At 43.2% G+C, this 56,943-nt stretch carries 55 protein-coding genes and 1 pseudogene (1 of these 56 only partly in view); 30 read left to right on the top strand and 26 right to left on the bottom strand.

Annotation, left to right across the window (positions count from 1 at the left end):
• The first annotated feature begins 115 nt into the window (after positions 1–115).
• The 3 genes and pseudogenes from MNR06_RS02895 to MNR06_RS16760 all read left to right on the top strand — a co-directional run bounded on the left by MNR06_RS02895 (position 116) and on the right by MNR06_RS16760 (position 2,814).
• Positions 116–1,099 carry a lipase family protein gene (locus MNR06_RS02895; RefSeq protein WP_243538521.1) on the top strand — a complete coding sequence of 328 codons (984 nt, stop codon included), beginning with the start codon at positions 116–118 and terminating at the stop codon, positions 1,097–1,099.
• Between the two features lie 185 nt (positions 1,100–1,284).
• A pseudogene (locus MNR06_RS16765) lies at positions 1,285–1,884 on the top strand (Tll0287-like domain-containing protein); the annotation flags it as partial.
• Between the two features lie 96 nt (positions 1,885–1,980).
• Complete coding sequence (locus MNR06_RS16760; RefSeq protein ID WP_456237216.1) at positions 1,981–2,814, top strand: methyl-accepting chemotaxis protein; 834 nt, start codon at positions 1,981–1,983, stop codon at positions 2,812–2,814.
• Here the strand turns inward: MNR06_RS16760 and MNR06_RS02885 are convergent.
• The gene (locus MNR06_RS02885) at positions 2,811–3,719 is read right to left on the bottom strand and encodes a hypothetical protein (protein WP_243538519.1); all 909 of its coding nucleotides are present in this window, start codon (positions 3,717–3,719) and stop codon (positions 2,811–2,813) included. The genes MNR06_RS16760 and MNR06_RS02885 overlap by 4 nt on opposite strands.
• Before the next feature lie 148 nt (positions 3,720–3,867).
• Between MNR06_RS02885 and MNR06_RS02880 the strand changes: the two genes are divergently transcribed.
• On the top strand, positions 3,868–4,173 hold the full coding sequence (locus tag MNR06_RS02880) for a hypothetical protein (protein ID WP_243538518.1): 306 nt from the start codon (positions 3,868–3,870) through the stop codon (positions 4,171–4,173).
• A gap of 76 nt (positions 4,174–4,249) precedes the next feature.
• Here the strand turns inward: MNR06_RS02880 and MNR06_RS02875 are convergent, their stop codons facing one another.
• From MNR06_RS02875 to MNR06_RS02860, 4 genes are all read right to left on the bottom strand, one after another.
• Positions 4,250–4,432: a hypothetical protein gene (locus tag MNR06_RS02875; RefSeq protein WP_243538517.1), complete on the bottom strand. Its 183-nt coding sequence runs from the start codon at positions 4,430–4,432 to the stop codon at positions 4,250–4,252.
• Between the two features lie 234 nt (positions 4,433–4,666).
• The gene (locus tag MNR06_RS02870) at positions 4,667–4,879 is read right to left on the bottom strand and encodes a hypothetical protein (protein WP_243538516.1); all 213 of its coding nucleotides are present in this window, start codon (positions 4,877–4,879) and stop codon (positions 4,667–4,669) included.
• Positions 4,880–4,968: 89 nt separating this feature from the next.
• Positions 4,969–5,226, bottom strand: coding sequence for a YheU family protein (locus tag MNR06_RS02865; protein ID WP_243538515.1), 258 nt, complete (start codon positions 5,224–5,226; stop codon positions 4,969–4,971).
• A 258-nt stretch (positions 5,227–5,484) separates the two neighbouring features.
• The gene (locus MNR06_RS02860) at positions 5,485–6,225 is read right to left on the bottom strand and encodes a response regulator transcription factor (RefSeq protein WP_243538514.1); all 741 of its coding nucleotides are present in this window, start codon (positions 6,223–6,225) and stop codon (positions 5,485–5,487) included.
• Positions 6,226–7,005: 780 nt separating this feature from the next.
• Here MNR06_RS02860 and MNR06_RS02855 point away from each other — a divergent pair.
• From MNR06_RS02855 to MNR06_RS02845, 3 genes are all read left to right on the top strand, one after another.
• Positions 7,006–7,800 carry a M48 family metallopeptidase gene (locus MNR06_RS02855; protein WP_243538513.1) on the top strand — a complete coding sequence of 265 codons (795 nt, stop codon included), beginning with the start codon at positions 7,006–7,008 and terminating at the stop codon, positions 7,798–7,800.
• Positions 7,801–7,853: 53 nt separating this feature from the next.
• Positions 7,854–8,060, top strand: coding sequence for a SlyX family protein (locus tag MNR06_RS02850; RefSeq protein ID WP_243538512.1), 207 nt, complete (start codon positions 7,854–7,856; stop codon positions 8,058–8,060).
• Between the two features lie 113 nt (positions 8,061–8,173).
• On the top strand, positions 8,174–8,521 hold the full coding sequence (locus MNR06_RS02845) for a hypothetical protein (RefSeq protein WP_243538511.1): 348 nt from the start codon (positions 8,174–8,176) through the stop codon (positions 8,519–8,521).
• On the opposite strand, the gene MNR06_RS02840 is transcribed toward MNR06_RS02845, so the two are convergent.
• Together MNR06_RS02840 and MNR06_RS02835 are read right to left on the bottom strand one after the other, a co-directional pair.
• Positions 8,518–9,156, bottom strand: coding sequence for an SOS response-associated peptidase (locus MNR06_RS02840; protein WP_243538510.1), 639 nt, complete (start codon positions 9,154–9,156; stop codon positions 8,518–8,520). The genes MNR06_RS02845 and MNR06_RS02840 overlap by 4 nt on opposite strands.
• Before the next feature lie 39 nt (positions 9,157–9,195).
• Positions 9,196–11,640, bottom strand: a complete 2,445-nt coding sequence (locus MNR06_RS02835) for a PAS domain S-box protein (RefSeq protein WP_243538509.1) — start codon at positions 11,638–11,640, stop codon at positions 9,196–9,198.
• Between the two features lie 190 nt (positions 11,641–11,830).
• Between MNR06_RS02835 and MNR06_RS02830 the strand changes: the two genes are divergently transcribed.
• On the top strand, positions 11,831–12,715 hold the full coding sequence (locus MNR06_RS02830) for an MEDS domain-containing protein (RefSeq protein ID WP_243538508.1): 885 nt from the start codon (positions 11,831–11,833) through the stop codon (positions 12,713–12,715).
• A 32-nt stretch (positions 12,716–12,747) separates the two neighbouring features.
• On the opposite strand, the gene MNR06_RS02825 is transcribed toward MNR06_RS02830, so the two are convergent.
• Together MNR06_RS02825 and MNR06_RS02820 are read right to left on the bottom strand one after the other, a co-directional pair.
• Positions 12,748–13,053: a hypothetical protein gene (locus MNR06_RS02825; RefSeq protein WP_243538507.1), complete on the bottom strand. Its 306-nt coding sequence runs from the start codon at positions 13,051–13,053 to the stop codon at positions 12,748–12,750.
• A gap of 10 nt (positions 13,054–13,063) precedes the next feature.
• Complete coding sequence (locus tag MNR06_RS02820; protein WP_243538506.1) at positions 13,064–13,408, bottom strand: hypothetical protein; 345 nt, start codon at positions 13,406–13,408, stop codon at positions 13,064–13,066.
• A gap of 150 nt (positions 13,409–13,558) precedes the next feature.
• Here MNR06_RS02820 and MNR06_RS02815 point away from each other — a divergent pair, with 150 nt between their 5' ends.
• From MNR06_RS02815 to MNR06_RS02795, 5 genes are all read left to right on the top strand, one after another.
• Complete coding sequence (locus tag MNR06_RS02815) at positions 13,559–14,443, top strand: 3'-5' exonuclease (RefSeq protein ID WP_243538505.1); 885 nt, start codon at positions 13,559–13,561, stop codon at positions 14,441–14,443.
• Positions 14,444–14,614: 171 nt separating this feature from the next.
• Positions 14,615–16,999, top strand: coding sequence for an endopeptidase La (gene lon, locus MNR06_RS02810; RefSeq protein WP_243538504.1), 2,385 nt, complete (start codon positions 14,615–14,617; stop codon positions 16,997–16,999).
• 156 nt (positions 17,000–17,155) lie between these two features.
• Positions 17,156–17,818 (top strand): PilZ domain-containing protein, encoded by a 663-nt coding sequence (locus MNR06_RS02805; RefSeq protein ID WP_243538503.1) that lies wholly within the window; start codon positions 17,156–17,158, stop codon positions 17,816–17,818.
• A 57-nt stretch (positions 17,819–17,875) separates the two neighbouring features.
• Positions 17,876–18,205: a hypothetical protein gene (locus tag MNR06_RS02800; RefSeq protein ID WP_243538502.1), complete on the top strand. Its 330-nt coding sequence runs from the start codon at positions 17,876–17,878 to the stop codon at positions 18,203–18,205.
• A gap of 2 nt (positions 18,206–18,207) precedes the next feature.
• Positions 18,208–19,251, top strand: a complete 1,044-nt coding sequence (locus MNR06_RS02795; RefSeq protein WP_243538501.1) for an AI-2E family transporter — start codon at positions 18,208–18,210, stop codon at positions 19,249–19,251.
• On the opposite strand, the gene MNR06_RS02790 is transcribed toward MNR06_RS02795, so the two are convergent.
• Entirely contained in the window at positions 19,248–20,864 is a 1,617-nt protein-coding gene (locus tag MNR06_RS02790; RefSeq protein WP_243538500.1) for a fumarate hydratase, read from the bottom strand. The genes MNR06_RS02795 and MNR06_RS02790 overlap by 4 nt on opposite strands.
• 521 nt (positions 20,865–21,385) lie before the next feature.
• Here MNR06_RS02790 and MNR06_RS02785 point away from each other — a divergent pair.
• From MNR06_RS02785 to MNR06_RS02775, 3 genes are all read left to right on the top strand, one after another.
• The gene (locus MNR06_RS02785; protein ID WP_243538499.1) at positions 21,386–22,933 is read left to right on the top strand and encodes an MFS transporter; all 1,548 of its coding nucleotides are present in this window, start codon (positions 21,386–21,388) and stop codon (positions 22,931–22,933) included.
• Between the two features lie 75 nt (positions 22,934–23,008).
• On the top strand, positions 23,009–24,862 hold the full coding sequence (locus MNR06_RS02780) for an LTA synthase family protein (protein WP_243538498.1): 1,854 nt from the start codon (positions 23,009–23,011) through the stop codon (positions 24,860–24,862).
• A 97-nt stretch (positions 24,863–24,959) separates the two neighbouring features.
• Positions 24,960–25,940 carry a universal stress protein gene (locus tag MNR06_RS02775; protein WP_243538497.1) on the top strand — a complete coding sequence of 327 codons (981 nt, stop codon included), beginning with the start codon at positions 24,960–24,962 and terminating at the stop codon, positions 25,938–25,940.
• 2 nt (positions 25,941–25,942) lie between these two features.
• Here MNR06_RS02775 and MNR06_RS02770 read toward each other — a convergent pair whose 3' ends face one another.
• Complete coding sequence (locus MNR06_RS02770; RefSeq protein WP_243538496.1) at positions 25,943–26,461, bottom strand: response regulator transcription factor; 519 nt, start codon at positions 26,459–26,461, stop codon at positions 25,943–25,945.
• A gap of 353 nt (positions 26,462–26,814) precedes the next feature.
• Here MNR06_RS02770 and MNR06_RS02765 point away from each other — a divergent pair, with 353 nt between their 5' ends.
• Together MNR06_RS02765 and MNR06_RS02760 are read left to right on the top strand one after the other, a co-directional pair.
• Positions 26,815–27,441 carry a TetR/AcrR family transcriptional regulator gene (locus tag MNR06_RS02765; protein WP_243538495.1) on the top strand — a complete coding sequence of 209 codons (627 nt, stop codon included), beginning with the start codon at positions 26,815–26,817 and terminating at the stop codon, positions 27,439–27,441.
• Between the two features lie 54 nt (positions 27,442–27,495).
• A complete protein-coding gene (locus MNR06_RS02760; protein ID WP_243538494.1) occupies positions 27,496–28,494 on the top strand; it encodes an NAD(P)H-dependent flavin oxidoreductase in 999 nt (332 codons plus the stop codon).
• On the opposite strand, the gene MNR06_RS02755 is transcribed toward MNR06_RS02760, so the two are convergent.
• The 4 genes from MNR06_RS02755 to MNR06_RS02740 all read right to left on the bottom strand — a co-directional run bounded on the left by MNR06_RS02755 (position 28,480) and on the right by MNR06_RS02740 (position 30,794).
• Positions 28,480–28,959: a DUF4442 domain-containing protein gene (locus tag MNR06_RS02755; RefSeq protein WP_243538493.1), complete on the bottom strand. Its 480-nt coding sequence runs from the start codon at positions 28,957–28,959 to the stop codon at positions 28,480–28,482. The genes MNR06_RS02760 and MNR06_RS02755 overlap by 15 nt on opposite strands.
• Before the next feature lie 245 nt (positions 28,960–29,204).
• Positions 29,205–29,588 carry a DUF1634 domain-containing protein gene (locus tag MNR06_RS02750; protein ID WP_243538492.1) on the bottom strand — a complete coding sequence of 128 codons (384 nt, stop codon included), beginning with the start codon at positions 29,586–29,588 and terminating at the stop codon, positions 29,205–29,207.
• On the bottom strand, positions 29,585–30,397 hold the full coding sequence (locus MNR06_RS02745) for a sulfite exporter TauE/SafE family protein (protein WP_243538491.1): 813 nt from the start codon (positions 30,395–30,397) through the stop codon (positions 29,585–29,587). Before MNR06_RS02745 ends, MNR06_RS02750 begins: the two co-directional genes overlap by 4 nt.
• A gap of 7 nt (positions 30,398–30,404) precedes the next feature.
• Positions 30,405–30,794: a hypothetical protein gene (locus tag MNR06_RS02740; protein WP_243538490.1), complete on the bottom strand. Its 390-nt coding sequence runs from the start codon at positions 30,792–30,794 to the stop codon at positions 30,405–30,407.
• Between the two features lie 52 nt (positions 30,795–30,846).
• Here MNR06_RS02740 and MNR06_RS02735 point away from each other — a divergent pair, with 52 nt between their 5' ends.
• Positions 30,847–32,091 (top strand): MFS transporter, encoded by a 1,245-nt coding sequence (locus MNR06_RS02735; protein ID WP_243538489.1) that lies wholly within the window; start codon positions 30,847–30,849, stop codon positions 32,089–32,091.
• A 3-nt stretch (positions 32,092–32,094) separates the two neighbouring features.
• Here MNR06_RS02735 and arfB read toward each other — a convergent pair whose 3' ends face one another.
• Together arfB and MNR06_RS02725 are read right to left on the bottom strand one after the other, a co-directional pair.
• On the bottom strand, positions 32,095–32,499 hold the full coding sequence (gene arfB, locus MNR06_RS02730; protein ID WP_243538488.1) for an alternative ribosome rescue aminoacyl-tRNA hydrolase ArfB: 405 nt from the start codon (positions 32,497–32,499) through the stop codon (positions 32,095–32,097).
• Positions 32,496–32,972 (bottom strand): OsmC family protein, encoded by a 477-nt coding sequence (locus MNR06_RS02725; RefSeq protein WP_243538487.1) that lies wholly within the window; start codon positions 32,970–32,972, stop codon positions 32,496–32,498. Before MNR06_RS02725 ends, arfB begins: the two co-directional genes overlap by 4 nt.
• A 129-nt stretch (positions 32,973–33,101) precedes the next feature.
• Here MNR06_RS02725 and MNR06_RS02720 point away from each other — a divergent pair, with 129 nt between their 5' ends.
• On the top strand, positions 33,102–34,685 hold the full coding sequence (locus MNR06_RS02720) for an Rnase Y domain-containing protein (protein ID WP_243538486.1): 1,584 nt from the start codon (positions 33,102–33,104) through the stop codon (positions 34,683–34,685).
• A 192-nt stretch (positions 34,686–34,877) separates the two neighbouring features.
• Positions 34,878–35,303, top strand: a complete 426-nt coding sequence (locus MNR06_RS02715; RefSeq protein WP_243538485.1) for a response regulator — start codon at positions 34,878–34,880, stop codon at positions 35,301–35,303.
• Positions 35,304–35,381: 78 nt separating this feature from the next.
• Here MNR06_RS02715 and MNR06_RS02710 read toward each other — a convergent pair whose 3' ends face one another.
• Positions 35,382–35,963 (bottom strand): hypothetical protein, encoded by a 582-nt coding sequence (locus MNR06_RS02710; RefSeq protein ID WP_243538484.1) that lies wholly within the window; start codon positions 35,961–35,963, stop codon positions 35,382–35,384.
• Positions 35,964–36,117: 154 nt separating this feature from the next.
• Here MNR06_RS02710 and MNR06_RS02705 point away from each other — a divergent pair, with 154 nt between their 5' ends.
• Positions 36,118–37,179: a hemolysin family protein gene (locus tag MNR06_RS02705; protein ID WP_407933193.1), complete on the top strand. Its 1,062-nt coding sequence runs from the start codon at positions 36,118–36,120 to the stop codon at positions 37,177–37,179.
• 11 nt (positions 37,180–37,190) lie between these two features.
• On the top strand, positions 37,191–38,222 hold the full coding sequence (locus tag MNR06_RS02700) for a hemolysin family protein (protein WP_243538482.1): 1,032 nt from the start codon (positions 37,191–37,193) through the stop codon (positions 38,220–38,222).
• A gap of 263 nt (positions 38,223–38,485) precedes the next feature.
• Here MNR06_RS02700 and MNR06_RS02695 read toward each other — a convergent pair whose 3' ends face one another.
• The 5 genes from MNR06_RS02695 to MNR06_RS02675 form a co-directional block, all read right to left on the bottom strand.
• Positions 38,486–38,995, bottom strand: a complete 510-nt coding sequence (locus MNR06_RS02695) for a hypothetical protein (RefSeq protein ID WP_243538481.1) — start codon at positions 38,993–38,995, stop codon at positions 38,486–38,488.
• Positions 38,996–39,156: 161 nt separating this feature from the next.
• The gene (locus MNR06_RS02690; protein ID WP_407933235.1) at positions 39,157–41,472 is read right to left on the bottom strand and encodes an acyl-CoA dehydrogenase; all 2,316 of its coding nucleotides are present in this window, start codon (positions 41,470–41,472) and stop codon (positions 39,157–39,159) included.
• Positions 41,473–42,208: 736 nt separating this feature from the next.
• On the bottom strand, positions 42,209–42,424 hold the full coding sequence (locus MNR06_RS02685) for an acylneuraminate cytidylyltransferase (protein WP_243538479.1): 216 nt from the start codon (positions 42,422–42,424) through the stop codon (positions 42,209–42,211).
• A gap of 139 nt (positions 42,425–42,563) precedes the next feature.
• Positions 42,564–43,376: a bifunctional DNA-formamidopyrimidine glycosylase/DNA-(apurinic or apyrimidinic site) lyase gene (gene mutM / locus MNR06_RS02680; protein WP_243538478.1), complete on the bottom strand. Its 813-nt coding sequence runs from the start codon at positions 43,374–43,376 to the stop codon at positions 42,564–42,566.
• 91 nt (positions 43,377–43,467) lie between these two features.
• Positions 43,468–46,998, bottom strand: coding sequence for a CHASE domain-containing protein (locus MNR06_RS02675; RefSeq protein ID WP_243538477.1), 3,531 nt, complete (start codon positions 46,996–46,998; stop codon positions 43,468–43,470).
• 225 nt (positions 46,999–47,223) lie between these two features.
• Here MNR06_RS02675 and MNR06_RS02670 point away from each other — a divergent pair, with 225 nt between their 5' ends.
• Complete coding sequence (locus MNR06_RS02670; RefSeq protein ID WP_243538476.1) at positions 47,224–47,940, top strand: VC0807 family protein; 717 nt, start codon at positions 47,224–47,226, stop codon at positions 47,938–47,940.
• Here the strand turns inward: MNR06_RS02670 and MNR06_RS02665 are convergent.
• Positions 47,937–48,686 (bottom strand): hypothetical protein, encoded by a 750-nt coding sequence (locus MNR06_RS02665; protein WP_243538475.1) that lies wholly within the window; start codon positions 48,684–48,686, stop codon positions 47,937–47,939. The genes MNR06_RS02670 and MNR06_RS02665 overlap by 4 nt on opposite strands.
• Positions 48,687–48,797: 111 nt before the next feature.
• Between MNR06_RS02665 and sohB the strand changes: the two genes are divergently transcribed.
• From sohB to MNR06_RS02635, 6 genes are read left to right on the top strand one after another with little or no spacing between them, the layout of a single operon-like run.
• Positions 48,798–49,817: a protease SohB gene (gene sohB / locus MNR06_RS02660; RefSeq protein ID WP_243538474.1), complete on the top strand. Its 1,020-nt coding sequence runs from the start codon at positions 48,798–48,800 to the stop codon at positions 49,815–49,817.
• A gap of 13 nt (positions 49,818–49,830) precedes the next feature.
• Positions 49,831–50,796 (top strand): ABC transporter ATP-binding protein, encoded by a 966-nt coding sequence (locus MNR06_RS02655; protein WP_243538473.1) that lies wholly within the window; start codon positions 49,831–49,833, stop codon positions 50,794–50,796.
• A gap of 17 nt (positions 50,797–50,813) precedes the next feature.
• The gene (locus MNR06_RS02650) at positions 50,814–51,806 is read left to right on the top strand and encodes an ABC transporter ATP-binding protein (RefSeq protein ID WP_243538472.1); all 993 of its coding nucleotides are present in this window, start codon (positions 50,814–50,816) and stop codon (positions 51,804–51,806) included.
• 24 nt (positions 51,807–51,830) lie between these two features.
• Positions 51,831–53,525, top strand: a complete 1,695-nt coding sequence (locus MNR06_RS02645) for a peptide ABC transporter substrate-binding protein (RefSeq protein WP_243538471.1) — start codon at positions 51,831–51,833, stop codon at positions 53,523–53,525.
• A 60-nt stretch (positions 53,526–53,585) separates the two neighbouring features.
• Positions 53,586–54,557 (top strand): ABC transporter permease, encoded by a 972-nt coding sequence (locus tag MNR06_RS02640; protein WP_243538470.1) that lies wholly within the window; start codon positions 53,586–53,588, stop codon positions 54,555–54,557.
• Between the two features lie 15 nt (positions 54,558–54,572).
• Positions 54,573–55,793 carry an ABC transporter permease gene (locus MNR06_RS02635; protein ID WP_243538469.1) on the top strand — a complete coding sequence of 407 codons (1,221 nt, stop codon included), beginning with the start codon at positions 54,573–54,575 and terminating at the stop codon, positions 55,791–55,793.
• Here the strand turns inward: MNR06_RS02635 and MNR06_RS02630 are convergent.
• Together MNR06_RS02630 and MNR06_RS02625 are read right to left on the bottom strand one after the other, a co-directional pair.
• Positions 55,780–56,673, bottom strand: a complete 894-nt coding sequence (locus MNR06_RS02630; protein ID WP_243538468.1) for a TIGR02285 family protein — start codon at positions 56,671–56,673, stop codon at positions 55,780–55,782. The genes MNR06_RS02635 and MNR06_RS02630 overlap by 14 nt on opposite strands.
• A 74-nt stretch (positions 56,674–56,747) precedes the next feature.
• Positions 56,748–56,943 carry the final stretch of a glycosyltransferase gene (locus MNR06_RS02625; RefSeq protein ID WP_243538467.1) on the bottom strand. Its footprint extends 965 nt past the window's final position, so the window shows 196 of its 1,161 coding nt (coding positions 966–1,161); the start codon falls outside the window, past its right edge; it ends in the stop codon at positions 56,748–56,750.

Below are 56,943 nucleotides of genomic sequence, written 5' to 3'. Positions count from 1 at the left end.
CCTCAAATCTTATTCTCGAATATAATACTGCGTATCATTTGCCGTGCAATAAGGCACATTGACCCAATGAAAGGACGCTTTTGTACTTAGATTAGAACATCTTAGGAGGTTTCTGATGCGATACCTAACCGTGTTGCTCGCTTTCCTACTGTTTTCTGTTCTAACGCAAGCTCAGTCCTTATCAGCCTTTAAAGGGCAAAACCCGAAGGCGCTGGTGGTGTTAATCCCTGGAACGTGGAATTCCCTGATACCGGGAAATATTCGCAGAAACCCCATCAGCAAACAGTTGGAAGTGAATTCTTACTTTAGCTTAGATGTTGTGAATACTTGGGTCAGAAATGGTTATGCTGTCATTATCGTAAACGGATTACTTCCCTTCGGCGATTTTTCTGTGAATGCATCCATCGTTCAGCAGAAGGTTCATAACTGGTATTTCAAAAATTTTCCTAAGGCAGATATTCCAATTACTTTTCTAGGACACAGTGCCGGGGGCTTTTACGCTTTAAAAGCTGCAGAAAAGTCGCGCCACCTTCCGATTCGCAATATCATACTGTTAGCAACACCCCTTCATGGCAGCCCCGTGGCAGACGTGCTTTTTGAATCTGGGCCTTTTAGTCAAAGACTGCGAAGAGCTTTAGAAAAAGCCTCTGACTGCATCGATTTTCAAGGGGCCCTTCATCTGACCAGCCTGTCTGTACGAAGATTTTTAAAAGCTTTGCGAATTCCAGATGGAATAAAAATCTTTGCTACGGCAGGATCCCAACGCCCCCTTCGCTTTCCTGATTACTGGTTAGATGCACGCAGATTGAGTCCCCTCTTTTCTATTACGTCAAAGGTCATCCCTGAAGCTAATGATGGCGTGGTTCCCCTTTCATCCGCCTATGGAGTGGGTCTGCGACTGCGATACACCAGCGGCGAAACGGTTCCAATCAAAAGACTTACAAAGATCCAATGCCATCTTGATCATTCAGAACAATTCTTGGACTACCGTATTTTTAAATTGATGGGGTTCACCCGGATGAATGACATTCGCCAAGAGCAGATTTGGTTTTATGAAAGCTTGATTCAGCAACTCCCAACTCAGGTACATAGCAATTAAAGTTCACTTTAGGACAGTCGTGCTTTGTGCTAAATGTGAAACTTCATCAAAACATTGTTTCTAAAAGATTAAGTTTTTCCTGAACCATCTAGTCCCTCTACAAGAGCTTATTTGTATTCCGATGTATCGATGTAAAGTTACGGTCAAGGTAAGTTTCGCGAATCATTCGATGTGAAAGAGGAAGTATGAAGTTCAGCCGCAAAGTTCTTTTAAGTATAGCAATGGCCTGTATTATCTGCACAACAGCTGCCGTTCTAGTTTCTGCCAATCGTGTGAAACATTTTGGTGAACAAGAATTAGAAGAAAAATCACAAGCAATCCTTTCTCGCTTAGTTGTGGTGCAAGACTACATTGCTTCCCAAGGCGGACTTAATATCTCTATTGATCACGCGCTTAAGAATTTTCCAGACGGTCATTTATCCAAAGATGCCAAGCTTACTATTTTAAAGCAGGTACCGATCTTCGCAGCCATGCAAGTAGGTTCTGTAGGTGCTGAAGAAGAAGGATATAAGTTCCGCATTTTTTCAGATGAACCTCGTAATAAGGACAATGCAGCTACCGCTTCGGAGTTAGAAATTTTAAAACGTTTCGAAGCAGACAAGACCCTTAAAGATATCGTTGAAGTGAACGACAGTGAGGTGATTGTCTATCACCCGGTTCGTTTGGTTGAAAGCCAAGGTTGTCTTTCATGTCATGGTGACCCGAAGACATCCCCGTGGGGTAATGGCAAAGATATTTTAGGCCATCAAATGGAAAACTGGAAAGACGGAAAGCTTCATGGTGCATTTGCCATTATCTCTAGCAAAGCCGAAATCGAGGCTGCTGTCGCTAAGAGCACTTGGTATATTTTAGGCTGGTCTGCTGCTTTGGCTGTCGTTGCTATGATCTTAGGATATTTGACACTGAAAAGACCGATGCAAGCTTTATCAGGTATCGCGGAAAAGTTAGAAGAAGCCGGCACCGGCGTTTCTGATGCAAGTACGAATATTAACAGCGCCTCACAAAGCTTAAGTGAATCGTCTATGAGTGCGGCTTCATCGATCGAAGAAACCACCGCCGCCACGGAACAAATGTCGAGCATGATCAAACTAAACGCCGAACACACCGTAGAAGCAAAAAACTTAGCAGAAATCGCACAAACGAAAGTTCGTGACGGTCGCACAGAAGTCGAAAATTTGATTCAGTCCATGAACGAAATAACGAAGAGCTCTAAGAAAATTGAAGAGATCATTACTGTTATTGACGATATCGCATTCCAAACGAACCTTTTGGCATTGAATGCCGCTGTTGAAGCCGCCCGTGCTGGAGAGCAGGGTAAAGGATTCGCCGTAGTCGCTGATGCCGTTCGCAGTCTTGCGCAAAGAAGTGCGACTTCGGCAAAAGAGATTTCAGGTTTAATTTCTGAAAGCGTTGTTAAAATTGAAGAAGGTCACAAAGCTGTAAAATCAAGTGAATCAATGTTAACTGAAATCGTTGGCCAGATTGAAAAGCTAACGGCTTTAAATATTGAAATCAGCAACGCCAGCACCGAGCAATCTCAAGGTGTCAGCTCCATCAACGCGGCCATCAATGAACTAGATGGCGTCACCCAGAATAATGCTCTTTCGGCCCAAAAATGTGCTGAGGCGGCAGGTATGCTGACAGAACGATCTAATGAAATGCATTCGATGATGCAGGAACTTGTAGGTATCGTTGAAGGCAAAAAAGCCTCTTAAAGTCCGAAAAAATTGAGGACGTGCTGGGCAATAACAAACTCTTCATCCAAATCTAAGGGATCTTCTGGCAAGTACAGAGGGTCCTGATCAGAGCCCTTGTGAAGAGCCGAAAGTTTTTTGCTAGCTTGCTGCCAGTACAGACTTTGCCATTGCCGGTTTGTGTTTTGGGTAAACAGCTCACTTAACTGCAATCCCCTTTTAACTGCAGCACGGACCATTTTTTTCTTTCCAGGGAAATAGTAATCAACGGCTTTAGGAATATCCTCCGGCACTATTAATTCCAATAATAAATAAGTCGTGGCTAGCAACGCTAACAAGTATTCACGATACTGAGCTTTACTTTCCTGGGCCCATGGATGCTCCCCACCTGGGCGATAAATACTTCGGACATTTTCGAAGCACTGGGAATGCTCTTTACCTAATTCATCACCTAAAGCCAGATCCAAAACAACCACTAAGCTTTCTGCGAAATTTAAATATCTTCTTAGGTCAGCTTGCGAGTCAGGAGCTGGCGGAAGCAACTGCCACACAATTCGATGATTTTGCTCGTGATAAAGAGAAATTTCGCTGAACCTTAAAATCGCCGCCATAGCCTGATCGGGATCAGCGACCTGGTGATGATGATCTTTGAACCAACGAATTTCAGAAAGGAGCGGACTGTATTCTATATGGTTTGCGAATAAATCATGGGTACTAAGGGATCTCATCGTAGAGCATACTTTCGGATGAAACTCGCCTTTCATTTGAAAAAAGGTTTTTCTGCTATGACGATAAAGTGAACTTAAGGAAAGAAGTTGAGCATCAAAAGCACATTCTTTTAAAGTTAAGGATGAAAGATTTTTTTTCACCGGCAAAGCCATAATGTGATTCACTGAATTCAAATATTTTTTCAAAGCACTGTTCATGGGCTCAATATTACAGAGAATATAAATAGAGTCGACACTTAACCAAAATTTTTTGGATTTTTTGATGGCCCTCTCTTAATTCTACTTTCGTTGACGGCGTTAGTGAAATTATCTCACTCTATCGAAACAAAATTATAGGAGGTTTCTGATGAAAATGTTTCTTTTTCTTCTGCTTTCAGTTTCTGCCGCTACCGCAGGAGCAAAGTTCTTGGAAAGCCATTACGGTTCTTTGCGCACTCGTGGTTTTGAGCATCACTGTGCCTTTAAGAACAATACTGGTGGGACTTTGGATATGAAGTATGTGGTATTTACGTTTAGACCACTTTCTCCTGACAACAACGATTACGATGTTCAAGAACGTATCGATCAAGTTGTCCGCTCAGGTGAAACGGCTTACGCGAAAATCCACGAATCTCGCGATACGGCGGTTTATTGCCGCTTCTTAGCGCGCTAGTTTTCCAAAAAAAGAAGAGGCTTTTCTTTTGGAAAAGCCTCTTTAACTTTATTAGAAGGTCACTTCTAATTGTCTTTTAGCGGTTGCTACCAGAAGACGAAGAAGAAGATGATGAACGGTTTTGCCCCATCCCTTGACCAGATTGACCTTGTCCACCTTGGCGATTTTGGCCTTGGTTTTGATTTTGGTTTTGGCCTTGATTTTGATTTTGGTTAGATGAAGATTTTCCACCCGTATTTTGGTTCTGATTATTAGGCATTAGATCCCCCTTTTTTGAAAATCCTATCCCGCTTTCAGAAAATGAGAAGCATGATTATAAGCAGTAAAAAGAAATCCGTGCGAAGGAGCATGGAACGCAATCGTTTTTTATCGTTTAGCATTTAAAGTGAATTGAATCAGAAAAATAACAAAAACGATAAAGCAATTTCGACATAAAAAAGACCGTCCCCTTGGACGGTCTTTCACTCGACTCATAAATGAGCTTCTTGGCTAACTATGAGGTTGGAACATTGAAGTCATCATCTTCATCATCCCAATTTTCACTTTCATCGAAATCATCGTCCATATTCGAACCTGCTTTATTTGATGATTGCGATTCTTTATTAGCGAACTGAGAAGAAGATTCTTCTTTGTTTTTGCCTCCAGCTTGCATACCTTGAGGAGCCATTCCTTGAGTTGTTCTAGGTGTTACTTCTTTGTTAGGCATAACTACCTCCTAGTAACTTGCTTTAATTCTACAGCAAATTTCACAGAGGGAATGGAAAGGTCGAGAATTTTCAGTCTAATGGGCAGCCGTTATAGGGCTTTCTTGTAGGCCTTAGCTGCCCTTACCAAATGAACTGTGTCATCCGAAAGATCAAAATAAATACGCAACTCAAGGTTCTGAAGATCAGCTCGAACTTCTATAGCTTTTTGTATAAGGATGGATTCAGGGACCGAAGGGTATTGGTGACGAACGAAGTTTTCAATGAAACCAGTAAGTATAGAATCACTTAGCGCGGACATTGGAATTTCAACGAAATTGGATACACCGATTTTTTTATCACTGGCCATAAATACCCATGTTTAGATGTTAACCCAAATCAGTTTACAGGTAAATATGTGTTTATTTACTAAAGCCTAAAGATGCGAAATAAGTTCTTTCGCCAGACCTACGCCCATGAAAATAAGCGTGGTCACAATAGCCATGGCAGGATAATACCAACCGGGAGTGTCTTGTAGATTATTTGGGCGCGACATGACACTCCAAGTTCACACATTGCTTAGCAGCCATAATACTATCGGTATTTTCCCGCCTTGCTGAAGACCATCTTAAAAATTTAAAAGATTTTTTCCATCATCTTTTATTTCTCTAGGAATCGAAATTTGAGAATTGAAGTTGTGACCCTTTAAAATATATCCAACGCCTCTTACCGTTTGAATAAGTGGACTTTGAAAGCCACTGTTTAATTTTGAGCGCAGTCGACAGATCAAAACATCGACAATATTTGTTTGCGGATCAAAATCGTAATTCCAAATCTCTTTTAGAATCACTTTTTTAGAAACGATCTGATTGGGGTGACGCAAAAAAAGACATAACAAATCATATTCGACACCATGTAAATCTAGAGGCTTCCCTTCCCGAGACACTTTTCTTGAAAGTCGATTCAGCTTCAAATCTTGAAATTCCAAAGTCGTTACTTCCACGCTTTTTTGCGTGCGTTTAAGAAGATTCTTAATGCGAATTTGTAATTCCAAAACCGAAAATGGTTTCAAAAGATAGTCGTCCCCACCCAAGGTCAATCCTTGCACACGATCATCAACATTATTTAATGCACTTAAGATTAAAACAGGAAGTTGAGGCTTACTTTCACGAAGGGTTTTTAAAATTGCAAAACCATTTACTTTCGGAAGCATAAGATCTAGGACAATGAGATCATAACTTCCGGTTTGCAATTCTTCTAATCCCTGTTGCCCGCAATGAGCGACATGGCTTTCGAAACCAAGTTCACTGACTGCTTTTTTAGTTATTGCCGCAATTTCAATATCATCTTCCAAAATCAGACAATGCATTTCATCCCCCGCTGTCGTCTTAGAGAAATCTAATCACGAAGTTAAAAAACAAAAAAGTGTGAATATATGGGATTTCTTACACTTAAAAAGGCGCTCGTCACTTTGCTCATTTTATCTACAAAATCAGACTAGAGACACTATATATAGAGACGGAAGAGGCGCTTCACCACTGGTATTTCCGCGGCAGAAGAAACGGACAATTTAAGATTTTTGATAAGAAAATAAAAAAATATCCATTTTCATTAGAGATTGGATATTCAGCGAATCTAATTTCATATTAGCAATTGTTTAGAAGAATGGAATTACGGCAAAGTACTAGCGAAAATTTACTACTATTTTTTCTTTTCTGAAAACTCGCAGTGCAAACAAACTCGTGAATAAGGACTGAGTCTTAAACCCTTTCTTAAAAAGGCTTCGCGACATTGAGGACAAACAGCGTTTGCCAAACGAAGAGTGCAAACAATCAGACCCAACCCGCAAATCAAAAATATAAAAGAGCTGATATTTAGAATAATACGGGATCCTTCCGACACAAAACACAGCGTTGGTGCGACGACAAGAAAACCAAATAAAAAACTCAAAGCTGCTACCCTAGTTTGTTTAACATCCTTCATCATCTGCACCACCAAGTTGTGATCACTTTTGTAGATATCTTAACAACTTGAAGCAATGAAAGAAACTAAAACTAAACAAATTTTAATTCAAAAGATGTTTTGGACTTGAGCGCTGAATTTAATCAAAATATTCTTCTAGGACAAACTCTATTGGTGATGAGGAAAAATGAAACATCTTCTTACAGCGACATTTCTTATAACACTTGTTTTAATTTCTGCTTGTACAACCTCACCTACGGGTCGACGTCAGCTTTTGCTTCTTCCTGAGTCGCAAATGCAAGAGATGGGCGCGCAAGCGTTCACGGAAATGAAGGGTAAGACCCCTACTGAAAAAGATCCTAAGTTAAATAACTATGTAAAATGCATAGTCGATCATCTTGCTGTGCAAATCAAAGAAGGTGAAATTCCCAAACAATGGGATGTGGTTGTCTTTAAGTCTGATGAAGCAAATGCCTTTGCACTTCCTGGCGGAAAAGTCGGAGTTTACACCGGCCTTCTTAAAGTCGCAGCAACCCAAGATCAATTAGCAGCGGTTATCGGCCACGAGATGGGTCATGTAATTGCCCAACACGGAAACGCCCGGGTGTCTGAGACTCTGGTAGCCCAAGGCGGATTAGATATCGTCAACACGGTTCTCGCACAAAGGCAGGGACAGAATTATGATCTTTTGATGGCGGGACTTGGTTTAGGAGCACAGTACGGCGTTCTGATGCCCCACGGTCGCGCACAAGAAAGCGAAGCTGACGTGTTGGGCCTGCAGCTTATGGCCAAGGCGGGATTTGACCCTCGAGCTTCTGTGGAGCTTTGGAAAAACATGGGAAAAGCCGGCGGCTCACAACCTCCTGAATTTCTTTCAACCCATCCCTCCCATGGGACCCGTATTGAAAACCTCAATGACAATATGAAGAACGCCTTGGCCCTTGCTAGCCAAAGCACTTCAAAGCCAAACTGTGTTCGGTAATTTCGCGATGACTTTAAACTTTGGCACATGTATACCCGTAAGGCGAGGATACTATGTCTGAAGAACGTTTGATCGACATTGAAACAAAAATTTTGCACCAAGAACACCTGATCGAAGAACTGAATCAGGTTGTCTATTCTCAGCAAAAGACTATCGATAAACTAGAAACTTTGTTGACTGGATTAACAAAACGCCTGAAAGAAGCTTTAGGCGGCGAATCTGACGACATTAGACCTAACGAAAAGCCCCCGCATTACTAGGACAGATACCCGCTGCCAGGACACATTAGTCCTGGTTTATTTTATCAGCTCTTCGTGAGCCATCTTTACTTCCTCCACGCCCATTCTTAGCATCAGTCCAAGTGGAGGTTTCTATGAAATTAATATTATTATTGGCACTAGGTTTCGGATTCAGCCTGTCAGCGCTGGCTTCCGAAGAAACTATCGGTGGGCGTGGGACCTTGGAAAATATTTTTCCAGTATCCGGAGAATCCTTGTCTTTGCCTGATTTTGCTGAGCGACTAACGACACCGCAAACCGAAGACGTCAACTCTTCAACCTATACCTGCAGAGCTTGGACAAACTGTCCTGGAGGATTCCGCATCTCATGCTGGTCAAGAGGTTATCGTTGTTATTCTGAGGTGACGCCGGGATATCGAGTGTATTGCAGCGCCACTTCACGCAGTGGACGAACTGATTACTGGGTTTATTATTGCTACTAAAGTGTCACTGGCGTTTTTAAAGGACGCACTTTTGTCGTCGAAAAATTATCGAGAGATTCCCAATGATCCCGAAGAAACTGCTTTATTTCTTTGGGATCTTTACTTTGTAAGGACACCCACTTTTGAATCGCTGATTCTTTAATAAAGATAGGACTGCGATCATGGCCAGCTTTAGCGATGAATGGATATGGTGGTGAAGTCAAAATCGCGTAGGACTCAATCACCTCTCCGGTGGTTGCATCTTTCCAGCGATCCCAGATACCGGCAGCATGAAGAATTTTTTCTTTCCCAAAGGCCACCATGTTACCCCCCAGCTCCCCTTCATAAATCGGCTCTATAAAAGTTGTAAGGGGAACGACGCAGTGACGTTCGACGAAGGGCCCCTTCCAAGTAGGCTTCGTTTCAATATCTTCGATACGCGCATTATAGGTGGCAAACTTCACGCGACGGTCTTTGGACCACGACGGCACCAGGGAATAATTTAATTTCGAAAGCCTTCCGTCTTTAAAAACGATTCCCGGTTTGTAGGGAAAGACCTGCATGTCGATAAGTTCTTCGAACTTTTCGTCAATATCAGCATGATAGATATCTGCTAGACGCTTGGCCTCAGTCTTTAAGGTATACTGTGAGCACATGGGTTCATCTTACCGCTTTACGCGAAATTTAACTAGTTTTTAAAGAACAACATCCGGACCAGGTTCTGGAAATTTCTCTCCATAAACTTTAACCATCTTAATTAGGTCACTGCGACTGATGGGTTTAACGAGATAATCGCTAAATCCAGCCTTGATACATCGCTCTCGCTCTCCCTTCATAGCATGCGCAGTCAGGGCTAAGATGGGACGACGGTAGCCCTTTTTCCTTAAAATCTCAACGGCTTCATACCCATTTAAAATTGGCATTTGTAAATCCATAAATACCACATCCACTTCAGTGCCCTCTAAATAATCGATGGCCTTTTCAGCAGAGTCAAAACACGTAACCGTAGCACCAGCCATAGTTAGAAAACGGTAGACAAGCTCCAGATTATCGCTTGAATCATCAACGGTAACAACCTTGGCTCCGTCAACTCTTCCATAGCTAGTACGAGGTGTTCGGGTGGAAGCAAAGTGACTTACAATTCGTGGACCACCGAGAGATAATTTATCCACTTCACCGATATCAATGCGTACTACAAACGTTGATCCTTTTCCTGGTGAACTTTCCTTTAAAATAACATCCCCGCCTAAGGCTCTTGCCAATTGGCGTGAAAGATACAGCCCCAAACCCGTGCCTCCGAATTTGCGACTCATACTTGCGTCAGCTTGGGTAAACGGCTGAAAAAGGTTTTGTCTCTTTTCATTTGAGATACCAGGACCTGTATCCTTAACTATCACTTCCAAAAAGGATGACTCCCCTTTTTTGTCATTCAGAAACAATTGAACAGCAACATCAACACTTCCTTTTTCAGTAAATTTGATCGCATTTCCGATAATATTGATCAGAATCTGACGAAACCGCGTGTAATCCGAAAAAATGTTTTTCGGAAGGTCCGACACAGGTTGAATTGAAAAACTTAAACCTTTTTCCTGAGCCTTAAAGCCCAACAAGGCACCGACGTCATCCAAAGTTTCTTGCAAACTGAAATTTTGTTTTTCAATTTCTAATTTATTGGCTTCAACCTTTGAGATATCCAGTATTTCATTAATGATATTAAACAATTGTTCGCCGTTGCGTTTAATTGTTAAAAGGTGATTTGTCTGTTGCGACGGTGAAGCGGGATCTTCAATCAAGAGCTGGGCAAATCCGATCATTGCTCCTAGCGGAGTGCGAATTTCATGGCTCATGTTTGCCAAGAATGCAGATTTAGCTTCATTGGCAGCTTCCGCTTTGGCTTTCGCTAAAGCCAATTCCTGTTCTGTTTCTTTTTGTTTGCTAATATCCTGCAAAGTTCCAATCACCCTAATGGGTGTGCCGCTTTCGTTCCTAACAACAGTGGCTGATACGAGCGCCCAAAATCTTCCCCCGTCTTTCCTTACATAAGTAAATTCACTGGTTGGTGATTCAGTATCAAGTAGAATGCCATGATATCTTTGTCTTCTTTCTGTGAGGTCTTCTGTAGGGACGAGGTCTTCTAGGTTCATTTTCAATAGCTCGTTTTTACTGTAGCCAGAGATGGCACTGAACTTTTCATTTACATTTATAAATTTACCAGTTGGCGCATCTAATTCAAAAGAACCAGTACCACCTAATTCAAAATAGGACCGAAACTGATTTTCACTGCGCTTGATTTCTTCATAGGCTTTTCTTTGTTCGGTTAGATCGTTGATAAGCAATATCACACGCACTACTTTTTGATCCCTATCGAAAACGGGCATGTAGTTTGCCTGAACGTAGCGCAACCCCTTACCTGGATAGAATACTTCGATTTCGAATTTTTGCTGTTCTCCCTGAAGTGCCTTTAAAAAATGCGGTTTAATTCTCATATAGAGGTCCGAGGGCATTATCTCTGACAACGTTTTTCCAAGAATAAATTCTTGATCTTTATTCATCCAGTTAGCATAAGCCTCGTTGACAATTTCATATCGTTCCCATGGATCCACAGCTGCCATCAGTGATGGCAAGGCATCGATAACAACACGAAGGCTGCGCGCACCCTGCTCTGTTTCGATTTTACTTAAATTTAATTCTCGAGTTCGTTGCTCAACTCTGGTTTCAAGGTCCGCTGTAATGGCTTCTAAATCGAGTCTTCTTTGTTCTGCCAATTTAGCTGCTTCTGCTACTGTAAAAATCTGGGGTCTTAGCTTTATGAGCCAAATACTAGTAATCACCGAGGCGGCAGCAGTAACAATTTTTACGAATCCGCTCGCCCAATAGTCGGTGTACCATAAATTCCAAATTTCCATAAAATGAGTCAGTCCACAGGCTCCGATAAACGTACCAAATGCCAACATCACCGCAGAAAAAGGGATACGTATTCGTTTGACTATAAAATATAGACTTAGTGAGATCGCTAAATATGCTAAGCCAATAAGCAGATCACTGATTGCATGAATGCCCAGTAAAATGGGCTGCCATAAGAAACAATGACCATGGGGCATGAAGTTTTGCTCTGAAAAAAAGTCCCAAAAGGAGTTCAATTATGCCTCCGCGCAATTTGATAAGTTGGAATTATATGGCGCGGACTTAGAGAAGGACTCATGTATTGTTACATAGCTCCTTTAGAAAACAATAAACGGTCTGAAAAACTTCAACACGCCATATTACATTTGTTAAATGTGAGAATTCTTTCTTCCAACTGCCACCTGTTTGGTCTACTAATTTATACCCATGTTGAAAGACAAAAATTCAAAGAAAAGCCATTTTTTGCATTTGTATGATCGCGATACTCAACTAGTAAAGACGGTCACTAACTTTATCATCACGGGTCTGCTCAACGGCGAAGCCGTCATCCTCGTGGCAACCAAGGAACATCTCGAAGCCTTCCGCAGTCACTTAAATCACTTGGGTTTTGATACTGCTTCCGCGCTGGAACGTTCACAGCTTTGCATCTTAGATGCCCAAGAAACTCTTGCAAAGTTTATGGTTGATGGGATGCCAGACAAAGATTTATTCCTGAACCACATCGGTTCATTTCTTGATCAAAAAATTGCGCAGTTCCCAGCAGTTCGCGCCTATGGCGAGATGGTCAACGTTTTAATGAAGGGCAATAATCCTAAGGCCACCTTGGCTCTTGAAGGACTGTGGAATGAACTCTCTTTAACCCGAGATTTTTCTCTTCTGTGCGGCTATCACAACGGCGCATTCGTTAGCGACAAGGGCGGCGAAAGTTTAAATCAAGTGTGCTGCAGTCATGATCACATTATTTCTGCTGATGATATTGAGAATTCTAATGAAGACTTGCAAAAGTTGCTAATTCAACAATTCCAATACAAAACGATGCTATTGCAAAATGAAGTTGCGCAAAGAAAAACTACAGAGCGAGCGCTCCGTGATATCGAAAATGATCTTTTAAAGGTTACTACCAACGCCGAAATTCAAAATGAAACCCTGCTAGAAAATCTTAGTGGGGCGCTTAAAATTTCTTTATCTTCAATCCTAACTTCGGTTGATAAATTAAAGACAACAAAAAACGATGACATTTCGTTATTGGAAATTGAAAAGAGCGCTCGGACCTTGGCTGCGATTTCAAGCAATCTAAGAAGTCTTCAATAAAAAAAAAAAAGGGAAGCAAGTGCTTCCCTTTTTTATGCTAAATAAATGATCTCTTTTAATTTGTTTTCCATCTGTGTAAGTAGATCTGAAACGTCACATTTCTTACTTGTACTTGCCAGGATGAGCTCCAACTTCTGGGTTAGTTCTAAATACTCCACACCTAATGGTTGTCGCTCAAGCTGGATAAAGCCAGCGATCAACCAATGATCTTTGATAAACTCCCTTGGACATTTTCGGCCATTCAGCACCATTGTATAAAGGGCGCGCAACTGATTAAGCTGATTTTTTAAGTTACTACGAACGGTCAAGTGACTAGCGTCTAAAGCGAGTTCTTTCATTTTTCTACCCTTATTGAATCGCGCAATTCATTTTTAGAGAGTCCCCATTTTTACTTTGCGCAAGCAGAAAGGATTTTGGCTTATCCGAAACATTGAAAATAGAATATTGGTGATGGGAACCACCTTGCTCTCGTATTTTTACTAAAACATGATAGCGCCGATAAGATATAGCACCTTCGAAGGTGTGAGTTAATGTTTGAATATTTCTTTGCTGACCCTGGCTTAGGATAAGGGATTGTTTAAAATCCACGCCTGACACGTTTTCCCAAAGCGCACATTGCAAAGTTTCTGCAAGACTAGGCATAGAAACTAAAACACCTAGGAAAGAAATAGTAATGAACATGAGAGCTTTCAAATCAAACCTCTTCAAACGGAAACGATATATACTCTTGTTAGTAAATTGTGACTAGTTTTTATCAAGATTCATTGATTACGTTTTGGCCATTCATGACTTGAGTATGATGACGTCTTCTGCTTTTATTAGCTTTGTTAAAGGAGATTAGAAATGGCATTCCGTTGGTTAGGAAAATCAGATGATGGCAGAACAGTGACCCTACAGCGTCTTGAGGGCTGCCCTATTGCCACTCCGGCCTATGCAACGGATACTTGGATGCAGAACAACGCCGACCTTGTAAGAATCGGAATCGTGCTTGATGTGGAAACCACCGGCTTAAACCAATCTGAAGACAAGATTATTGAAATTGGAATGCGCCAATTTTTCTTTAATCGCAACACCGGTGAAGTTTTAAAATTGGGAGCCGCCTACAGTTCCTTCCAAGATCCCAGCGTGGCTATTTCTGCAGAGATTTCGGAACTTACAGGCATTACTGATGAAATGGTCGCAGGAAAAAATATTGATTGGGCGGAAGTAAATAAACTTTTGGAACAAGCCAGCTTGATCATCGCCCACAATGCGCGCTTTGATCGCCCGTTCATTGATAGAAAATCATCAATATCAAAAGAAAAAATTTGGGGTTGTTCAGTGAAACAGGTCAACTGGAATGGTCAAGGTTTTACCAGTTCCAAACTTGAGTTGTTAAATGTCTATCACGGTTTTTTTACCGACTCTCATCGCGCGATCAACGATGTGGATGCCTTGTTATATCTCATCAGCCTTCCTGGTAAAAATAATCAACCTTACCTTGCGGAACTTTTGCACAATGCACGCAGACCAATGGCCCATGTTATTGCTAGCAGTGCCCCTTTTGAATCCAAAGAATTTTTAAAGGGACGCGGTTATTCGTGGGACAATGTAAATCGCTTTTGGGCAAAAATTATTTTTAAGGACGAACTATCTAGCGAGATGGTCTGGTTAGAGGAAAGCGTTTACTGCGGTCCTTTCGGCGGAATCGTGCGCGATATCGCGCTTGCAGATTCGTTTAAATCCTAATCGAGTTTAAAACGACAATCATATCTCTAAGTGTTTTCCAGCACAATGTTCAGTGAAGCGTCCTCACGGCTCTTTACAATGATAGACTATATCTAAGCGACTTGACGGAACGTAGTTAGTGCACATCTTTGTTACATCCCCATGTTTTTTGATGGGGAAAGTGAGGTAACCGTGTCCTATGTCTCTGGATTCATACCAGTTATTCCTTTAAAAAACTCGGTGCTATTCCCTGATATCGCCATGCCGTTGCGGGTGGGAAGAGAAAAAAGTATTTCCGCTTTGCAAAAAGCCTTAAAAGAAAATCACTGGGTCGTTTTACTTACGCAAAAAAATCCTGATGATAACATCAATAAAATGGAAGACCTTTATTCCGTCGGCACTTTAGCCAAGGTTGAATCCTTTCGTGTCGATCCAGACGGAAGTTACAATGTTTTAGTTAAAGCCCATCAACGAGTTCGTGTTGTACAAACCCAGGAAACCGAGGGTTTTTTTGAAGTGCAAAGCGAAGGATATGAAGATCGCGGTGTGATGGATAAAAAAACCGAAGAGGCTTTGCTTTCCAGTCTTCACTTATTAAGTGATGAACTTTTAGACCTACTTCCTGGAAGCGCTAAACAAGTCAAAGAAATGCTGGATGATATCGAAGACCTGACCACACTGAGCAATATGGTGGCGGCCTACGCTGATATTTCCGTAACGGAAAAACAAGACATTCTTGAAACAGCAACCTTAAAAGATCGAACATTAAAACTTTTAGATCGCCTGCAAGAATTGAAAGAGCGCTTGAAAGTTCAGCGCGGTATTCGCGACAAACTGAACGAAAGCTTCCAGCAAAGTCAGAAAGAAACGATTTTGCGGGAACAGATGCGAGTCATTCGCGAAGAGCTGGGCGAAGGCGAAAATGGCGACCTTTTTTCAAAATTCAAAGAGCGCATTGAAAAAGCCGGAATGCCCCTGGAAGCTTTCGAGCTTGCTAGCAATCAACTAAAAAGGCTTGAAACAATTAATTCAGCTTCACCAGAATATCAAATGATTCGCACTCATCTGGAATTGATGCTGGACTTACCGTGGAGCAAATCATCCGATCAAAAAGAAATCGATTTAGATGATGCTGAACGAATTTTAAATGAAGATCACTATGGCTTAGAAAAAATCAAAGGCCGTATTCTGCAACATTTGGCGGTGATGAAGTTAAGAAAATCCCATCAGGGTTCTATTTTAATGTTTATTGGGCCCCCTGGAGTTGGTAAGACGTCTTTGGGGAAAAGTATTGCGCGAGCTCTAGGTAAAAAATATGTTCGCGTCAGTCTGGGCGGCGTCAGAGATGATGCTGAAATTCGCGGACATCGCCGAACTTACATTGGCGCCCTTCCCGGCCGAATCATCTCTGCAATTAAAAAAGCAGGAGAAAACGATCCTGTCTTCGTCTTAGATGAGATTGATAAACTTACCAAAGGCTTTGGTGGCGATCCTGCTTCTGCGATGCTTGAGGTGTTAGATCCTGAACAGAATAACAGTTTCCAAGATCATTACTTGGACACTCCGTTTGATCTTTCCAAAGTCTTTTTCATTGCGACTGCGAACTCTTTAGAGGGAATTCCATTACCACTTTTAGATCGTATGGAAGTAGTGGATTTAAGTGGTTACACCATCGACGAGAAAAAACAAATTGCCCAACGTTACCTTTGGCCTAAACAGCTGAAAGAACATGGTCTTGATAATGAGTCTTTAAAAATAACAGAGGAGGCTCTGTTAAAATTGCTGACTCACTACACCCGCGAAGCCGGTGTGCGGGATCTGCAAAGAAAGATCGCGACCATCTGTAAATTCATGAGTTTGAAGTTAGTTAAAACCGACGGTCGAGGTCTGACTGTGGATGTGAAAGACCTTGAAGAAATCCTGGGTAGCGAACGATTCTCTAGTGATATGACAGAGACTCTTCTTCCGCCCGGTGTGGTTACGGGCCTTGCGTGGACTCCAGTGGGTGGCGACATCCTATTTATAGAATCGGCGCAAATGGCTGGAACTGGACAGCTCTTGTTAACAGGGCAGCTGGGTGAGGTTATGCAAGAATCAGCTAAGATCGCCTTAAGCTTGCTGAAGTCCCGCCTGCCTTTAGCTGATCCCTTATTAGACTTTAGTAAAAAAGATATACACGTCCATGTACCTGCCGGCGCAATACCTAAAGATGGTCCCTCGGCGGGATTAACCATGGTTGCCTCAATGGCTTCCTTGTTACTTGGAAAACCCGTAGATCCCAAACTTGCGATGAGTGGCGAAATCTCTTTACGCGGAAGCATTCTTCCCGTGGGAGGAATCAAAGAAAAAGTAATCGCTGCCCACCGGGCCGGGGTTCGTGAAGTGATTCTATGTAACAAAAACGAAAAAGATCTTAAGGAAATCCCTAAAGAAATTTTAAAAGACATTCAGTTTCATTTCGTTGAAGATGTGAATGACGTTTTAAAGTTAACTTTGGGCGTGGAGCTTCCCCGTTGGGAAAGATTGCCTCCACCTCCTCCTTCACCTGGAACGCCGCCAATGATCCCTACAGTGTAGCTGGGACGCTTTTGTCTCATCTTGAGACAGTGAAAGGTTACGCTGTTAGGTTTTCTTAGACAGGTGTTCAGCGATTTAAGTATCTCCTGCATTTTGTTTCCTCTGCAGTTTGGCTTCCCCTTTGCTTTAGGAAAGACAAACATCAGGGGGAACAAGATGAATACAAATATTTATATCACGGGCGCTAACACTATTCCGACGCAGCTTAAGAAAGTGAATAGCTTTAACTGCAGTCTTATTGAAAACCCATATAACTTAAGAAATGCCCTTCAACAAAGTTCTGGGGAAAATATCATCGTAGTTTACTTGCCGTTTTTAGAAGTGCGTCACTTCGATTTGTACTCTTACCTACAAAAAAGTTTTAACAACGTAAAAACGATTTTCATCGTAAATGAATTGTCAGGCCCCATGCGCATTCGCCTGAAAAGCAACAAAGACTTTATCGTGCTGTGGAAAACTGAAGAAGAAAATCTGCATAAGGACATTATCGCCTATCTGAACGGAAAAGATTTGGAACTTCGCCAGGACAGCCGCGAATCCCATTCTCCCCGTCCATTGCTAAGTCCTTCGCTACTGCCTGCGGGAATGGAAAACAAAGGGTTCCAACCTATTCTTGGTGGCAGTTTTGAAAATATCTCGATCAATGGATCTTGCGTTAAAATCAAAGCCCCTTTTTATGCTAAGAAAGACTTTATCAACCTTAGCTATCAAAATAAAAAAGGTGAATATGTCCAAGTGGAAGGCCAAGTTCGGTGGACAAGATGGAATGCGAACGAAGAAATTCAAGAGCTGGGAGTGCAGTTTCTGACTCAAGGCTAACATAGAACATATTGCCTCCCCCTCTAAACTGTGCGTTGATTGACAGAGGGGGATTTTATGCGTTTTATTTTGCTTCTCGCTTTTGTTTTTTCATTCCACAGCTTGGCTTTGGCTAAAAGCATCTACGTAAGTGGACGAGGACAACAATACTCCTTCTGCAACGCCAATAGCGGTTCTCTTTGTTTTTCAAATATTCAACGTCAATCTGAATCCGAAGCACAACGAAATGCCCGTTTCACTTGCGAAGTTTCTGAACGCGGCAGATCGATAACTTATACAACTACCTGCAATACTTTCTGCAGTCCCAACTATCTTCCGCCTCGTCACGATGGAACATGGATCAACTGTCGATCTGATTGCCGCATGCAATGTGAAGTGAGGGACTAGCCATGATTGAAATTTTAAAAGCCCGGGGTCTTTTCGTTAACTGGCTGCTCTTTTTATTTTTGTTAGTCCTATTTGTTATAATCAACATTCCTTTTGTCGTACCTTTGGTTCTGGCGGGAATTTTTGCACTGGGAATGAATGATCTGATTTACCGAATTTCTGATCGCACCAAGATCAACCGCAAAACATTGATTGTGTTTTTTATTATCGGCGGCTTCATTGGGTTTTGGTTACCGATTTCCCTTGCGATCTATCGCTTGGTTACAAGTCTTAGCCAGCCACAGACAATTGAAAAAGATAAGATCTTACAACAAGTGCAATCTTTAAAAGAGTTTGTGCTTAACGGTGCGCAAAGAGTTTCTGATCTTACTGGTGCTGATCTGATGACCCCGATGCGGGACTTCGCCGAGGGTTCGTTAAAAAAGATCGGCACTATTCTTTTGAATTTTTCAACGGAGCTTTTGGCTCAGCTGCCTCAGATTGTAGTATCCAGCGTGGTATTCATAGCGGCCCTTTCCGTTCTTTTATGGAAGGCTCCCCGTGTGAAAGATTGGATTTTAAAATACAGTCCGTTGAATCCTGAAATGACCGAACCCGTGATCAGAATATTTAAAAAAAGCTGCTCACTGACTTTGTTTTCAACTTTAGTTATCGGTCTTATTCAAGCAACCGTTGTGGGCCTTGGCAGCGTCATCTTTGGTGAAGGGGACTTCTGGCTTGTGATCACACTGACATTCTTCCTGTCGTTTATTCCAGTGATTGGTGCAGCACCTGTGGCATTCGCATTGGCGGTGCTTGCTTTCGTGGGCAATCGCCCCGGAGCTGCAGCAGGCTTGGTCGTAGTGGGTCTTATTGCCGGAAGTATTGATAATATTCTTCGACCCTACATGGTCGGTGGAGAAGAAGATATTTCTGTTGTGGTGGCGTTTACGAGCGTGGTCGGAGCCATTATCATCATGGGAATTCCGGGCCTTTTAATCGGCCCGGTGATTATGAATTTATTTGTAAGAATCAGTCCGCTTTTACTTAAAGTTAGAGATAACTAAAGTTTTTTAATAAAGGACTTAAAGAAATCATTGCCTTTGTCATCGACGATGATGAAGGCCGGGAAATCTTTAACTTCGATTTTCCAAACTGATTCCATTCCAAGTTCTGGGAAATCTAAAACTTCAACTTTGGTGATGCACTCTTTACCTAAGCGGGCCGCAGGTCCACCAATGGAACCTAAATAGAAACCACCATACTGCTTGCATGCTTCAGTTACCTGCGGGCTGCGGTTTCCCTTACCCAACATGATCATCGAAGCACCAAGGCTTTGGAAAGTACCTACATAAGGATCCATGCGTTCACTTGTCGTCGGACCGAAAGCTCCTGAAGCATAACCTTTTGGAGTTTTCGCAGGTCCCGCATAATAAACGGCATAATTTTTAAAATATTCAGGAACACCTTCACCACGATCGACTTTTTCTTTTAATTTCGCATGGGCGATATCGCGCGCCACTATCAAGGGACCATTTAGCATCACGCGTGTCGCGACTTTTTGTTCCGAAAGAATTTTTAAAGTTTCTTGGATGGGTTTATTTAAATCAATTTCGATCGCTTTTGCTTCTGCATCTTTCAGATGATTGGGAAGATACTGCTCAGGATGAAGTTCAAGTTGCTCTAGGAAAATACCATCGCGAGTAATTTTACCTTTGATATTTCTATCCGCGGAACAACTTACACCGACACCAATCGGGCAACTGGCCCCATGACGAGGCAAACGAATCACACGCACATCGTGCACGAAGTATTTACCGCCGAACTGGGCACCAATTCCTGTCTCACGGGCCCACTCCTCAACCTTCTTTTCCATTTCAAGATCACGGTAGGCCCTGCCGCCGTCGCTGCCTGTGGTTGGCAAACCATCAAGATAACCTGCAGAAGCGTATTTTACGATTTTCAGAGTTTCCTCTGCAGAAGTACCGCCTACGCAAAACGCTAAATGGTACGGAGGACATGCCGCTGTACCTAGTGAGTTTAAAGTCTCTCTAACAAACTTTTCAAAACCTTCAGGATTTAAAACAGCTTTGGTTTTTTGATAAAGGTAGGATTTATTGGCACTACCGCCACCTTTTGCTAAAAACAAAAAGTTATATTCGTCACCTTGCTCTGAATACAGATCAATCTGTGCAGGCAAGTTAGAACCCGTGTTTTTTTCTTCAAAGAATGAAAGCGCAGCCATTTGCGAAAAACGTAAGTTGCGCTTTTGGTAGGTATTGAAGATACCTTTTGAAAGATGCTCTTTATCATCAGCCCCAGTGAAAACTCTTTCACCTTTTTTACCCACCACAATGGCTGTTCCGGTATCTTGGCAGGATGGAAATTCCATTTGCGCTGCGATGATGGCATTTTTCAATAAATCCACTGCCACGAAACGATCGTTCGGTGAGGCTTCTGGATCTTTAAGAATGTTTTCTAATTTTTCTAAATGCGCTGGGCGAAGCAGATGGGATACGTCGCTTAATGCCTCTTGGGCAAGGAATTCAAGGGCAGCCGGTTCAACAACCAAAACTTCTTTATCGCCAAATTTTTCGACGCGAACATGGTCGCCAGAGATTTTTTTGTATTGAGTGGTATCTTTTTGTTTTTCGTAAAGCGGAGAATATTTAAATGACATAGCACATAAAATAACAAATGCGCTGTTCCGCGCGCAAGCCTCGGTGCGGCTTTTTTAGGTGGGCTTTGGGATGGGATTTTTAAGAAGCCGTGATTACGGCGGTTTTTTGTCGACCGAGGTCTCTGGCGTTCAGAGTTGGTCTAGAACCTTACCGAGGTTTTGAGGATTTTCCGCTTCCCTTCTGGCTTTCGCCGGGGTGGCATCCTCTGCTTGAAATAGAACTTATCGCCCTAGACCTATAAGCACAAACTCATAATTTTTGTACTTTCCATAAGTTTTTCTTATGGATAAAAGGGTGCAGCTTTTCATTGCTTTGGCCGCCAAAAATGGAAACTTCAGCTGAAATTTTTGCATCGTTCCACTGTTTAACTTCTAGCTATTTTCATTCTGGAAGCGAGTTCTGTTCCGCCTGATGTTGTCTTGACGAAATCTTAAAATATGAACTGTGTTCCGAAGGGCTGTTTCGTTGGACTTTCTTAATATTTTAAATTAGCTTCTGGGAAAATTTTACTGGAGGCTCCATGGCTCTTTTGCTCGTAAGCTTATGTCTTGCGGCGGTGATCACGCTGTATTTCAAGAACAACCCTTTGGGTCATTCAAGAAAATTCATGATCCGTCGTTTCATCAACTGGTTCCCTCTAGGAATGACTTACGCCTTCCTTTACATGGCTCGATACAATCTGAACGTATCTAAGAACGCCATGGGCGATATGATGACCAAAGAACAATTTGGTTTGATCTTCGCAGCCGGTACAATCACGTACGGCCTTTCCTTCCTTTTAAATGGTCCTTTAGTTGATAAAATCGGTGGTAAAAAAGGTATCATTATCGCCGCTATCGGTTCATCAATTGTGAATCTTTTGATGGCCGGTGTAACTTATCTTTACCTTATTGGTGAACTTAAAACGAACATGGTTGTTGCGTTCTCGTGCTTGTATGCTTTGAACATGTTCTTCCAAAGTTACGGTGCCGTTTCCATTATCAAAGTAAAGGCTTACTGGTTCCACGTGCGTGAGCGCGGTGTTTTCGGAGCGATCTTTGGTACTTTGATTTCTTTCGGGGTTTACTTCGCATTTGACTGGGGTCAAGCGATCGTAGACGCCTCTAAGGTGAATCCTACTGGCGAAAGAACGGCTTTTGGTAACTTCATTGCTCACATCTTTGCTATCGACACCGGAACAACTGACGCCACTTGGTTGGTATTCTGTATTCCTGCTTTCTTGTTGATGATTTGGGCTTTAATCGACATGGTTCTTTTAAAGGACTCTCCAAAGGATGCTAACTTTGATGAGTTTGATACAGCCGACGCATCTTCTAATCCAGGTGAAGATGATGATAAGTTGCAAATCTCTATTGGCTTCATGCTTAAGAAGATCTTCACGAACCCGGTCATGATCACAATCGCCTTAGTGGATTTCACTTCAGGTGTTTTACGTAATGGTATCATGCAATGGTATTTAGTTTTTGCTAAAGAAATGAAAGACAAAGATGCTGCTTTCTTTGAAGGTTCAAAATTCTTCATCGAGAACTGGGGGCTATTACTTTGCTTAACTGGTATCTTCGGTGGATTCCTAGCGGGAATTATTTCTGACCGTGTTTTCAACTCTCGTCGTGGACCTCCGGCAGCGATCAACAACGCCATCATGGTTGTATTGTTAACGATCATGGCTTTCTCGCTATTCAGAAATCCAACTGTGCTAGGATTGTCAGCTGTGATGATCACTTTAACTGTTATCGGTGTTCACTCATTGATGTCAGGAACAGCAGCCGCTGACTTCGGCGGTAAGAAAATGACTGCGACAGCATCAGGCATCGTTGACGGCTTCGTATACCTTGGTAGCGGTATCCAATCTTTGGCGATCGGTTTTTTAAGTGCGAAAAGCTGGAGCTATTGGCCCTTATTCTTAATTCCATTTGCAGTGATGGGTCTTTTACTTTCACTAAGAATGTGGAACGAACTTCCTGCGGCTACTAAGAAATACATCTTGGAAGTTGAAAAAGCGGAAATCAAAAAACAAGAAGCCGGAATTGCGGCAACACCAACGCCGGATCCGGCCGGAGCCAACTAATAATCCTTGGCAAATTCTTGATAAAAAGCCCACTTCACAGTGGGCTTTTTTATTTTTATGAATTAGTCTGCTTTCATGAAATTCATTATTTCTTCAGTTCGCTTTTTAATTCGCATGACATTGGTTGGAATGATCATGCGTGCAGTGGTGGCCTTATATCTAGGTCTTTGGGACTTCGCCCTGCCAGCGACTTTTGATAATACTTTAGGCCCTTTTCTTTATGGTTGGCATTTTGACTTAGCTATTGGCAGTTTCATTTACCTAATTTTATTCGGCGGATCGGTCGTTTTTGGTTTGAGCGAAAAAAACCACAACCGCATTAGCTTTGTCTTACTTTTAATTTACACGATGTTTATCGGCACTGATGCAATCTATGCAAAGGAATCAGGCCGACATATTTCCTATGAGGTCTATAATCTTCTTAGCATTCAAGGGTCTTTAGCAAGTCTGCTAAAACAATATTGGTTGCAAGCCGTGATTGCCTTACTTGCAGCCTCGTTTTTTAATCGCTTCCTACCCCGCTATCAGCCTTTAAAAGGTTTTTTAAAGCGCACTGCTGCTGTATTTTTTGTTTTAATCATCGGCGTGGTCTGTGCGCGGGGATTTGAAGGAATTCCTCAGGATCCTTCTTGGGCCTATAGGTCCGGCGGCGGCAGCAAAGGTGCAACCTTAGCACTGAATGGAGCTTACGGAATATTGTGGGCCACCCTGTCTGGAAAAAAATCTAGCAAAGAAAACATCGTCGTACCTGGGGATATCAAAACTGCAGAAATCTTTAACGAATGGAAAGAACATCGCGGGATTAAAAAACCTTTTGCGAATTTCGATGGCAATATCGTTATCGTTTTCCTAGAGGGATGGCCCGGGGTTTACGTTGACAAAAAAGTCGGCGAAGACTTGGTTTTACCTTTTTTTAGTAACTTAAGAAAAGATTCTTTGCACGTCGATCTTATGCTGGCTGGTGGACATCGCACTACGGAAGGACTTTTTGCAACCCTTTGCAGCCTTCCAAATCCTCCAGGCAAAAGTATTATGTTTTCAGAAATTGAAAACAAAGATTTTCAGTGCTTCCCGCAGTTCTTAGCAAAAAAAGGATATAACTCTGCTTTTTTCCAAGGTTCTGACCAATTCACAAGCGGCGTTGGGCTGCTAGTTTTAAAAACAGGATTTCAAGAATCCCATGGAAAGCGTGAAATCCCTCATTGGGAATCATTAGATGCGAATGCCTGGGGCGTTTTCGATCAGGATCTTTATAAGTTTGCTTTGTCACTCATGGACCAAATGCAAGAACCCATGCTGATAGGGCTAAATACAAACACCACCCATGATAGAGAGCTCCCGCAAGGAGTAAGACCTGCCTTTGGTGATGAAAACGCAGCGACAATGCACTTAAGCGTGACTCACCATGCGGATAAAGAATTGCGTGATTTTTACGAAGCTTTAAAAAAACGCCCGTGGAAAAAAGATTGGGTTCTGGTTTTGCTTTCAGACCATACAAGCTTTTCCGCGAATGGTATTTTTGAACACTATAGTATTCCGTTTTTAATGAAATACCATTCTGTGACTGACAATAAAAAACCAGCACCTTTCGCTCATTCCTATGTACCAGGAGTTTTTTCACAAAAAGATGTGGGCGCGACCCTTGCCGATCTGACCGGAAACGAAGCACCTACTTTCTTGGGGCGCTCCCTTCTTCATCCACAGGATTTCAGCGATGGCGCCAGCATTTTTCATTTAGGTCAAACCGTATGGTATGAAGGAGATTGGGCTGTTATTTTCAACATTCGTGAGTACGGTCAGAAAAAATGTTTTCGTTGGGCCACAGATATGAATTTCCAGCTTCCATTACCTTGTCCGCCAGAAGCTGAGAATATTTATCTTCGTGGTTTAAGCTTCATTAAAGAATCGCAAGAGCTGCTATTCAGATAAGACCATCGTAGGTCTTATCCTCTTGTTTGATTACATTTGTTCCTTTGTCCGCTTTTTAATAAATGGGCTTCCCGGCACAATGGTTTTAGGAGGCTCTATGAAAATAATTTGGGCCATCGATGCATTCGAAGATAATAAAGAACTCAACCAGAAAATGGCAGACTTTATCACTCATCTGCATGAAACAACCCAAGCAGAAATTGAGCCTTTATACTTATTAAGAGAAAACGAAATAGTACTTCCCACCTACGAAGTTCCGGCCTGGGTGACTGACCATTCTCGGACTGCGGAATCTTTATTTCGTGAAGTCCTTTCTGACTACAGTCTGCCCTTTTTAAAGGAACCAAAAGTCATTCCGCACGCAGCCCAATCCCATGCAGGGGCTGCTGAAACTTTGTCGAACTATGCGGCTCGTGTGCAAGCGGATTTAATTGTCGTAGGCAGCCATGGTCGCCAGGGCTTTCAAAGATTTATTCTAGGAAGTTTTGCTGAAAGTTTATTACTTCAATCTGAAGTTCCTGTGATTGTTGTAGGGGCGCATTCGGTAAAAACCACAAGCCCAAAACAAATTCTTTTCCCGACCGAATTTGGCGATCATTCAAAAGAAAATTTTCGCCACGTTATTCAGTTAGCCAAAAACTTGAAAGCAGAAATCACTTTGCTTCATGCGATCACTCGTCCCATCGAAAGCCTTTTTGATCTAGATACTCGTCCAAGAGTTTATAATTACAAAGGCAAGATGATGAGCTTAGAGCAAATCATTGAACTGCAAGTTGAAAGTCAGGGACACCGAGCCCAGCTATGGGTCGACTGGGCCGCCAAAGAAGGTGTTATCGCAAGCTACAACATCGATAGCACATTTAAAGCCGTGGATGATCTTGTACTTGAAGCCTTAGAAAAACATCAATGTGATCTGATTGTGATGGAAGCGCAAAGCGGCCCTATGTCAGCAGCCTTGTTGGGAAGCTACACCAGAAATGTGGTTCGTCGCTCCCCTTGTCCAGTCTATGTCCTGACAAGACACTTCTATGATAAACGCTATGAAGAATATGTGGAGCAACCGCCTCCACCATTCTAAAGCTATCCTCTTCCGACAGGTTGGCGCGCGGGCGAACGTGGGATTTTCTTATAGATATTATTTAAATGAGTTTTAAGCGTCGCTTTGGAAATGAATAATTTTTCCGCGATTTGCGCATTGGTGCTGCCTTGGTGAACCATTTTCATGATGCGGATCTCGCTCTTTGTAAGCCCCTTGCTGACATAGAAAGCTTCGCGCTTTACGTCAGAATCTGGCTCTTCAAAAACTTCATGCAAAAGGGTTGTGATTTTTTCGCCATCATCGATCATCACCACATCGACAGTTTTGCCTTCAACCGAAACTTTTTTAAAAACGTTTATGCACTCTGTAACTGGCGTGCATTCGGCAACTTCCGATAATAATTTAAAGCAAGTTTTCTGACAGACAGCTCCGACAATTTCACCGCAGAGCTTTTTTGAACGTGAGTTTTGAAAAATCACGCATCTTTGCTGATCCTTAATACAAACTCCGAGGTGATCACTCAAGCTTTGCAAATGCTTTTGCGCTTCTTTGTCGCTCAACTCTTCCTCCGAAACGAACCTGAAAAGATGCTGAAACTTTGATTCCTTACTATAAACTTAATAGGCCTAATGAACAGCCTCTAATTTAGGAAATCACAATCCCGTAAAAAATCCTTGTCGTTCGCCAGAATTTTACAACATCTTGATTGCTTTTCAGCAATCTTGAGTCCTTAACAGTACAAATAATCCTGATTGCGACTAAAATCTATTAGAAATGTTAAAGAGCTGTGAAAAGATTTATCCAGCGCCCTCGACCGTAGCGCAATGCGATACTTTGACGCGCAGTATTGAATAACCCTTTCTCAGGGTCGAATATGAACCTGAGCAAAGTTTCACCTCGAAAGGAGGGAATTATGGGAGCCCCATCTATGAGCCATACCAATCCAGAAAAAAGATATATGCTCAAAATCCCGGTTCAAAAACGCTCGAAAGAAACTGTTGCAAGCATTGTAGAGTCTTGCGCGCGCTTGCTGGTTCAAGAGCCTTATCACGCAATTACCACTGATAAAATTGCAGAAATGGCCGGCGTGAGTATTGGATCTCTGTATCAATTTTTTGCTAATAAGGAAGCGATTGTAGCTGCGGTGATTGATGATCTACTTCAAAAAGACTTGGTCTATATTGAAGATCATTTATCTAAACTGCAATCCACGGATTTGGATTCTAAAATCCATGCCTTCATTGATATTGGTTTTACAAGATTCCATGACAATCGTCCGCTTCGCACAGCTTTGCAAGGCGTACAAGGAATGTTGGATTATTGGGATACACGTCGCGTGTTTTTTGAACACTATCAAAAAGCCGTTTTGGCTCACATGCCACAGATCCCAGGTCGCGACAGAGAAATGATGGCTTTATTCATCGTCAGCAGTTTTAATAACATTCTGCAATTGGCGCTGTTAGGACCACAATCTCCAGAACGCGAAGAGGCCATTAAAAAAGAAGTCTTTATTTTAATTCGCCGTTACTTGAATCCGTAATTTTTTGTTAGGCTTGTGACCTCAGAATGATCTAGCATCAAGTCTGAGGTCATCATGCTAAAAAAGATTCAGACGCCTTTTTCTGATTTAATGAAAGTTGATTTTCCGATCATTGCGGCACCGATGTTTTTGGTGAGTAACGAAGACATCGTTGTTGCTGCCAGTGAATCCGGCGGCATCGGAACATTCCCCGCTTTAAACTATCGCCCGATAGAAAAATACGAAGAAGCCATTAAGAACATCAAATCCCGCACTAAAAAGCCTGTAGGTGTTAACATCATCGTTAACAAAAGCAACTCCCGCCAAGATCAGGATTTAAAGATCGCTTTAGATCACGGCGTAGAGCTTTTTATTACTTCTTTAGGTAGTCCCAAGAAGGTCATTCAAGAGGCCCACAAAAATGGCGCGAAAGTCCTTTGTGATGTGACTAACTTAGAGCACGCGCTTAAAGTTCAAGACATGGGTGCTGACGGAGTTATCGCCGTGGGAGCGGGAGCTGGAGGTCATGCAGGACCAGTGTCACCACTCGTATTAATTCCATGGTTAAAAACTCGCTTACAAATTCCGATTATTGCTGCGGGTGGCATTTCCCATGGCTCTATGATTGCAGCCTGCATGGCCTTGGGCGCTTCAGGTGTCAGCGTTGGAACGCGCTTTATCGCAAGTAAAGAAGCACAAGTCGACCAATCCTATAAAGATGCCATCGTCAAATCTTCGCCTGAAGATATCGTCATGACGACAAGAGTTTCAGGAACTCCTGCGGCGGTTATCAATACTCCTTACGTGCAAAAAATTGGTACGGACTTACCTTGGCTTTTGAAAGCTCTAAAAGACCACAAGATGACGAAAAAATACGTCACCCCGCTTGTGCACATAATGGGTATGAAGTCATTAGAGCAGGCCGCCACAAAACCTTCTTGGAAAACAGTATGGAGTGCGGGTCAATCTGTGGGCTTAGTGGATGATATTTTAAGCGTAGAGGAAATTTATCAGAAGTTAATTTCTGAATACGCAGGCTCAGTCAAAGACCTAAATAAATTAGGCCTTGAATGATCTATTTCTCACCGACAATGTTAATTCATAGGTCATAACTTTTTCGGTGGGACTTGTTTTAGGAACGATGGCATAGCCCTTCATTTTTCTTTCAAGACGTTCGGAAGTGGTTTTAGATTCTTCGATCAATGCGTGAACTTGATCCACCTCTTCGCAGATAAAATGAACATCGCCGTCGCCACGTTTTAAGTACTGCCCAGTGAAGTCTTTGAATATAAAATCGATCTTCTGTTTGCTTTCAGAAATGGCCACCACTGCTGCGGCCGCAATAGATAACTCGGCTCCAATTCCCAAAGCTCCGAAATACATGGAACCCAAATGATTTTTCGTGCGGTAAGACAGTGGAATCTTAATTTCAAATCGTTCTTTTCCAGCTTCCACCACTCGGGGATTCACGAAAAGAACCAAAGGAATTTTTAATAATCCGTACAGATTCACGAACATAGTTAATTTGAGGTTTTTCATATTCATTCATAAATAGTAGGACCACTGCCCAGAGAAGGACCAGCGTTTTATTTCTGGATTTTGACTGCGCGCGATAATAGGAGTTTAATGGAAGGCAAGACAGGTGTTCGTGAAACTTCCCTCGACATTGTTTTCCCAATTCCCCTCCTTCTCGCGAACACCTGCCCTTTAAGCCCCTATACTCTGTCTTCTAAAGGAAAGACCGACGAGTAAGGGGTTCTTTTTTGCAGTTCGCTAGAGGATGTCTAGAGTTCAATTCCCAGGAAAAAACTAACGATCAAAGTCAGAAACACGCCGAAGGCCATGAAAGCTAAAGAGTATTCTTTTTGCTTCACGAAAAGGATTCCCGTTAGAAAAACTCGAATCACGGGAAGACAAACTAAAATCACCAGGCCCGCCAAGGTCATTAAAATCCCGCGGTCATTCATTATTAAAGCCCATTGGATCATTTCAAAGAAGGACTGTGGATGATAATCAGAAAGATGGGCAAAGATATCTTCTGATCCGAGCCACATCCAGAACCAACCAACAAATAAAAACAACCCCGCGAAATAAACACCACTTCTTAAGAAGCGACTGATGCGCAGTTCAAGTTTTTCTAACTGTATAGAATGGGCTTCGCGACTCATGAAAGCCCCTTGATAATCATTTGAATGGATACGATTGAAAGCACCACCACAAAAATCTGTCTGATTTTGCGTGATGGAATTTTAGTCATAACTCTAGCACCGAAAAGGGAGCCAACGATGATCCCGATGGCTACGGGTGCCGCGATCTCGGGCCTTACATCACCACGCAAAAGGTAAGCGCCAGCGCTGGCTGAGGCAGTTACACCGATCATGAAGTTGGATGTCGCCGAAGAAACTTTGATTGGTAGTTTCATCGCTCCGTCCATTGCAAGAACTTTGAAAATCCCGCTGCCAATACCTAACAACGCCGACAAGATCCCTGCACCAAACATCGCAAATAGACCGAAAGGTACATTCTGAACTTTATAATGATGCCAGCCATTTTCTGCAGGATAAGAACCATGAAGCTTTAGAGCCTCTGACCACGGGTGATTTTCAACAGCCACATGATCGGTGCGTTTTCTTAACATCATCAATGCCGAAAACAAAAGAAAGGCACCGAATATTAGAAACAACAATCGAGGCTGAATAAAAGAGGCAATTAAAAATCCAACAATGGCACCCGTGACTGTGCCAACTTCCAAGAGTACGGCAAGTCTTAGGTTCGTTAAAGAATCCTTCAAGTAGCCTGCCGCAGCTCCAGATGATGTTGCAACAATTGAAATGAGACTTGCTGCGATCGCGTAGCGAATATTGACTTGATACACCAAGGTTAGAACAGGAACTATGATGATGCCGCCACCAAGACCTAGAATAGCTCCAAGGAATCCGGCACCCACAGCAGTGATTAACAAAAGAACTTCGAACATCCTTGAACTACTTTTTACAATCAAAAAGTCGAATCAAGCGGGCACCGTGAAAGGTTCCCTTCTTTTCAAAATCCCATGGCGGGTAAGGAAGATAAACTGCCTCCGCACATTGCCCTGCTTTTGCTACGGCCCACTGACGATCTTCAGTTGAGGAGGTGTAGATTTCACCCGTCTTTTCATCGCGAATTCCCACTGCAAATGAAAACATTTTGGGAGTGATGTTAGAATCACTGCGTGTAACCAAAGCTACAGGCACTTCGATTCTTTCGACCCCCGTAATTTCCCCAATAACAGTCTTAGAGAAAATGATGCTGTAGTTCGCAGCGACTCCCCACAATGCGAGGATTGAAACACATAAAATAATAACAAAGATCGTAAACTTCCAAAGTGTTGCCATAGATTTGAATTATCGGGTACTTTAAGAGTCGTCAACAAAAAGGACCCTTACAGTGTTTTCTAAACAAGAAAAAATCCTTCTCGGCATTCTCGCTACCATTCAGTTCAGCTCGATCGTTGATTTTATGATCATGATGCCATTAGGGCCGCAGTTGATGAGGATGTTTTCAATCAATCCCCATCAGTTCGGACTGCTTGTGTCATCTTACACCTTCAGTGCGGGGATCAGCGGATTTCTAGCATCCTTTTTCATGGATAAATATGATCGCAAACTTTCTTTGCTGTTCTTTTTTATCGGCTTCTCGCTGGGAACATTGGCCTGCGCGGTGGCACCAACCTATGAACTCCTTCTTTTTGCCCGCGGTCTGACGGGTATCTTTGGTGGTGTTTTAAGCTCGTTAGTTCTTTCGATTGTCAGTGATGCAATTTCCTATGAGCGTCGTGGCAGCGCTATGGGTGTGGTGATGACTTCATTCTCTATGGCATCCATTTTGGGAGTGCCATTTAGTTTGTTTTTAGCTAATCAATTTGGCTGGCATTCGCCGTTTTTATTCTTGGGACTGGTGTCGCTATTTTTGTGTGGCGTTATTTGGTATTACGTCCCCCCGATGCGCGTCCACTTGGCTGAAAAAAGAGAAAAAGAACCGATTCACACTGTTCTGACTCGCATCTGGCACAATCAAAATCAGCGCCGTGCTTTGTTCTTTATGGCTGCAGTTATGTTTGGTCACTTTGCCATCATTCCGTTCCTATCACCTTCGTTAGTGGCTAACGCTGGACTTACGGAAGCGCAACTTCCGCTTATGTACATGGCCGGTGGTATTTGTACGATCTTCACTTCTCCATTTGTAGGCCGCCTTGCTGACCGCTTTGGGAAACATGCTGTGTTTATCTGGGGCGCACTGATCACCATCGTGCCGTACTGGGTGATCACTCACCTGGGACCTTCACCACTGTGGTTTACGCTTGGAATCTGTGCGTTTTTCTTTGTGTCCTCGGGTGGACGAATGATTCCTGCAACGGCATTGGTTTCAGGAACAGCTCAGCCCCACAACCGAGGCAGCTTTATGAGTATTGTTAGCTGCGTTCAACAATTGTCTGCCGCACTTTCAAGCTATATTGCAGGTTGGATCGTGACGTCGACACCTACGGGTGGCTTGAAAAACTATGAACTGGTGGGATATGTTGCTGTGATCTTTACGTTCGTAGCTATTTATCTTTCAAAGAAAATTCATTCTATTGAAGGTGGCTCGGTCTTGGCCCAGGAAGACAATCATGTGGGCGAACCTTTAGTTTAAGGTTTAGGTTCGCACTTTTTGTCTTAGGGATTTGGTTTCTGAATGGATTTTTTTGGTTTCCAGCCTTTTTCTTTGGGAACTTTTTGTCGGCTTAGTCGCAATTCGTTTTTTCGGTACAAAAAGCGCTTTTCTTAAAGTTTCATGAAGTCTTTTGATGCACTCAGAACGGTTTTGATCCTGATCGCGATGCACGTCGCTGCGAATGATTAGATCCCCTTCTTCCGTAAGTTTTCCGTGCAGTTTCATGGCCAACTTTTCTTTTAGCTCAGCGCTGACCACTTGCGAATTCCACAAGTTCCAGCGAAGGATAGCAGCGGAATTAGTGCGGTTGACGTTCTGCCCGCCCGGACCACGGGACCGAGCGTAGGTAAATTCCATTTCTGAAAAAGGAATTTGCAAATGAATCATGGGTGTTCAGCCGCGGCTTGGAAATCCGCTTTGCCCTCGCCTACTTTGGTTCCGTTAAGAACAATCTCGTAGGTCATTGGCGATGCTTTCACTATCATCGCACTGACGCCGCAATATTTGGTCATGGATAAGGTGACTGCTTTAATAACTTGTTCCGCCTTTATGCCCTCACCGCTAATAAGGTACTGTAATTTCACTTCGGAAAAAATCGACGGATATCCGGCGGTGGTTGCTGTTTCGCTATTTACTTCGCAGGATTCCAAGTGCACTCGCATTTTCTGTAAGATCGAAACCACGTCCATGGCCGTGCATCCACAGATGCTTGCCAAAAGGAGTTCCTTTGGGCTAGGGCCTGTATCCCCGCCGCCCTCTGCTCTTGTGTCCATAACGAGCTTATGGCCTCTTAGAGTCGCTTCAAAAGCGATCCCTCTGTCTTGGCCTAACCATTTTGTCTGACTGCGCATATGAGCCATTAATGCCTCCAGGCGTTAGCAGATACGCTACAATTCATAACGCCAGAAGTAAAGAGAAGCTCACAGTATAGGGATTGATTGCTTCAATTCACGTTCACAGAGTAAACTAAGAGGGTTAGGAGTACCCGTATGATTGCAATGATTGCTATAGCCTTAGTTTGTATTGTCGCCGGTGGCGGATTGGGCTTGGCCTTGCACAAATTCTTGAATCAACGCACTGTTCGACTTGCCCGTGAAGAGGCCCAAGACATCCTCAGTGAAATGAAAGAAGCTTTAGAGCTTAAAGCACTGGAAGAAAAAGAACGTGTTCAAGAAATTGAAATGGAGATGTGGACCAAAGTTGAACCTGACATGTTAAAGGTCGAAGGTCGCATTGAAGAACTGCAAGAGCTTGCCAACGAGAAAAAATCAAAAGCCGATTCCATCGTTCAAGAAGAAAAGAAAAAGCTGCAAGAGCGCGAAGGCGAAGTCAAAGCCCAAGAGCAAGGTTTAAAAAGCCAGGAAGCTGAATTAAATAAAATCAAAGATGCACAAAAAAATCTGAATAAGGATTTGGTGCAAAAGTTGACGGATCGTTTAGGAACTTCTGCTGAAGAATTTAAAAATCAGCTGAAGTCTAAGCTTGAAGAAGAAGAGCGCCGTCGTGCGGCCCGCTTCTTACAAGAATCTGAAGAAGATTTAAAAGAACATGCCGAACACCGCGCTAAGAAAATCTTAAGCTTGGTTATCGATCGTTTTGCCCGCCCTTACTGCGCTGAGCGTGGTATCGGTGCGGTGAATTTCCCAGACACCCATATTCGTAAACTTTTCTGCGACCCGAATGGGAACAACATTAAAGCCGTTCAAGAGGCTTGTGGTTGCGACATTATCGTTGAAGAAGGCATGGACATGGTGGGCGTAGCGGGATTTGATCCGGTTCGCCGAGAGCTGACTCGCAGAACCTTGGAACGCATCTTTAAAGAAAAGAAAAACATCAATCCTGATTTCATTCGTAAAATTGCGGAAAATCAGAAGAAGGAACTTTTCAAGAACATCAAACACGATGGTGATGCTTTAGCTAAGGAATTAAAACTGGAAGGTTTGAATTCTGAAATCCGTCAGATGATGGGTTCACTTCGTTACCGTTATTCATTCACGCAAAACCAATACTTCCATTGTGGAGAAGTCGGTTGGCTTGCAGGTTTGATGGCAGCCGAACTTAAGCTTGATATCAAAAAAGCACGTCGCGTGGGCATGCTTCACGATATCGGTAAATCCATGGACCACGTGGCTGAAGGCGGCCATGCTGTGATTGGTGCAGACTTTATCGCGGCTCGCGGTGAAGCACCGGATGTTGTTCATGCGGTTAAAGCCCATCACTTTGATGAACAACCTTCAACGGATCACGCCTTCCTAGTGATCGCAGCTGATGCGGTTTCAGGAGCTCGTCCTGGTGCCCGCAGATCTACGATCGAGTCTTACAATCAAAAGGTTTCTGAACTTCAAGATATCGCGCGAAGCTTCCCAGGTGTGACGGATTGTTTTGTTCTTAGTGGTGGACGCGAATGCCGTGTCCTAGTGAACGGACGAAAAGTAGACGACACTCAAGCTCTAGATCTTTCCAAGAAGATCGCCGCTCGTATCGAAGAAGAATGTAATTACCCAGGACAAATCAAAGTCGTTGTTGTGCGCGAAACTGTTGTAACAGAACAAACCCGCAAAGAACTCGCATAAGACTTATTACTATATCCTCCGCCCTTACCTCACAGTAAAGGCGGGCTCGCCCGCCATAGCTTTAGCGACGGCGGGATCTGCTGCATAACAACAGACCTTTCATTAAAATCAGTTCATTAACGCGCTTTTAGAAGATTCTCTGAACTACATCAGTTGAAATGGACAGGTAGTTTAATCAACAGGGAGACTTCAATGGTGATCGAAACGTCGCTGGAAAAACAGCACACGCCTCGAGTTCTTGTGATCGATGATAGCTTGGATTCTGTAAAGCTAATGTCGCACATCCTCGACCACTACAAGTGTGATGTTACAATGGCCTTTGATGGTCAAGATGCGATTCCACTTCTTGTAAACAGACAATTTGACTTGGTGATTCTAGATTGGCAAATGCCACAAATGGGCGGTCGCGACACTTTATTATTGATGGATCGTCTTTTGAGTGAACGTAAAGCTCACAAAATTCGTCGCCCTTTACCTGTCGTTATATACACTGGCCATAGTGAAGAGGAATTGGATTTGCCTTTAGTACGTCACTTTACATACATGGGCTTTATCAATAAGCGCCAGGCTTTTAGTTCAATGATGAGATCTTTTAATTTTATTTTGCGTTCAATCTAAGGCTACTTAGGAACGCTCGAGAGAGGAAAGATGGACAAGGAATGTCCATCTTTCCTCTTAGTCCATTAAAACTGGCCCTTATTTTCTTTTAAATGGATGAGCGCATTTTCCTTGATTCTGACATCTGATCATTTCGAAGCGATAATTCTTTAGCTCTAACAATGTGTATTCAAGTTCTCTTTCAAACCCAAAGGTGCTAGTTCCCTTTTGTGCGATTGAGAAAAATTCTTTTACGTTTTGAAATTGAGATTGCGGGAAGACTTCTTCAGAAGAAGTGGAAAAGAAACGCAATGGTTTTCCAGTGCGAATGGCTTTAATAAAACGCGCACGTTGTTCGTGGGCTTTTTCAATGCCGGCTTTGGGATCTTTCCAGCATTTCACTTCGGCGATTTTAATGACGGCTTGAAGATTGTTATCAAAGATCACAACGTCTAATTCACCAATCACTCTTTCTTCGTCACCGTAAGCGATTCCGTTAATCACAGAGTATTGAGGCGACGGATATTCTTCTTGCATATCAAGGCGTGCGATTTCTTCGCAGATGGTACCTGAAGCTTCGTAACTAACGGCGAAGTCTTTTAGAAGTTGAAAGTCTTCCTCCCATGAAGCTCTTGCTAGTGAAGATGACAAAAACACTGTTATTAGGATCAATGATTTCATTAAGGACTCCCCGCGTTTGGAAGTCTTATGTTGCGCAAGTATCAGAGAGGCAACACATAAAACGCCCTCACGACTAACGCGCTGCATGCATAAACTAGGAGCAATTATACGCATTCCTTTAGTTACAGCCGAAAGCTTGCTATAAAAAGATTATATGGACCCTGACCCCTACCCGAATATCTATCTTACTTCCTTTTTTATAATCCTCGCTTTGATTTTGGTTTTGCTGAACGCATTTTTCGTCGCAGCAGAATTCGCTATCGTTAAGGTTCGTAGCACCCGTTTACGGGAACTTGCTGCGAAAAATGTGAAGGGAGCCAACAGCGCTCTTCACTGCTTAGATCATCTTGATGATTACCTTTCAGCGACTCAGCTTGGAATTACTTTAGTCAGTCTTGCCTTAGGTTGGATTGGTGAAGAATCTTTTTATGAGTTGTTTGGAATATTAATGCCGCAGTTGCGGGATTCTTATACTGCAACCTTCCACACTCTTTCTTTTGCAGCGTCATTTTTAATCATAACGACTTTACACGTGGTCTTAGGCGAGCTTGTTCCTAAAAGCATGGCCATTCAAGAGCCTGAAGAAATCACATTAAAAGTAGCATTGCCACTGCAATGGTTTTACAAGCTTGCAAAACCCTTGATCGTGGCCTTCACCTTCATGGCGAATTTAGTTTTGAAAGCTTTGGGTTATCCAGGCTTTAAAGAAGCACCCTGGACGGAAGAAGAATTAAAATTGGTGATGCAGGATTCAAGAGAAGACGGCGTTATCAGCGACAGTGAAGCACAAATCATTCACAAAGCTTTCGAGTTCGCAGATAAAACGGCTCGCGACATTATGATCCCAATAGAAAAGGTGCAGTACCTTTCTTTGAATAAATCCTTTGAAGAAAATAAAAACACCGTTTTAAGCCGTGGTCACACGCGCTTTCCAATTTGTCAGGATGATTTAAATTCCATTATCGGTATTTTAAATATGAAAGACATCCGCTTCATTCAACAGTGGAGTAATGATGTGTTCGTTAAAAACATTAAGCCACCACTTTATGTAGAACCTCAAATTCGCCAAGATAAGTTGATGAAGCTATTTTCTGAAAAGAAAATGCATATTGCCATCGTTCAAGATTTCCCTTCAAGAAAATGCCTGGGAATTGTGACATTAGAGGATGTCTTAGAGGAACTTGTCGGCGATATCGTCGATGAACACGGGAACTAAAGGATTTATTTTTGGCTGAACTTATAGTCATCATTATTTGTCTATTCGTGAATATGCTTCTTTCCGGGGCGGAGATGGCTTTTGTCACGGTCAATCGCCAGCAATTAAAAGGGCAAATAAAACTTCGCAGTGCTAAAATGCTTTTGAAATTAAAAGAGCATCCAGAGCGCACCCTATCTGTGATTCAAATCGGCATAACCTTTGTCGGTGCCATTGCCGCAGCTGTGGGCGGTGCCGGAGCTGAGGAAGCCTTAAGCCCCTATATCATCGAAAGATTTGCTGTCAGTGAAAACACGGCGGAAGCTATTTCAATTATGATGGTGGTTGTTCCGATTTCCTACTTCAGCGTTGTCATTGGCGAACTTGTGCCGAAAACAATGGCGTTAAAAAATCCACTGGTCATCGCTATGATGTCAGCGAATTTTCTATATTACGGGGAAATCCTGCTTTCGCCTTTTGTGACTGTGCTTGAAAAATCCACGAATATTTTCGTGCGCATCTTTTCCTTTGGTTCAAAGCTTAAAAAATTTGAAACTCCTGAAATCAACGTCGAAGATCTGCCACCGCAAACTAAAGAGTATGTAGTAAACCTTGTCAGCGCCGATAAAAAAGTCGCTAGAGACATTATGTTACCTTGGAATGAAGTCGTTTTTGTGCGCAAAGGGGATTCAGTTAGCGACGTGGAAAATCTCATTCTTAGCTCTCGCCACACACGCTTGCCGGTCTTAGACGAAAATGAAGTCATTGGTCTTATCAACACCAAAGAATTTTTAGCGATGCTTCGTCACGGTAACACCGACTGGAATGCCTTGATCCGACCGATCTTAAAATTTAAAGGCTTTGAGCCGCTATTTAAAATATTATTAGCGATGCAAGAAAATAAATCCCACATGGCCGTGATTTACGAGCGCCTTGATGTCGTGGGACTTGTATCAATGGAAAGTATATTCGAAGAAATTATCGGCGACGTTTTCGACGAAGACGATGATGGCCTAATGAAAAAAATCCTAGCATCAAAGTCTCGTCGTCCTTTGCGGCAGTAGTCCTGGTGCTATCGAACGAGGGAATTGGAAATGCTAGCAGAGGCTGGGTATTCCGCTCTCCTCGAGGACGCCGTCCGGGCTCAGTTGCCGCCGCAGCTTCGCTGCGGTTCGCGCCATCGTGGCGCCGGCAAAGCCTCGATCCGAGTGGAATACCCAGCCTCTGCTAGCATTTCCAATTCTGTTCAATAGATATCAGTCACTTCGAATGGTCGGATTTTTGATGATTTTTTCATAAGATGCCATTTAGGGCCTTTAAAAAATTTCTAAAGATTATCTACAGTGATTGGTAAGGCGTAGATCGCTTGGGTTTGCTCGCCGGATTTGTTTTGTTTATAGCCGTGCACTTCGATTTTTCCATTTACTGTGGCTGGTGTGTTATCGACAAAAGAAATTCCTCCGCAGATGAGGTTGCAGTCGGTTTCTTTTGTTGTGCCGGCTGGTATTGTTGTCCAGTTGAGTTCATTGCTGAGTGCTTCTAGGGCTGCGCCAGATGTTGTGCACTCGTAAGAGCCGCCCGATAGAATGTTATCAACCATCTTTACTTTGATTGATGTGATTACGAAGTCGTTGTCTGTGTCGGTCCAATTAAATGACACATTTCCTAGGCGGATGTGGGCTGATGAAATGTCTTCGACGGGGTCTGGGTTTTTCGCTGCAAGGCAGCTCATTGCTGGAGTCGGTATGGCCCACACGGATTCGTTGGCACTGATTTCTAGTTCACCTGCCTGAGCCACTGTAGACGCTAATAGAATCGCTGTAATGAATGCTTTCATAAATTCTCCTCCAGATATCTTTAGCCTTCCTGAAGGACTCTGCTTAATCAAGAATTTAGAAAATAAAAAACCCCGGGTTTTATTCCGGGGTTTTCTTTATTTTAGCAAAATCAGATAGCACACTTTCTTACTCCGACGGAGTCAGAGTGTAATAAACCAGGCTATTTAATAACATGGTTTGCGTGGTATTGCTCTTCAGAGAAATCATCCACCAAAATCGCATCGTATCTAACAGCATCTGATTCTTGAATAAGCTTGTGCTCTTCAGCAGTGATGATGTTTTTGTTACGAGCTTCGTCGATCAACAAATTAGCTTTCTTCTTAGGAAGAACACCTTCACGGATCGCTTTTTTGATTTTCTTTTCAGCCGCTTCAGCGCGAAGTGAAACTGACATCGCGTAATCAAGACGAGCCACTTGTTGGTTGCGGTCTGTTGGCATGTAGATACCATCCGTCAAACGATCACGGATGCCACCTTCTTGCAACATCGCTGATGCAATCGCGTGTGACCAACCATCAGAGGCTTGTGAACCGATAGAGTTGATACGTGACCACGCACCGATCCAACCTTTAAAGAACCAACGAAGACCTGGAATTTTCAAGTTGTCGAAAAGACCATCGAAACCTTTTTGGATTTCAGCCATGTTGTGTTTTAGGTTGTAGTGAACGAAAGCCAAATCTTCTTCTTTACGGCCTTCCGCTTCGAAACGGCGTAAGATCGCAGTTGCGATATACATGTTTGCCAAGATATCAGCAAAACGACCGGTGATTTTCTCACGCAGTTTTAATTGTCCACCAAGCACACCCATCGCAACGTCAGATAACAACGCGAAAGTCGCAGAAGTCCAAGATAAACGACGGAAATAAACTTTCATTTGCGGATGACAGTCTGGAGTCGCTGCCAAGTAACCACGAGAAAGTGATAACAAGATCGCACGGCACGTGTTTCTTACGATGTGACCGATGTGACCCATGAACGCTCTATCGAACGCTTTTAAGTCATTGGCTTCATAAGCACGAACTTCAGAGTAAGCAAACGGATGGGCACGAAGCGCACCTTGACCGAAAATGATCAGAGTACGAGTCATGATGTTCGCACCCTCAACCGTTATACCGATTGGAGTCGCCACATAGATTTCAGCAAGAACGTTACGAGGTCCCATAGAGATTCCCGCACCACCCATGATATCCATGGAGTCGTTAATCACACGACGGCCCATTTCAGTAGAGTAGTATTTTTGCATCGCTGTGATAACGCCTGGCTTGATACCTTTATCAAGAGCACCTAAGCAATATCTTCTCATCGCTTCAAGAGCGTAAGTAGCGCCACCGATACGAGCAAGAGGCTCTTCAACCCCTTCAAACTTACCGATAGAAACACCGAATTGACGACGAACGACAGAGTGAGCGGAAGTCACGCGAGTAGCAAGTTTTGCTCCGCCGGTAGCTTGCGCTGGCAATGAAATACCACGGCCTGCAGCCAAACATTCCATCAACATCATCCAACCGCGACCCGCGCCTTCGATACCACCAACGATAGCATCTTCAGCATTCACCACAACGTCTTTACCTTGAGTAGGACAGTTATAGAAAGGAGTGTTCAAAGGATCATGACGGCGACCAAGCACAACACCTGGAGTTTTAGAAGGAATCAAAGCACAGGTGATACCTAGGTCTTCACCTTTACCCAAAAGATTTTCTGGGTCACGAAGACGGAACGCAAGACCGATCACAGAAGAAATCGCAGCAAGAGTGATCCAACGTTTATTCCAGTTCAAACGAATCTGAATCTTTCCGTCTTCACCTTTAAATAGAACACCCGTAGAAGTGATCGCACCTGCATCAGAACCCGCAGTAGGCTCAGTCAAACCAAAGCAAGGAATCTCGGAACCATCCGCCAAACGAGGCAACCAACGTTTTTTCTGTTCGTCAGTTCCATAGTGAGCAAGAAGCTCTGCAGGACCAAGAGAATTTGGAACCATCACTTGAATTGCAACAGCCAGTGAACGAGAAGAAAGCTTCATGATCACTTCAGAGTGACAAAGAGCGGAGAAACCAAGACCGCCGTACTCTTTAGGTACGATCATACCCAAGAATTTTTCTTTTCTGATGTAATCCCAGATCTCTTGAGGAATTTCTTTAGTTTTATAAATTGTCCAGTGATCGATCATCGAGCACAGAGTATTCACCGGCCCATCCATGAAAGCTTTTTCTTCAGCAGTCAAATCTGGGTAAGGTTCATTCATAAGATTTGTGAAGTTAGGTTTACCAGAGAAAAGATCTTTTTCTACCCAAACAACACCGGCATCCAAAGCCGCTTTTTCAGTATCAGAAATTTTCGGAAGGAATTCGAACTTTTTGAAAATCGCAAACACACCCGAAGTAACAAGGGCAGCACGAATCGCCGGAATATTAAAGATCACGGCAACAACAGCAAAAACAATCCACAACCAAGTCGGCGCTGCAAAACCAAACATGATAGCTGCGATCGCGATAGTCCACACGATCAGAGGGCTGCCAAAAAAGCCCACAAATAACAAGAGCAAAACTGAAGCTAATACCCACAGCCCACAGTTGTTCTCTAGAAAATACCCATACAATGAGTTGTCCACGATGTTTCTCCTTTAATCCATTAAATGATCACACCCAATAATTAGACAATTTAATGTGAGGATGTGCAAGGCCTTCACCAAAGAAGTCTATATATAGGAAAAACCCGAGGAAGATTCCTCGAACACATTTGAAGTACAAACAAATTAGAAGAGCAAAACTAACGTTAGAATTGTGAAGTCAGAAACATAATCAACAAAAACAAAACTGAATTGACCATTCCTCATTTACCAAAAGAACAATCACTCTAAAATCCCAACGAAACCCGCACCCAAAAAAGAAATTGGCGCTCCCAAGGGTATCCAAACTCCCAAAACAGCTCGCGCGAAGCGCGGCGAAAAGGCGCCCATTGCGAAGCAATGCAGCCTTTCCCATTTCGTCGCCAGGTGGTGGTCAAAAGGGGTCGGATACAAGGCGGAGGCGCCCTCCCACAGCGCAGGCGTGGCAGCGCCACGTCGGAGCGAGGACAGGGCCCGACAACGCAGCCCCGAAGGGGTCGAGGGCACAAGCCCTCGATAGCCGGCCCCTTTTCACCACCACCGAAAGGGCAAAAAAAAAGCCTATCGCACGCGATAGGCTTTTTTAAGTTCTCGTAAAAAACGATTACTTAGTTTCAGCAGGAGCTGCTGGAGCTGCTTCTGTAGTAGCTGCAGGTGCAGTCTCAGTAGTAGCTGGAGTACCTTCAGCAGGAGCTGCTTCAGTAGCTGCAGGAGCAGTTTCTGTAGTAGCAGGAGCTTGCTCAGCAGGTTGGTTTTTAGAGCAAGTGAAACCAGTTGTGAAAGAAAGTGCTAGCAAAGACGCGATAACGATTGCTTTCATTGTTGTGTGTCCCTTCATTTTATTTATTGCATTCCCCATTCGGTCGCGATGACAGTTCGGTGGTCCGCATTTTGTTTTTAAACTCGACTAAGGGCTAAGGTACAAAAACAGCGGCGGGTTAGCAATCGAAATTTTTAAATTATTTTTGGCAACCCGAACACCAGAAGGTGTTCCGACCGCCCATGACTTTGGCTTTCACCTGTTGCCCGCAAGCCACACAGTCTTCACCTGCCCGATCATAAACACGAAAAGTATTCTGAAAGTATCCACTTTCCCCACTAGCTTGGGCAAAATCACTGATCGAAGAGCCACCATTTTTTATCGACCTATTTAAGACTTTTTTAATCTCTTTCACCAACCTCTCGGCACGTTCTAGGGACAGCTTTGAAGCAGGTAAGGCCGGCTTAATTCCAGAGGCAAAAAGGGCTTCGCTCGCGTAAATGTTGCCGACGCCGACCACTACTTTTTGATCCATGATGGCAACCTTGATTGCGACATTTTTATTACGCAGACTTTCCCAAAGGGAACGCCCGGTGAAAGCTTTTTCCAAGGGTTCAGGCCCCAGAATATCCAATTTTGGATGGGTCTTTTCTTTCTGCACAAAATCAAAGCAGCCGAAACGTCGCGGATCACGGTAGGCCAAACGTAAGTTTCCCGAAAAGTGAAGATAGATATGATCATGAAGACGCTCATCACCTGGGGGAGCCACGCGCCATGTCCCCGTCATACCTAGATGAGAAAGCATGGCGCCCTTCTTAGTCCATAACAGAAGATATTTTGCCCGTCTTTCAACAGACAATAATTTTTCTCCTAAAAGTGTCTTTAATTTTTTTGCCGGGATCGGATCACGTAAATCGGCCCGCTTCAGCTCGATTTTTTCTAAAACCGGTTGATCCTTTAAGATACTTTCAAGCCCACGACGGACCACTTCGACTTCGGGAAGTTCTGGCATTTCTAACCTGCTTTACAAACTCAAGGATCTTGACGCAAGATCCCATATTCGAGGAACCAGTATACCCAGTCATGAATAGAATTTCAATTTTCTACCCTAAAGACTTGGCCGGCCTCTTTTCTAGCCACTTCTTTAAGATGCTCATCAGCTTATCATCGGAAACGGGCTTCGCAAGATAGTCGTCCATACCCGCTGCCAAACACTTCTCTGCATCGCCGGCCATGGCATTTGCAGTCATTGCCACAATAGGAATTTGCGATGAATAGATGGTTTTACTGGCGCGAATTTTCTGCGTGGCCTCATATCCATCCATCTCAGGCATTTGGCAATCCATTAAGATAAGGTCGTAGGGAGCTTTAGATAACGCAGCTAAAACTTCGTATCCATTTGCTGCAACATCGGCATAAAAGCCTAACTTTTCTAACATCTTTTGCGTGATGATTTGATTGACTGAATTATCTTCAGCCACAAGGATGCGAAGTTTTCTTTCCGAAGTCTGTTTGAATTTTGCAGACCCTTGCCCCTTCGGTAGCACGTTGTTTTCAGCTAACGGCAAAGTAATTTCAAACCAGAAAAGAGAACCTTTTCCTTCAGCACTTTGAACTCCGATTTGTCCATCCATGCTTTCAACAAGTTTTTTACAAATAGATAAACCCAAACCTGTTCCGCCAAATTTGCGTTGAGTCGAGGAATCTGCTTGGGAAAACGCTTGAAACATTTTACCCAACGCCTCGTCTGGAATGCCGATTCCTGTATCTTCAACTTCGAAACGCAATCGGACTTGGGAATTTTCATTTTGAAGAGTCTGACCTCGTAAAGTGACCGAACCTTCGGTGGTGAATTTAATCGCATTACTTAAAAGATTTAAAAGAATCTGTTTAAATCTTCCTGGGTCACCTTTTACATAGCGTGGCAGATTTGACGAAAGACTTGTCACAAGAGAAAGATTTTTTCTGCTTGCCATAAAGTGCAACGTCTTCTGACAATCCTCGATAGCCTCCCAAATACTGAAATCAATATTTTCAAATTCAAGCTTCCCCGCTTCAATTTTTGAAAAATCAAGAATGTCATTAATAACAGTTAAAAGAGTCTCTCCTGACCGGCGGATTGCATCCGCAAAAGAGCGCTGCTCATCGGATAAATCTGTATCCAACAAGAGGCCCGTCATACCAATCACGCCATTGATGGGTGTTCTGATTTCATGACTCATGTTTGCTAAAAATTCGGATTTTAATTTTGTCGCAGACACGGCTTCTTCGCGAGCTTTGGTGCTTTCTTCAAACTGCAGACGCAAACGGCGTTCGTTGTCCTTTAATAAGTTTTCGGTCAACTTGCGTTCGGAAATATCACGAATGATGCCTGAAAAAAACTTTCCTTCTTCACTTTCCCAGGTGGAAATAGATAATTCGATAGGGAATTCTCTGCCGTTTTTATGCAGACCAATCAGTTCAACCGTGGAACCAACAACCCGCGATTCGCCTCCCTGACCCACAACACGCTCCATACCTTTAGTGTGGGCGTTGCGGAAGCGGTCAGGCATAATCAACGTCAGCGACTGCCCTAAAACTTCGCTTTCTTCATGACCGAACATGCGCGTGGCTGCAGGATTCCAGGAAATGATAAGACCATTCTCATCCGCTGAAACAATCGCATCTTGTGCTGATTGGGTGACTGACTTAAATCTTTTTTCTGATTCACCCAGCTTCTTTGTTTGCTCATCGGCCAGTTCTTGAGCGCGGCGACCGACACTAGCCAGACCTACCACCAAACTTGCCAACATAAGTGTCACCAAAGCTCCACACAGTCCTACCCAGGCCGCTGTCGTATCATGGGCAGACGTGAAGGCCGGTCCCCTATTCCATCCCAAATAAAGAGTTCCTTGAGCCCACTTCATTTTGGTGACTCGTTCAAACGCGGCGGTTTTAGGGCTCTCTGCAGGCGATTGATACAGCAGACTTCCTTCTGTTAGCGCTGGGTCCTCAAATACAGTAAGGTGTATTTGCTCGGCGTATTTGCCAAAAACCCCGTTAAAAAAGCTCTCTGCTACGAATGGGGCAAAAATCCAACCTAAAAAAGCCTCTCGCCGTTGCTGTACTGTGGCTAACGGTTTACCTGGTTTATAAAAAGGATAGTAAAGAACAAAACCTACTCGTTCTTGTTCCTGCACTAAAATAAGGCGTTTGGTAATTCCAGGTTTGCCAGTATCTCGAGCATAAGACGCGGCTGTGCGACGATTTACTTCGGAAGCGATATCCAACCCTTGAGCCGACCAGTTTGTTTTATAAGGCTCAATATAAGTAATCACAAAATGCTCTTTATCGGCAGGTGAACTTTCCAATGAGGCCTGCCATGGCAGAGGTTTAATAGTGAAATTTTTTAGGCCTTCCGCGCGCATCGAGTTTTGGAACTTCACCACGTCTTTTTCCAAAACGGGACGAATAACTCCCACACCGTTAATGCCAGGATATCTTTCTTGAATTTGCAAAGTCGTAAAGTAAGAAAGCCATTCGTTTCTACTTACTTTATCAGAAGCTAAGTGCAAACCCACCCCGCCTAATAATGCGTCTTGATATGTGGTAAGCCTATTTTCGATGTTTCTTTGAATATCTAAGGTGATTTCCTTAAAGTTGGCTGCATCGCGAATAAGTTCTGCTTTGTGAAATGAATAAAACAATCCGCCCGATATGGCCCAGCCTAAAATTAAAACTATGGAGGCCGTTTTTAGAGCATTTGATCGTTTAAATCCGATGATCATCAACGTGGTGACAGCAACAGCACCGATGAACAACTGCAAATTAATGAGATTGTCATTTAAGGATCCACCCACGAAAGGACCAATTTTTTGAACAGTTAATGAAATCGCTAAAGTCGATACAGCTAAAGTAAAAATTCTTAAACCAAATTCGCCAAAAATAAAAAGCGCCACTAATAATGCGGGGAAGATAAGAAAAAGAAAATTCGTACCGACAGAGGTGAAAAAAACAACATAGCACAACAACATGACTGTTGCGGCTCCAAATACAGGCGTAAGAATATTTGTTATTTTTAAACTGCGAGTGCGCCATTGCCATAACGCAATCAGCGCTGGCGCAATGACTAATCCGCCAAGCGCATCGCCCACCCACCAAGTGATCCAGACCTGGCCTAGAACTGCTGTTTTTAAATTATTAAAATAATAAAGTGATGCTACCCCGATGGTCGCACTGATAAAAGAAGCCCCCAAAGACGCTAGCACCACACCTGCAGTTTCAGATTGATTCTCCAAAGCTTTCTGATGACGGAGAAACTTTGCAAGAATGATGGCTCCGACTAGAGCCTCTAAGGTATTTCCGACGGCAATGGTGAAAGCCGCTGCTAAGGGCACATCCGTTAAGGCATTAGTAAAAAAAGCACCAAAGAAAATAGCAGGCGAATATCGTATTCCAAAAGTAACTAAGGCAAAAAACGCAAACCCCGTAGCAGGCCATACTGGGGAAGAAGTATGATTGATGGTCGCAAGTATAAGACCTAGCTTTGCCATTCCGGCATAAGCAGCAGTAAGAACCAGCATCAGGAAGATTCCTAAGAAAAATCCAGATAACTTACTTTGCGCGGTCACTGTCTTTAAATCTTGCAGTCTCATACCGAACCTTTGTCTCTCTATGGGTCCTACACTTAGTTTAGGGGATTTCTAACAAGACAATTGTCAACTTTTGGTAACAATTCGTCCCTGTGAAATAAGAGGTATTTCGACACTGCCTATGGCTTTAGTCCTTTTTACGTTACGCGTGGCACAAGCTAAGTAAATAGATGGTCCTCAATACGAATTTAGATTGAAAAGAAGCTTCAGATTTTCCATTATCTCCCAATGACTACAGCGACAGAGACTCAGCAAAAAGAAAACGGTTTTTTAAATCTTATTTTCAATATCGTTTTACCCGTATTAATCCTTAACAAATTCAGTAAATTCATCGGCCCCGTATGGGCGTTGCTGTTGGCTTTGGCGTTTCCTTTGGGTTATGGCGCTTATGACTTGATCAAAAGAAAGAAGGTCAATGCGTTTTCAGCTTTAGGGTTACTGAACGTTCTTTTCACTGGGGGCTTGGCTCTTTTGGGACTGAATGGATTTTGGTTTGCGGTGAAAGAAGCGGCCTTCCCTGCTTTGGTGGGTTGTTTCGTTCTTGGTTCAGCATTTACCAAAAAGCCCTTCGTTGAAATTCTTTTTTTGAATCCATCGGTCATGAAGGTCGATCTTTTAGAAGAACGCTTGAAAGAGCGTGGAAAACAGGTGGAATTCCATCAGCACATGAAAAAAGCCACAATGTGGCTTTCTGCTTCTTTCGCGTTCAGTGCTCTTTTGAATTTTATATTAGCGCGCAAGATCTTTACGAACATTGATCCCGCTTTGCCAGCAGATACTCAGTCACTTCAGTTAAATGAACAAATCGCGCAGATGACCACATGGTCGATGGCGGTCATCATGGTGCCCTCGATTCTTTTTCTGCTAGGAATCTTCTGGTACCTCATGCATGGCATCAAAACCCACGCGGGACTTACGACAAACGAACTTTTAAAAGAAAATTAGAAGTCGCCTGAATCTTCGTTAAATACCGGCGGAGGCGGCGGCGGAGGAAAATCCGTGCCCGAACCAAACCCACCAAAGTCATCACCAAATGGTGGCGGTGGAGGTGGCGGAGGTGGTGGTATGTCACCAAAATCATCTGGCATGTTCGGTGCTGGAACATATCCTCCATCACCGAAATCATCAAAGGTCGGCGGTGGTGGGAAGTTTGAAGAAGAACCACTAAAGCTAGGGCTGCTGCTTCCAGAAGAAGAACCATAGGTCGGACTTACTTTTCCATAACGCGGACTTGCCCCGTAAAGAGCACGCTTTTTATACTCGTAACGTGGACGATCTGATTCCAACCCCAATTCACGGGCTTCACTAGGTAAATTCAAGGCCTGACGATCCAAAGGCGCGATGACGACTTTGTCCCGCGCATAGGATTTCATCGCCTCTTCTTGTTCTTTCTCGTAACGCTTTTTAGCGGCGGCATCGGCTTGGGCTTCAGGGCCATCTTCCGACATTGAAACAGCTTTTTTGTTTCTTTTGTATTCAGTTAGGTCCCGGTTTTTTTGATTTTCCCACTGCTCTTCTTCTTCAAGATAAGCTCTCTCCCCTTGCTCGCGGGCTTTATCGAACTGGTTGAACTTGTTTTGATGCTCAGCAAAACCAGTCAGTCGATCCTTTTCAGAAATAACGTTAGCTGCCCCCGCAAAAGAGCTCGCCAATGTCGCAGCAAGAAAGAGTTTATAGGAACGTAAGAACATACTGGCCTCAGTCTAACAGGGGTGATTCTTTTTTTTGAGCAAACAAAAAAGATGCTCGACCTTTGGCTAATTCCTGAATAACTTAAAACGTCTTAGCTAGGAGCAAATATTATGGACGCTTTGCAACACATCGGAGTCTTCGCAGCACAAACGTTTATGGTCGTCTTTGCGATCATCGCTATCATTTTAGTCATCGCCATGGTGGCAACTAAAGCTGGACACAAATCAGAAATCCACGTTGAGCTTTTACACAAGCGCTACAAAAACTTCCGCAATCTTTTAAAGTCCCACACTTTAACTAAAAACGAACGTAAAGAGTTAAAGAAGAAATTGAAGGAAGAAAAGAAGAGCCTTGAAACTAAAAGCCGAGATCATGAAAAGAAAATTTATGTGATCGACTTTGAAGGCGATATCAAAGCAAGTGCTGTTACAAACCTTCGGGAAGAAGTGACTGCGGTTTTGACCATTGCCACTCCTCAAGATGAAGTTGTCGTTCGCGTGGAAAGTCCGGGCGGCGTGGTTCACGGTTATGGCCTTGCAGCTTCTCAACTTTTGCGTGTTCGCGAAAAAAATATTCCACTTACAGTGTGCGTGGATAAGGTCGCTGCCAGCGGTGGTTACTTGATGTCTTGTACCGCAAACAAAATTCTTTGCGCCCCTTTTGCCATCGTCGGTTCCATTGGCGTTGTTGCTCAAGTTCCAAATCTTCACCGCGTTTTGAAAAAACACGATGTGGAATATAAAGAATACACAGCCGGAGAGTACAAGCGCACGGTCTCCCTATTGGGCGAGATCACTCCAAAGGGCGAAGAAAAATTTAAAGAACAACTTGAGGATACTCACATTCTATTTAAGAACTTCGTTCACAAATTCCGCCCTAATATGAATATCGCAGAGGTGGCAACCGGCGAATACTGGTACGGTGAACAAGCTATCACTAAAGGCCTCGTGGATGAGATTCGCACCAGCGATGATTACCTTTTAGGACTTTCGGAAAAACATCAAATTGTTAAAGTAAAGTTTGAACATCATGAGAGTTTAAGTGAAAAACTCACAGGAATTATCGGTAAGGCTTTCAAAAAAGGCAGTCTTTCGATATTAGAAGAACTTGAAACAAGACGCTTTCTTTAAAGGAAAACATTAGGTGCAATCTCCAGTACTTGAAGTAAAGAATTTAGAAACTACTTTTCATACCAATGCCGGCCCGGTTCGCGCTGTTAACAACGTCAGCTACCAAATCAACAAAGGCCAAACCTTAGGAATCGTGGGCGAGTCTGGTTGCGGTAAATCCGTTACTTCCTACTCTTTGATGCGCCTGATCGAAAAGCCCGGCAAAATCACGGGCGGACAAGTCCTGTTAAATGGACGCGATATTTTAAAACTTTCTGAGCCTGCCATGGAAGAAGTTCGTGGCGGCGAAATGGCGATGATCTTCCAAGAACCGATGACAGCTTTAAACCCTGTTTTAACCATCGGCTTCCAAATGGATGAACAAATCATGAAGCACAAAAAGTGCTCGCCAAAAGAATCCCGCGAGCGTGCGATTGAAATGCTTCGCTTAGTGGGTATTCCTTCCCCTGAACAACGTTATGAATCTTACCCCCACCAACTTTCAGGTGGTATGAGACAAAGAGCGATGATCGCCATGGCTCTTTCTTGCAATCCTACATTTCTGATTGCCGATGAACCAACGACCGCATTGGACGTAACAATCCAAGCTCAAATCTTGGAACTTGTGCAAAACCTGCAAGAACAATTCAACATGACTGTGCAATTCATTACCCATGACCTGGGTGTGATTTCAGAAATTTCTGACAAAGTGATGGTGATGTACGGCGGTCAAACTTGCGAACAAGCTGACACATCCGAACTATTTTTAAATCCTCGCCATCCCTACACGGCTGCTTTGATTGCTTCCCGTCCAAAATTCGGTGAGCGCGTCAGCCGCTTAACGACCATCGAAGGCAGCGTGCCTGCCCCGTTTGAGTTACCTAAGGGTTGCCCGTTCGTGAATCGCTGTTCACGCGTGAAATCTGAATGCGCAGGAACAAAACCACCACTAGTCGAAGTTAAACCGGGCCATACAGTGGCGTGCTTTAATCCTCTTTAATAGGAACGCGAAAGATTATGAGCGATATCATTCTTGAAGCAAAAAATATTAAGAAGCACTTCCCGATCAAAAAAGGTCTTTTGTTACGTGAAGTAGCAAGCGTTAAAGCCGTTGATGATGTTTCCTTGGTTGTACGTAAAGGTGAAACTCTAGGCCTGGTTGGTGAATCCGGTTGCGGTAAATCTACGCTAGGTAGAACTTTAATCCGCCTTTATGAGCCGACAGCGGGTGGTATTAACTTTGATGGCCAAGATTTTTTAAATCTTAAGGGCGAAGCACTTCGTAAAAAACGTAAAAACATGCAGATGATCTTTCAAGATCCCTATGCCTCTTTGGATCCACGCATGACGGTGGGCCAAATCATCCGCCAACCGATGGATATCCATGATATCGGGACAAACGCAGAACGCACCGCTCGCGTGTTAGAACTGATTGAACTTGTGGGTTTAAGAAAAGCCCACGTGAATCGTTACCCCCATGAATTTTCAGGTGGCCAACGTCAACGTATCAGTATTGCTCGCGCCATTGCTTTAAATCCGGAATTAATTATCTGTGATGAGCCCGTCAGTGCTTTGGACGTTTCGATCCAAGCGCAGATTTTAAACCTGCTTAAAGATCTTCAAGAAAAATTGAAACTAACTTACGTTTTTATTTCCCATGATCTTTCAGTGATCGAGCACACTTGTGATCGTATTGCGGTTATGTATCTAGGAAAGATCGTAGAGATCGCAGACCGCGACGAACTTTTTAAAAATCCAAAACATCCTTATACCCAAGCCTTGATTGGCGCTATTCCTCGCGTAGGTCACGGCAAAAAGAAGATGAAAAAATCTTTAGGCGGAGAGGTCCCAAGTCCGATCAATCCTCCGTCGGGATGTTCGTTTCACACTCGCTGCCCGTACAAGATGGATGTGTGCGTATCGCAAACGCCGGTTCTTGAAGGTGAAGGCAAGCACCAAAAAGCGTGCTGGCTGACCAGCGCCCCTGTTCAAACTCAAAATGGAATTTAGTTTTTCAATAAAGGAGTAGTACGTATGTTGAACAACTTTGCAAAAGGACTGATGGTTGTTGCGGGTTTAGGCCTTGCTTCCCAAGCCATGGCAGCTCCAAGCAATAATGAATTGAAAATCGGGATCTCTCAGGAATTTGAGACTTTGAATCCTCTCATCATGACGATGTCAGCTTCTAGCTACATGCAACGTATGGTGGGCCGCACTCTGGTAGTTATGACTCCAGATGGTAAATGGGTGACTCAACTTGCTAAAGAAATTCCTTCTTTAGATAAAGGCACTGCTAAAATTATTGAAGAAGGCGGCAAAAAGAAAATCGTCGCTAACTGGGAAATCATCGACGCGGCTAAATGGGGCGACGGCAAACCAGTTGTCTGCCAAGACTTCGTGACTGCTCACAAGATTGCTATTTCTCCAAACGTCAGCGTTGGTGAAAAAGAACAATGGACTCAAGTTGAAAAAATCGACATTGATCCAAAAAACCCAAAAAAATGTACTTTCAAATATGACAAAGCAAAATGGGATTTCTATCAATTAGCACAATTCCATCCAGTGCCGACTCACCTTGAAGGTCCTATCTTTGATAAACACGGTAAAGCTAAGGAAGGTTACGAAAAGAACTCTAACTATGTTCGTAACTCAACAAACCCAGGTCTTTACAATGGTCCTTACTTAATCACTGAAGTGAAATTGGGGTCGCACGTTTCTTTTGCACCAAATCCTCATTTCTATGGCAAAAAAACGAACATCCAAAAAATCATCGTAAAAGTAATTCCTAACACAGGAACCATGGAAGCAAATCTTCGCTCTGGCACAATCGATATGATTTCTGCTTTGGGTATGGATTTCGACCAAGCTTTGGCTTTCGATAAAAAAGCAAAAGGTGAAGGTCTTCCATTCAACGTGCACTTCGTGCCTTCAGTGACTTACGAACACATTGATCTTCAGTTGGACAACCCGATCTTGAAAGACGTTCGTGTTCGTAAAGCATTGTTGTATTCAATCAACCGCGAAGACCTTGTGAAGGCGCTTTTTGAGGGCCGTCAACAAGTGGCTTCCCACAATATCTCTCCGAAAGATTCTGCTTGGTATACAGCTGATCCTAAGAAAGTTTCTTTGTACCGCTACTCTAAGCGTGAAGCGACAAAACTGTTGGATGAAGCTGGCTGGAAAATGGGACCAGATGGTTACCGCGTAAAAGACGGCAAAAAACTTTCTTTGGTATTCCAAACGACTGCCGGAAACAAAACCCGCGAAGTGGTTCAGGTTTATTTGCAAAACCAATGGAAACAAGCCGGTATCGAAATTCTTGTTAAGAACGAACCTGCCCGCGTTTTCTTTGGCGATACTATGACAAAACGTAAGTTCGAAGGCATGGCATTGTTTGCATGGGTTTCTTCTCCGGAAAGCTCGCCTCGTTCAACGCTAGCTTCTTCAGCTATTCCAACAAATAAAAACGGTTGGTCTGGTCAAAACTTCACTGGCTGGAAGAATGCAAACGTAGATAAAAACTTGGACGCTTTGGATTTAGAATTCAACGCTGGTAAACGCACACAATTAGTGCATGACATTTTAAAAGAGTACACTACAGACATCCCTGTTTTGCCTCTTTACTACCGTTCGGAAATTTCTGTAACTCCTAAGAATCTTAAGAATTACAAAATGGCCGGACACCAGTTCTACGAGACTAACAATATCGAAGACTGGAACTTGAACTAACGTTCTATTGTAAGTGATTGAGCACTCCAGTTTGACTGGAGTGCGTTTGAAGGAGCCATCATGACTACATTTATTACCCGACGCATTTTGCAGACACTTGCTGTGATAGCTGTGCTGTCTTACGTGTGTTTTTATCTTATGAGCTTAATGCCCGGGGATCCCGTAGACATGATGGTTGCATCAAATCCAAAAATTACAGCTGAAGACGTGGCTCGCTTAAAGTCACTTTATGGCTTGGATCAGCCGGTTTATAAACGTTATGGAAACTGGATTGGTTCCATCGTTCAGGGTGACCTGGGTTACAGTCGTACTTACCGCGTGCCGGTGCAAGAATTGATGGGTCCGCGTTTATGGAATACTTTTATTCTTTCGTTCTTATCTTTAACTTTCTCGATTTTGATCGCTATTCCACTGGGTGTTATTTCGGCGCTTAAGCCAGGAAGTCGTACCGACTATGTGATGAATCTGTTTTCTTTTGCCGGGATTTCAATTCCGTCGTTCTGGCTTGCAATCGTATTGATCATTATTTTTGCGGTGAAGTTCCCGATTTTACCTGCGGGTGGTACACAAACCATCGGTGCTGGTGAAATGGGTTTCTTTGCAGACCTTGCTGACCGCTCGATTTACTTGATCTTACCGGTGTTAAGTCTTTCAATTCAACAGATTGGTCGCTTTTCACGCTTCACACGTTCAGCCATGCTTGAAGCCATGAGAAATGATTTCATCCGTACCGCAAGAGCCAAAGGTCTTTCTCGCAGCACGGTGATCTGGAAACACGGTTTCCGTAATGCGCTTATTCCTTTGATCACGATCCTGGCATTAAGCTTTTCAGGATTATTCTCTGGAGCGATTTTAACTGAAACCGTGTTTGCTTATCAAGGTGTGGGTAAACTTGTTTACGATTCTATCATCGGTAATGACTACAACGTGGCGATGATTTCTTTCGTTATTTCCGTCAGCATGGTTTTGATTATGAACCTAGTTGCAGATATCGCTTACGGATTTGCAGATCCAAGAATCTCTTTTAGCTAAGTATAGGGCATAGATATGAGTTCAAACGAGATCACGATGAATGATTTAGAAATTGATACAGCTGCCCTTTCTGCCAAAGATAGAGCGGAAATTGAAAAAGCCCAACCCATGTGGAAGATGGTGCTGAAGCAATTTATGACCCACAAATTGGCAGTCGTAGGTGCCGGCATCATCACGCTTTTCATGTTGGTTTCGATTTTTGCTTCGCAAATTCAAAGCATCACAGATTTAGATCCAGACAATCAGAACGTGGCAAATCGTTATTTGCCACCAATGACGACGGCGACAGTGGGTCAAGATGTGCGCGAAACGGAAGTTGAAAAATTCATCAATGCTTCCCCGGAAGCGGCTGATAAAATTCAGAAAGCCTTGGTCGAAAAAGGCGTTGTTGCGGTTGCGGAAGCTGATTCTATTTATGAATTGGCGGCGCAAGACGTAAAACAAGCAACGGCTTCCTTGGAAAATTTAAATCTTCCTGAAGCCGGCGAGCTTGTTTCTATTTTCAAGGAATTTGAAACTTTCCACTTATTTGGTACTGACGAATTAGGTCGCGATGTTTTCATCCGGTTGATTTATGGGACTCAAGTTTCCATGGGTGTGGGTGTTCTGGTTGCTATTGCCTCAGCGCTTATTGGTTTGTTGATCGGAAGCCTAGCTGGTTTTTACGGTGGCCTGATTGATACGATGCTAATGCGTGTGACGGATGCTTTATTGTCTTTACCGACAATCCCCGTTCTTATTGTGATGGCGGCGATTGATTTGACGAAACTTCCTTGGCTGAACGCCGTGGTTTCTAGCTCTAATCAAAGTATCTTTAAGATGGTCATCATCCTTTGCTTATTTTCATGGATGACGGTGGCGCGTTTGGTTCGCGGAAGTATTCTTTCAATCCGTGAGCGTGAATTCGTTTTAGCTGCTCGCACCTTAGGCGCTAAAGACAGTACGATCATTGTTCGTCACATGTTCCCGAACGTGATTGCACCAATGCTTGTTTCCATCACTTTGGGTGTTGGCGAATCGATCCTTTTCGAAGCTGCATTAAGCTTTTTGGGTCTTGGTATCATGCCGCCGACGCCAAGTTGGGGAAATATGCTGAACAATGCCCAGGAACTAATTTATCAAGCTCCGTTCCTAGCAATCCTTCCGGGTATTTTGATTTTGTTAACGACGATGAGCTTTAACTATTTGGGCGATGGTCTTCAAGATGCTATCGATCCGAAAGCTATTCGACGTTAATCGTTGACCATGAATGGGCTCTGCGTTCGTAAAATTCGTCCAGAGCCTTCTGATGTTTTTTTAATGCTTCAGGATTAGACCAAGATTCAACAGCCGCATGGTAATCAGACTTTCCCGCATTTTTCTTTAAGACTTCATCGATTCGACTTATCACGTTCCGACCCCAGGCATTTTTTGTACAAGCCACCCAAATGACGGCAGACGGAGAAGTCTCTTTCAATAATTTTGAATGCACAGGCTTTTCTGGTTTGATTCGTTCATTGTACGCTTTAACCACAGATTCATATTCTATAGTATAATCAAAACGTCCCCTTTGAACCATTTTTAGCAGTGGCATATAGCCTTCGGAAGGGTTCAATGCGGTTAAGTTCGACTCTGCCTTCTTGATTAAATCATCAATAACGGGACCATAGGAACGATCATGAATAACAACACCTTTCAGATCCTTACGTGTCGTTAGCTCTTTAAACGACATCACATCGCCTTTAGGCAGAATATCTTTTTTAGCAACCACCGCTAGATATTCATGGGGCGCAATAAACGAAAGGGCCGTGAAATAGGCCCACTTTTCACGCTCGGGAGTTTTTAAAACGGACCCGGCACAGATGTTGCGATTTTGCTTCCAAAGTTCGATCGTTTTAGGGATGTCTGATTGCACATCGATAAATTTATATTCAGAGATATTTTTTTCCAGGATTTTTTTGAGAAGGTCTATTTTACCTTCACCGCCGTTACCTCCCTCAAGGATATAATAGGGCGGCCAGTCTGTAACTCCCCAAGGGATAGATTTCTTACTAGAGTCTTCCGAAGAGTTTTTACTTTGCACTCCGGTTAAGCTCAATAAAAGGACTGCGAAAAAAAGGAGGTATCTTGCTTTCATGCCCAGCCTCTTGCTTACGCACTTTAAGCTTACCTCTTGTTTTCTTAGACTCCCTTATTTTTCGCAATCTTCTGCTAGTTCACACCCAAGTGCAGTGACGTATGTCTAGAAAAAATGCGGGCCTTAGCCTGCCAGGTTTCGTTGCTCTTCAACATCTCAATGGTGTGAGCACTTTTTGCGCTATCGAATTTTCTAAGATTTTTAATGGCTGAGACGAATTCTTTTCCGTCATGGGCTAAAATCAAATGCTCGCTGAACTTCACAACCTCT

It is taken from the genome of Bdellovibrio reynosensis (assembly GCF_022814725.1).
GTDB lineage: Bacteria > Bdellovibrionota > Bdellovibrionia > Bdellovibrionales > Bdellovibrionaceae > Bdellovibrio > Bdellovibrio reynosensis.
This window is presented reverse-complemented; position numbering and strand designations above follow the sequence as displayed.

What these genes read in the sequence shown, in the direction of transcription:
- MNR06_RS02895 (WP_243538521.1), top strand. Translation starts at nt 116, where the DNA reads ATGCGATACCTAACCGTGTTGCTCGCTTTCCTACTGTTTTCTGTTCTA.
- MNR06_RS16760 (WP_456237216.1), top strand. Translation starts at nt 1,981, where the DNA reads ATGATCTTAGGATATTTGACACTGAAAAGACCGATGCAAGCTTTATCA.
- MNR06_RS02885 (WP_243538519.1), bottom strand. Translation starts at nt 3,719, where the DNA reads ATGAACAGTGCTTTGAAAAAATATTTGAATTCAGTGAATCACATTATG.
- MNR06_RS02880 (WP_243538518.1), top strand. Translation starts at nt 3,868, where the DNA reads ATGAAAATGTTTCTTTTTCTTCTGCTTTCAGTTTCTGCCGCTACCGCA.
- MNR06_RS02875 (WP_243538517.1), bottom strand. Translation starts at nt 4,432, where the DNA reads ATGCCTAATAATCAGAACCAAAATACGGGTGGAAAATCTTCATCTAAC.
- MNR06_RS02870 (WP_243538516.1), bottom strand. Translation starts at nt 4,879, where the DNA reads ATGCCTAACAAAGAAGTAACACCTAGAACAACTCAAGGAATGGCTCCT.
- MNR06_RS02865 (WP_243538515.1), bottom strand. Translation starts at nt 5,226, where the DNA reads ATGGCCAGTGATAAAAAAATCGGTGTATCCAATTTCGTTGAAATTCCA.
- MNR06_RS02860 (WP_243538514.1), bottom strand. Translation starts at nt 6,225, where the DNA reads ATGCATTGTCTGATTTTGGAAGATGATATTGAAATTGCGGCAATAACT.
- MNR06_RS02855 (WP_243538513.1), top strand. Translation starts at nt 7,006, where the DNA reads ATGAAACATCTTCTTACAGCGACATTTCTTATAACACTTGTTTTAATT.
- MNR06_RS02850 (WP_243538512.1), top strand. Translation starts at nt 7,854, where the DNA reads ATGTCTGAAGAACGTTTGATCGACATTGAAACAAAAATTTTGCACCAA.
- MNR06_RS02845 (WP_243538511.1), top strand. Translation starts at nt 8,174, where the DNA reads ATGAAATTAATATTATTATTGGCACTAGGTTTCGGATTCAGCCTGTCA.
- MNR06_RS02840 (WP_243538510.1), bottom strand. Translation starts at nt 9,156, where the DNA reads ATGTGCTCACAGTATACCTTAAAGACTGAGGCCAAGCGTCTAGCAGAT.
- MNR06_RS02830 (WP_243538508.1), top strand. Translation starts at nt 11,831, where the DNA reads ATGTTGAAAGACAAAAATTCAAAGAAAAGCCATTTTTTGCATTTGTAT.
- MNR06_RS02825 (WP_243538507.1), bottom strand. Translation starts at nt 13,053, where the DNA reads ATGAAAGAACTCGCTTTAGACGCTAGTCACTTGACCGTTCGTAGTAAC.
- MNR06_RS02815 (WP_243538505.1), top strand. Translation starts at nt 13,559, where the DNA reads ATGGCATTCCGTTGGTTAGGAAAATCAGATGATGGCAGAACAGTGACC.
- MNR06_RS02805 (WP_243538503.1), top strand. Translation starts at nt 17,156, where the DNA reads ATGAATACAAATATTTATATCACGGGCGCTAACACTATTCCGACGCAG.
- MNR06_RS02800 (WP_243538502.1), top strand. Translation starts at nt 17,876, where the DNA reads ATGCGTTTTATTTTGCTTCTCGCTTTTGTTTTTTCATTCCACAGCTTG.
- MNR06_RS02795 (WP_243538501.1), top strand. Translation starts at nt 18,208, where the DNA reads ATGATTGAAATTTTAAAAGCCCGGGGTCTTTTCGTTAACTGGCTGCTC.
- MNR06_RS02790 (WP_243538500.1), bottom strand. Translation starts at nt 20,864, where the DNA reads ATGTCATTTAAATATTCTCCGCTTTACGAAAAACAAAAAGATACCACT.
- MNR06_RS02785 (WP_243538499.1), top strand. Translation starts at nt 21,386, where the DNA reads ATGGCTCTTTTGCTCGTAAGCTTATGTCTTGCGGCGGTGATCACGCTG.
- MNR06_RS02780 (WP_243538498.1), top strand. Translation starts at nt 23,009, where the DNA reads ATGAAATTCATTATTTCTTCAGTTCGCTTTTTAATTCGCATGACATTG.
- MNR06_RS02775 (WP_243538497.1), top strand. Translation starts at nt 24,960, where the DNA reads ATGAAAATAATTTGGGCCATCGATGCATTCGAAGATAATAAAGAACTC.
- MNR06_RS02765 (WP_243538495.1), top strand. Translation starts at nt 26,815, where the DNA reads ATGGGAGCCCCATCTATGAGCCATACCAATCCAGAAAAAAGATATATG.
- MNR06_RS02760 (WP_243538494.1), top strand. Translation starts at nt 27,496, where the DNA reads ATGCTAAAAAAGATTCAGACGCCTTTTTCTGATTTAATGAAAGTTGAT.
- MNR06_RS02755 (WP_243538493.1), bottom strand. Translation starts at nt 28,959, where the DNA reads ATGAAAAACCTCAAATTAACTATGTTCGTGAATCTGTACGGATTATTA.
- MNR06_RS02750 (WP_243538492.1), bottom strand. Translation starts at nt 29,588, where the DNA reads ATGAGTCGCGAAGCCCATTCTATACAGTTAGAAAAACTTGAACTGCGC.
- MNR06_RS02745 (WP_243538491.1), bottom strand. Translation starts at nt 30,397, where the DNA reads ATGTTCGAAGTTCTTTTGTTAATCACTGCTGTGGGTGCCGGATTCCTT.
- MNR06_RS02740 (WP_243538490.1), bottom strand. Translation starts at nt 30,794, where the DNA reads ATGGCAACACTTTGGAAGTTTACGATCTTTGTTATTATTTTATGTGTT.
- arfB (WP_243538488.1), bottom strand. Translation starts at nt 32,499, where the DNA reads ATGATTCATTTGCAAATTCCTTTTTCAGAAATGGAATTTACCTACGCT.
- MNR06_RS02725 (WP_243538487.1), bottom strand. Translation starts at nt 32,972, where the DNA reads ATGGCTCATATGCGCAGTCAGACAAAATGGTTAGGCCAAGACAGAGGG.
- MNR06_RS02720 (WP_243538486.1), top strand. Translation starts at nt 33,102, where the DNA reads ATGATTGCAATGATTGCTATAGCCTTAGTTTGTATTGTCGCCGGTGGC.
- MNR06_RS02715 (WP_243538485.1), top strand. Translation starts at nt 34,878, where the DNA reads ATGGTGATCGAAACGTCGCTGGAAAAACAGCACACGCCTCGAGTTCTT.
- MNR06_RS02710 (WP_243538484.1), bottom strand. Translation starts at nt 35,963, where the DNA reads ATGAAATCATTGATCCTAATAACAGTGTTTTTGTCATCTTCACTAGCA.
- MNR06_RS02705 (WP_407933193.1), top strand. Translation starts at nt 36,118, where the DNA reads ATGGACCCTGACCCCTACCCGAATATCTATCTTACTTCCTTTTTTATA.
- MNR06_RS02695 (WP_243538481.1), bottom strand. Translation starts at nt 38,995, where the DNA reads ATGAAAGCATTCATTACAGCGATTCTATTAGCGTCTACAGTGGCTCAG.
- MNR06_RS02690 (WP_407933235.1), bottom strand. Translation starts at nt 41,472, where the DNA reads ATGTTTGGTTTTGCAGCGCCGACTTGGTTGTGGATTGTTTTTGCTGTT.
- MNR06_RS02685 (WP_243538479.1), bottom strand. Translation starts at nt 42,424, where the DNA reads ATGAAAGCAATCGTTATCGCGTCTTTGCTAGCACTTTCTTTCACAACT.
- mutM (WP_243538478.1), bottom strand. Translation starts at nt 43,376, where the DNA reads ATGCCAGAACTTCCCGAAGTCGAAGTGGTCCGTCGTGGGCTTGAAAGT.
- MNR06_RS02675 (WP_243538477.1), bottom strand. Translation starts at nt 46,998, where the DNA reads ATGAGACTGCAAGATTTAAAGACAGTGACCGCGCAAAGTAAGTTATCT.
- MNR06_RS02670 (WP_243538476.1), top strand. Translation starts at nt 47,224, where the DNA reads ATGACTACAGCGACAGAGACTCAGCAAAAAGAAAACGGTTTTTTAAAT.
- MNR06_RS02665 (WP_243538475.1), bottom strand. Translation starts at nt 48,686, where the DNA reads ATGTTCTTACGTTCCTATAAACTCTTTCTTGCTGCGACATTGGCGAGC.
- sohB (WP_243538474.1), top strand. Translation starts at nt 48,798, where the DNA reads ATGGACGCTTTGCAACACATCGGAGTCTTCGCAGCACAAACGTTTATG.
- MNR06_RS02650 (WP_243538472.1), top strand. Translation starts at nt 50,814, where the DNA reads ATGAGCGATATCATTCTTGAAGCAAAAAATATTAAGAAGCACTTCCCG.
- MNR06_RS02645 (WP_243538471.1), top strand. Translation starts at nt 51,831, where the DNA reads ATGTTGAACAACTTTGCAAAAGGACTGATGGTTGTTGCGGGTTTAGGC.
- MNR06_RS02640 (WP_243538470.1), top strand. Translation starts at nt 53,586, where the DNA reads ATGACTACATTTATTACCCGACGCATTTTGCAGACACTTGCTGTGATA.
- MNR06_RS02635 (WP_243538469.1), top strand. Translation starts at nt 54,573, where the DNA reads ATGAGTTCAAACGAGATCACGATGAATGATTTAGAAATTGATACAGCT.
- MNR06_RS02630 (WP_243538468.1), bottom strand. Translation starts at nt 56,673, where the DNA reads ATGAAAGCAAGATACCTCCTTTTTTTCGCAGTCCTTTTATTGAGCTTA.